Here is a 47558-nt window from a genome sequence, read left to right on the forward strand (position 1 = left end):
TTGGAGCAATGCTTAGTGCCGCAATTGCAGCCAGGAGATGTCATCGTCATTGACAACGCTAGTTTTCATCATCGTCAAGCGATTGAGGAGATCGTCACTCACGCAGGATGTGAGATTTGGTACCTGCCGCCCTATTCTCCAGACTTGAACAAGATTGAGCATTGGTGGTTTGTCCTGAAGAACTGGATGCGACAGCGATGGGATGAGTTTGAAACCTTTGATTGTGTCGACGCTGCTTTCAAAAACTGCCCTAACGTGATTGCGTAGCGCTATAACCGTCGTGCTTTTGGGCAAGCGCAGCACAAATTTGACCCCTTGTTGGCGCAGCCAATCGGCAAGGGCAACGCTGTGAAACTCCCGGTCTCCCAGCACCGTACACTGATAGCTTTTCATTAAGGCAAACACCGGACGCAACACCCGTTGTTGCTCTGAAAGTGAACTTGAACCACAATGGTCAAGGCAATGCTAGAACACAGGAATGGCTCGCTTGTGGTAAACTACGCTGACCATCAGCAGATTATGGTGTTTCCATTGGGTGCGGTCAATCACCAAGTACACGTCTTGCCCTCGATGGAAATGCTGCTTCAGCCAATATGTGAGAATGGGAAACCACAAGGCTTTGAGATTCAACTGCGGCAGTTGTAGAAATCGCTGGAGATTGCGACGGCGACTTTCAAATTGAATGGGTTGGGCAAACAAGGTCGCTAATCGTTCGATACTGACATTGCGTTCCCGCTGTAGGAGGGCAACCAGCATCTTCACGGTGATGAATTGAATTGAACTCAGTTGCGCTTGTAAACAAGCCTGATAAAATGAAGGCAACATTTTTACAATTGAGTGTGATTCGTCGGATTCACCCTATTTTTTCGGCTTTGGGTTGCCTCTGTCTGCCGCCAGGCTTACCTTCTAGCCTCGTTGTCACCCTCTGAGCAATACCAGCGAACATTGAGCAGGATGACCTCAGACAAGAAATGCCGCCACTTAAACAGAGGAGCAGTAGACATTGGAGAGCGAATCGGCAGAGTTGAGCTTGTTTACCTTACCACTGATCAGTTTTTGCGACACGACCCATTCAGGCTCCACGGATAATTAACGTGGACAAGAATACTGCTTACCCGATGGCAATAGACGCGCTCAAAGCGGATGAGACGATCTGCTTCGCAGTTACCGCAAGGGTGCAAGGGCCGACCAAGAGACCGAACTAAGGCAGAGCAAATATTTGAATCATGTGGTTGAGCAAGACCATCGGAACATTAAACGAATTGTGAAACCGATGCTGGGATTCAAGACGTTTAACAGCGCGAGAAGAACGTTGAATTGAATCGAAACAATGAACATGATTCGTAAAGGACAAGTAAAAGGAATAGACCAAGGAGATAGTGTATCTCAAGTCAGATTTATTGAAGCACTCTTTGGAATTACTGCTTAAGGGAATGCAAACGATATAGATTGTTTGTCCTTAAACAGCTTTTGCGACACAACCAGCTAGAGCAGGTAATTCTGGGTCTCGATCGTTAGGTGCCGGGCATCGGGTTTATCCATAGAAAACCTCCTTATCCCTCTCCTTCCGTTCTGACTCCTATTTCACTGCCAAAGTAATAATTCTGAACTAGTTCAAACACGATCGCTCTGATTTATTTTCTACTCTTCTTTGTAGAGTAGGTCACCAAATTTGTTCAACTCCTCTACTTTTCCCCTTTTTGTTCCTATTGTGTGGTCAGCCAGGTTGCTCTCGGCAATTCTTTATAACTAAATGGAGTCTTAGCAATGACGATCGAAGGAACAAGCGGCAATGATATTCTGCGCGGGCTTGATCAAGAACAATACATTTTTGATGGTGATGTCATATCAGGTCATGAGGGCGATGATCAAATCTTCGCTGGCACGGGGTATGACTGGGTTTACGGTGGTGATGGTAATGACGTAATTTTTGGCGAAGCCGCTGACGACCTTCTTTTCGGCGACGTTGTCGGTGCTGGTCGTGGGAGCGGAGGTAATGATCTGATTGATGGTGGCTTGGGTAATGATGAACTTAGTGGTGGTCCCGGCAGAGATATCTTAATTGGCAGCACTGGCGAAGATCGGCTAATTGGTGGATTCGGTAGCGATTTCTTTATCTTCAATAACTTGTTCGCTGATGGCATCGACAAGATTGACGATTTTGAGATTGCGCGAGATTACATTGTCGTTGATATAAATTCGGCTGGTTACAACAACGCCGGGCTCACACCTAACACCAGCATTACGGCTGATCAGTTTCATCAAGGAACAGCGGCGATCGATGCGAACGATCGCTTCATCTACGACAACACCACCGGCAATCTATTCTTTGACCCTGATGGCACAGGTAGTGCTGCCCAAACCCAGATTGCAAACCTGGATTGGAGACCCACGATCAGCCACTATCACATTTATGCCTATCAAGACCGCCTGCCAGCTCGGCAGATACCTGGCAACGTCAATAATCCGGCTCTGCTGCATGGGCAATGGACAATTACAAGCAATGGCACCACTACATACACGTTCAACCCCAATGGTACTTATGAATTTGATGCAACTACCGCCGGTCAGGTTGGAGTTAATTTTAAGGTGACTACCGTTGGTCGATATATCGTTGATATGAACGGAGTGATCACGATGACTCCAGTTCAAGAAACGACAAGGGAGTTCAACGGTGGAGTATATTCCACAAAAGTTAAAACGACGGGACTAACGACAGAGCACAAGCTTTGGGTTCAGGGCGAAGGTGCTCGCGGCAAATACATCTTGCTGGATGATGCAGTTTTGGTCAACGGCACTTATCAGCCCAAAGATCCTGATTCCAAACCGACTACTTATGAGTTGACTGGAGGTCCCAAAAACATCGATCTTCCAGGTTCAGTCACTCCTCCAGTCCCAGTCACTCCTCCAGTCCCAATCACTCCTCCAGATCAAGGGACGGGTGGTGGCAAAGGAACTCCTGGCAGCGACAAGCTCATGGGAACTGCTGCTAAAGATACGCTGCTTGGCTTAGACGGCAACGACAAGCTTACAGGAGCGGGAGATAATGACATCCTCCAAGGCGGGAATGGTAATGATCAGCTATTTGGTGGTGCAGGAAATGACCAGCTTTGGGGCGGGACTAACAATGACGTGCTGAAGGGCGATCGAGGGCGAGATATTTTTGCCTTAGAAAATGGTGTGGGTCGGGATGTAATTAAAGATTTTAGCGATCGCCAGGACAAACTTGGATTGACATCAGGACTGAGCTTCAAAGACCTAAAAATCATTCAACGCGGCGGCAGCATCTTGGTGAGTGCTGGAAATGATCAACTAGCAATTATATCTGGAGTACGTGTCAATCAAATTACGGCTGCTGATTTTAGCCGGATATAAGTACTTTAAGGCTGTAACCCAGCTCGAACTGTGAGTATCAGTGTGCAAATGGATTGAGATCCCAAAGCATCGTAATTTCTACGGAGAGTAATCGAGGAGAACTAGAGGAGAAAAACTAATTTATGCTTGCTCGATTGTTGCGTTCTTGTAAGAATGCTTCAAGACGCAGGATGACCTACCTTACAATCACTTTAGGGTTAGGTAAGCGATAGGTATGCGGGTTTTAGTGGTTGAAGATGATTTGATCGTGACAGATGCGATTACACGATCGCTGAGTGAACATCATTATGCAGTAGACGCAGCAGAGGATGGCGCGATTGGCTGGGAATGCGTTGAGAGCGCGACTTATGACCTGATTTTAATCGATGTAGGATTGCCTAAATTGGATGGGATCACGCTCTGCCAGAGAATTCGCGATCGCGGTTGTGGAACCCCAATCTTATTAATGACCGCCAAGGATGACAGCATCTATCGGATTCGAGGCTTAGATTCAGGAGCAGATGACTATTTAGCAAAGCCGTTCGACTTGGGAGAGCTTCAAGCCCGAGTTAGAGCCTTGTTGAGGCGGGGAACGGTAGCAGCAAGCCCGGTTCTGACGGTTGGCAAATTACAGCTCGATCCACGAGCGTGCCAAGTGACCTATGCTGAGAAACTACTGCCGCTGACACCGAAAGAGTATAGTTTGCTCGAATTGTTTTTGCGCCACCCCAGTCGCGTTTTTAGTTGTGGAGACATCATCGAGCACCTTTGGACGTTTGATGATCCGCCCCAAGAAGAGAGCGTTAAATCCCACATTAAAGGATTGCGGCAGAAGCTAAAAGCAGGAGGTGCAGCTAATTGGATTGAGAACGTGTATGGATTGGGATATCGATTACGCGAAGGAATTGAAGCCAATCCGGAACAATCCACGCAGTCCTATGACAGCCAGCTTGCACAGCTTTGGGAACAGTATCGCGGGTTAATGGAAGAACGATTCGCGGTACTGCATCAAGCAGCTCATACTTCCCCCTTATCGATTGAACTGCGAGAAGCAGCAGAAAACGCGGCTCATAAGTTAGCGGGTGTTTTAGGCATGTTCAATCGCGATGAAGGAACACAGATTGCCCGACAGCTTGAAAAACAGTTTGAAGAACAAGCCAAATTACCAGCGGAAGAAGTGCGATCTGCTGAAGCAGAAATCTCTACGAAATCACTGGTTCGGCGCCTGGGTGATATTCTGAATCTTTCGGGTCCGGTTGAAACCGGGGAAAGCCGTCTAAATTCTCCAGAAATGAGGGATTCTGAATCTAAAGTTCTCCACAATGGGAGATCTAAACAGTCTCTCCGCTCTTGGGCAGTTCTAGCAGTCGATGATGATCCGATCATTCTTGCCACCTTGAAACAACTCCTTGAACCCTGGGGAATGTGCCTTACCGGAATCGATAATCCGCTACAATTTTGGACGGTTTTATCAGCGATCAATCCCGATTTGCTGATTCTGGATGTCGAAATGCCGCAGATGAATGGAGTTGCGCTCTGTCAGGCGATTCGAGCAAATCCAACCTGGCAAAGTTTACCGATCGTCTTTCTTACCGCTCATCAAGATACTGCAACCGTTCAACAAATCTTTGCAGCCGGGGCCGATGACTATGTTGTAAAACCGATTGTGGGGCAAGAATTACTTTCACGGCTTACACAACGGTTAGAGCGATTGCGATTGTTACAAACGTTGAGCACCAAAGATTCGATTACCGGACTTGCAAATCAGTTTTATTCGAGTCAAGCGATCGAAGCTCAATTCCACAATCATCAAACGACTTCCCTTGCAATTCTCTATATTCCAACCCTCAGACAAATCAACATTCAGCAGGGGCACACGGTTGGAAATCAGATTCTCAAACAAACTGGGCAATGTTTGCAATCTAGTTTTTGCAACGGTGAAATTCTTGGCTATTGGAGAAATGGTGAATTCATGATTGCCAGTTCTCACACGACAAAAGCAATGTTTCAGCAGCAATTATCAGAAGTCGTAGCAATGCTGCAACAACAACGGTTTGAAACTCCGAATCTGATTTATCGTTTTGCTGTCGTGGACTATCCAACTGATGGGCTAACGCTACGATCGCTCTATCAAACTGCGAGTCTCTGCTTAGAAGGATCGATTCATGAGTGAAGCACTAACCTCTCAATCTCAACAACTGCAACGAGAAGACTTGATTTCGGTTTTAGAATCCGCTGTGGATTTAATTGGCATTGCCGATGCAACCGGAAAAACCCTCTATGCCAATCAGGCTACACGTCGAACCTTAGGGTTTGGGGACGCCGAAGACTTATTACAAAAACCCATTTCAGAATATCATCCGCCCGAAGCTGCTAAAGCTTTGTTTGAAGAAGCTGTTCCGATCGCGCTTCGAGACGGAATCTGGATTGGAGAAACGGCTGTTGTCACGAGAGATAAACGAGAAATTTCAGCTTCTCAAATCATTGTCGCGCATAAAAACGCAGATGGATCGCTCAAATTCATCTCCACGATTATGCGAGATATCACCGAGCAGAAAGCCATTGAAGAGCAACTTCGTCGCAGTAATGCTCTACTAAAAGCCCAACAAGAAGCGTTGATCGATGGCATCTTAGTGGCAGATGAACATCGCAATATCGTGGATTACAATCAGAAGTTTTGCGACATCTGGCGACTGCCCCAGATTTTGCCAACTCAAAATTCTCGGCAGATTGCCGAGATGGTTGCAGATCAGCTTGAAGACTCAGAAGCCTTTTTAGCAGGCATCGAAGCGCTTTATCAAAACCTAGATGAAGTCTTTCACGATGAGCTTTTGTTAAGAGATGGGCGGACGATCGAACGGCATAGTAAAGCAGTCAAATCTTCTACTGGCGAGTACTATGGGCGCATTACACTCTTTCGAGATATTAGCGATCGTAAGCAAACCGAGGCGGCTTTGCAACGCAGCGAACAGCACTTTCGCAACATTGTAGAAAATGCAAATGATATTTTATTTGTCAATACACCAGAAGGGATTTTTAGCTACGTTTCGCCAAACGTTATTAACGTCATGGGCTACCTGCCCGAAGAAATGATTGGTAAACCATTCCCTCAATTTCTGCATCCTGACGATGCTGAGTCGTGTTTTAAGCTGAACCAACAGATGGTCGAGACCCGTGAACCGGTGGCTGGAACTGAATGTCGATCGCTTTACAAAGACGGCAGCTACCGATGGCAAGTCGTCAACGTTGCGCCTACTCTTGGAGTGGACGGAGAATTACAAATTGTTGGCGTCGCGCGAGACATCCACGATCGTAAATTAACCGAAGAAGCCTTGCGTCTGAGTGAAGCGCGCTATCGGGCTTTCGTGACGGCAACCGCTCAAGCTGTTTGGATGACCAACGCAGTGGGAGAAGTAGTGGAAGATATTCCACTTTGGTGTGCACTAACCGGACGAAGCCAGGCCAGCGCAAATGGTTGGGGATGGCTCGAGAGCATTCACCCAGACGATCGAACTGCAACCGCAGAAGTTTGGCTAGAAGCAGTGAACTCTGGGAAAGTCTACGAAGTAGAGCAACGCATTCAAGTAGCATCTGGCGAGTATCGACTGTTCGCGGTTCGAGGTGTACCGATACTCGATGAGCGAGGCAACATTCAAGAATGGATTGGAACTAAAACCGATATCACTGAGCAAAAACAAGCTGAAGCAATGTTGCTGCATCAAAATGCACTATTGCAAGCTCAACAACAAGCCTTACAGGAGAAAGAAGCACAGTATCGCACTATCTTTGAGGCGATTACTGATGCCTTGTTCATCATGGATCTTGACACAATCACTGTGGTCGAAGTGAACCCTGCTACTTGCCAAATGCATGGGTACTCATACGAGGAGTTTTTGACGTTACATCCATCAGAGTATATTCATCCAGGCAGCATATCGGTATTTCATCGCTTTCTCGAAGCAATGACCTTAAAGCAGCCGTTCTGTGGTGAAGCAGTTGATGTTCGCAAGGATGGCAGCCTGGTTGATGTTGAAGTTAAAGGAACCACCTGTTTTTACAACGGAAAACCGCATGTTTTAGCGATGGTGCGAGATATTAGCGATCGCAAAGCTGCCGAAAAAGCTCTGCAACGTCGAGCCAGGTTAGATCATTTACTTAGCTCTCTTTCTCGGCAATTTATTGACCAGGATGCAGAAACTGCGATTCATAGTGCTTTAGAATCGATCGCCCGTCATATTGGTGCAGAGCGAGGCACAATCTTCGAGTATGACGCTGACCAGACGAGATGCCAATTAGTTTACGAATGGTGTGGGGATGAAATTGCCCCACTGACGTCTGAAGCAAGAGGGGCAAGCATTTTCGAGCATCCCCATTTGCATCAACAGTTTCTCTCAGGACAAGCCCTGCAAACGGTTGATGTTCAGACGATACCAGAAGGACCCGAGCGCCAGCTATTTGTCCGTCAGTCGATTCAATCGGTGCTCGGTGTTCCGGTGATCTATCGAGGTCAGGTGACTGGATTTTTAGCAATAGACACGGTTCATTTTCAGAAGGATTGGAGCCAAGAAGATATTGACTGTCTCAAGCTTGTGAGCGAACTGATTGCGATCGGACGAGCAAGACATAAAGCCGAAACTGATTTACGCATTGCCAAAGAAGCGGCTGAGGCAGCAAATCTAGCCAAGAGTGCATTCTTAGCCAACATGAGCCATGAGTTACGCACACCATTGAATGCAATTTTAGGCTTTTCGCAATTGATAGAACGCGATGCTGCCCTTCCTGATCGCCAACGCGATTCCCTTGCCATTATCAATCGCAGTGGTGAACACTTGCTGAATCTAATCAATGATGTGTTGGAAATGTCAAAGATCGAAGCAGGACGAACAACCTTAAATGTGGTTGCTTTTGATCTGCATCATCTTTTACAGACACTGCAAGAGATGTTTTTGATTCGAGCAAAAGCAAAGAAACTCGCGTTGAATTTTGCGATCGCGCCCAATCTTCCTCAGTACATTCAAACCGATGAGAATAAACTACGCCAGGTCTTGATCAATTTGCTGAGCAATGCAATGAAATTTACAGACAGTGGCAGCATCACGCTAGAAGCAACGGTGCAGTCAGAATTAATGCTGCAATTCAAAGTCCAAGATACGGGACAGGGAATTGCTCCAGAAGAATTTGAGCAGCTATTTCGCCCGTTTATCCAAACCCGTAGCGGTTCTCAGCTGCGAGAAGGCACAGGGCTTGGGTTAACCATTAGTCGTCGATTTGTGCGATTGATGGGTGGAGAAATGCATATTGAATCAGCCGTGGGACAAGGATCAACGTTTTCCTTTGAAATTCAAATCGCGATCGCAAATCCGGCAGAAGTTGCACCCACCTCGACTTCAAAACGAGTGCTGCACTTGACACCGCAGCAACCCCAATATCGAATTTTAGTCGTCGATGATCGGGCTGAGAACCGAGATTTCGTAGAGCAATTGTTAACAATGGTGGGATTTGAAACGCAATCAGCAGTGAATGGAGAAGATGCGATCGCACAATGGCAGCAATGGCAACCGCACCTAATTTTGATGGATATGCGAATGCCGACCCTGAATGGCTATGAGGCAACTCGGCAAATTCGAGCACTTGAATCAGCTCAAACTCGACCTAAGATTTTGGCATTAACTGCCAGTGCCTTTGAAGAACAACGCGCTTCAGTTTTGGCGGCTGGCTGCGATGATTTTTTGGCAAAACCCTTTCGAGAGTCTCACTTATTTGAGAAACTAGCTGAGCATCTTGGAGTGAACTATCTGTACGAAGAAGATAACGAACATCCGATTGAAAATTCATCGCATGAGTTAACGTTAACTCGTTCAATGCTAGCGACAATGCCCCAAGATTGGATTGCAGAACTGCATCAAGCCTCGCTCGCTGTCGATGCTGACCGAATCTTGCAATTGGTTCAACGGACTTCAGACGCTAATCTAGCGACTGCATTAACGGAGTTGGTTTACAAGTTCTGTTTTGACGAAATTGCCGAGCTTTCTCAGGAAGCACAAGAAGGCTGAACTTCTGCTAGATTTTTACTGCCTCAATAATGCTAAGCAACGAAGGGGTCGGAATCACGCGCGTCAGTTCAAACCCATTCGATCGCAACAACGATCGATACTCTTCCTCAGTGCGTTCTCGTCCACCTGCCATCAACAGCATAATCACATCGATGAACTTTGCTGGAGAGGGTTCATTTCCCGGTGGAAGGATGCTTTCGATGAGCAACAGCTTGCCATCATCTGGCATCGCTTGATGGCAATTTTTCAGAATGATCGAAGACTTTTCATCATTCCAATCGTGAATAATCCATCGCATCAGGTAAGCATCGCCGCCCGTCGGCACAGACTCAAAGAAGTTCCCGGCAACAGGTTGAATATTCTGATCGACCTGAACGTTGGCAATGATTTCAGGTAAGTCAAACAAAATGCCGTTGAGATGGGGATTTGCTCGCACAATCGTAGAAATTAAGCTCCCTTGCGCTCCGCCCACATCCACAATCGTATTAAATCGAGAGAAGTCATAGCTTGCGACAACTGCTTGCGCGATCGCAGTTCCCATGCTGGTCATCGAATCTGAGAAAACTTTGCCATCTTCAGGATGTTGAGCATAATGCTCCCAGATGGGCATTCCTGCTGCGGCATCAAACGCAATTTCACCTGTCTTTAGGCTATGTAGTCCATTGCTCCAGCCCAGAGAATGGTCATAGCCCATTTGTGCCATTGCTGCACATCGCATCGAGCCAGGACGATTGCTCTTGAGCGTTTCCCCTAATGGAGTGAGCGCAAAATGCTGATCGGACACTTCTGTAAAGATGCCAACACTTGCTAAAGCGCGTAAGAGGCGATAGAGCGATTGCGGATCAGTCTGGGTTCCTGCTGCAAGTTGAGCGATCGTTTGCGGTTGATCATCAAACAAATCTGCAACGCCTAATTTAGCAGCAAGATAAATCGATCGAGCAATCCAAAAGCCACCGATCAAACTCAGCATCGTCTCTTGCGGAGCAACTTCTACTTTTTCCATTGTTATCATGATTCTTTTCGCTCCAGTTAATTTCTAAGCTTCAACAAGCTGGGGCGCAGCCTGATTCAAAAATGCTTCATAGTTGGCAACGAATTGTAGATAGTCCTTCGCCATTTCGGGGGTAAGCAATTCGAGCATAAATTTGTTTTCTACCCAAAATTCGAGCACTTTAAAGGGACCGCGATCGCACAATCGCACCAACCATCCTTCGCGATCGGCGATTTGTGCAATTTGTTCTTGCGAAACCGAAATCGAAAGCGCGGCATGAACAGACGTAAAGTTTTGAGAATTTCCTGAAGAAAAGCCAACTTGTTCTGGCTCTGGAATTAACTGAGTATCAGCCGGATAAAGCTCAATTCCGGTTCCAAAGCTGTCATCGACGATGACCATATAGCTTCCTTCATGGGGAGGAAAGGGAAAACAACGACCCTGCAACACTTCCGCCAGAACATTAGCAACGTGCAACGGATGATCCACGGCGATTGAAATGTGATGAAACATAGTAACCTCTAATTCCTGGTTTGCTGATGTCCCTTACTGTAGGCAACGATCGAGGAGAAGCCGGGGAGTTCTCAATCCGTTTCGCTCATGAATTGGGGAAATCCGTTTTTTTGCTGAGGTTACTTTAGATCCTAGTGATCTGATCTTAAGATCGGGTGGGAGTTCCAATGAAATGCTTCAATGCCTGAGCCTACACCCAAAGCCGACATTCTGGTCATTGACGATACGCCGGAAAATCTCAATCTGTTATCGACCCTGCTGATTGAACACGGCTACAAGGTTCGTAGCGTTACGAAGGGTTCGACGGGCATCCGAGGCGCACAAGTGATGCCGCCGGATTTAATCCTGCTCGATGTGAATATGCCGCAGATGAGCGGCTACGAAGTTTGTCAACATCTGAAAGCCGACGATCGCACCCGTGATATTCCCATCATTTTTATCAGTGCTTTAGAAGCCGTGAGCGACAAAGTAAAGGCATTTCAAGCAGGTGGTGTAGATTACATTACAAAACCCTTTCAGATCGAAGAAGTCCTTGCTCGAATTGAAACCCACCTAACCTTGAGACGCCTTCAGAATCAACTGCAATTTCAGAATGAACAACTTCAGCAAGAAATTCGCGAACGCAAACACGCAGAGGAAAAATTTGCCACCATTTTTCAACAAAGCCCCAACCCGATTGCGATCGTGACCGTTCCTGAAGGGCAATTAATCGAAGTGAACCCTAGTTTTCTCAGCATTAGCGGTTACACACGGGAGCAAGTCATCGGCAATTCGATTACGCAGCTCCATTTAGGGCACGATTCAGCGAATTTTCTGCGTCGTCTTCAAACAACCGAAACCTTTCACAACTTAGAATTTGAACTGCTCACCCACTCCGGCAGTGTCAAAAGTATTTTGCTATCCCTTGATCGCATTGAACTGAACGGAACAACTTACGCTTTACTGATTGCGAACGACATCACTGAACGTAAACGTCTGGAGAACGAATTCATTTCCTTAGTCAGCCATGAGCTACGCACTCCTTTAACCTCAATGATGGGGTCGCTTGATTTACTCAGTAGTGGGCAGTTAGGCAGCTTGACTGAGCAAGGGCAGCACGTTCTCAGTATCGGCGTAAAAAATGCAGAACGCTTGATTCGTTTAATCAATGACATTCTCGACCTCGAACGGATTCGCTCGGGCAAAATCACGATGAATTGGCGATCGTGCGATCTTGCTGACTTAATGACTCAGGCAACTGAAGAAATGCAAGCAATGGCTGATCGCTCCGAAATTCAATTGATTACAGAACCGATGTCAATTTTGCTTAATGCTGATCCCGATCGCATTGTGCAAACCTTGACCAATCTTCTGAGTAATGCAATTAAGTTCTCACCCGCTCAAACAACCGTTCAAATGCAGGCTTACAGTTCAGCTGACACTTCAAGTGTCTGTATTCGTGTTTGTGACCAAGGGCGAGGTATTCCCTTCCATCAGATCCAGACTATCTTTGAGCGATTTCAACAGGTAGATGCATCCGATGCCCGCCAAAAAGGCGGAACCGGGCTTGGACTTTCCATTTGCCGTAACATTATCGAGCAGCACGGTGGCAGGATTTGGGTAGAAAGCACCGTCAACCAAGGCAGCACATTCTATATTGAATTGCCGCTTAACGCTTAATTCAATCGTGTTTCCCCGACTTCTCCCCGATTCAGCGATACCTTATAAGCATTAGGTTGCTAGAGGATTGCGATGAATAAGCAAATTTTGATTGTGGATGACGAAGAAGATGTAAGAGCAATCGCAACACTCGGTCTACAAATGGGAGCGGGCTGGGAAGTTCTCACTGCTAGCTCTGGGGCTGAAGGAATTGCGATCGCAGCTCAACATCACCCCGATGCGATTCTGCTCGATCTGATGATGCCGAACATGGACGGTCGTGCCACTTTACAACACCTCAAGCAACAACCTGAAACTCAATCCATTCCCGTAATCCTGATGACTGCTAAAGTGCAAGCCTCAGAGCAGCACAATCTTCACGATTTAGACGTTGCAGCCATTTTTACCAAACCCTTCCGTCCGCTTACTCTTGCTCAGCAGATTATTGATGTGCTGACTTGGCATTAAGTTGTTAGAGCCAGCCCTTTCAAGGTGCTTCTTTAGCTTTTTTAGATTTCGGCTCACTCAGCAGTCGAGCGGTGGGGGTTATTGCTCAGGGGGTAACAAACGAGGCTAGAATGCAAGGCTGGTGGTAGACAGGGACAACCCAAAGCCCAAAAAATAGGGTGAATCCGAAAAATCACCCCTAATTCAAAAATGTTGCCTTCTATCAAGCTTGTCTACAAGCGCAACTGAGTTCAATCCAATTGCTGGCTTTGAAGATGCTGGTCGCCCTGTTACAGCGAGAACGTCGTGTCAGTATCGAGCGCTTGGCAACCTTGTTTGCTCAACCCATTCAATTTGAAAGTGTTCGTCGAAATATCCAAAGGTTCCTACAACTTCCGCAACTCAATCTCAAAGCACTATGGTTTCCCATTGTCAAATATTGGCTCAAGCAACATTAGCATCAGGGGCACCAGTTGTATCTGGTTATCGACCGGACGCAGTGGAAGCACCATAACTTGCTGATGATAAGTATTGTTTATCAGAAGCGAGCCGTCCCGGTGTTTTGGCATTGTCTTGACCATCCAGGGGCAAGTTCACTTTTGGAGCAGCAAACCGTTCTACGCCCGGCGTTAGCTCTGATGAACCGCTATCGGTGTATTGTGTGCTGGGAGACCGGGAGTTTCACAGCGTTGCGCTTGCCCATTGGCTGCGCTAACAACGGGTCGGATTCGTGCTCCGCTTGCCCAAAAGCACCACGGTCAAGTCCCACTCAGACGCTAAATTTGAGCGACTCGATGAGTTACTCCAATTTCCAGGCATTGCCTGCTTTGAAGTACAGGTGCAGGTGACCCAACAGCAAGGGTTTGGTCGCTTCAATCTCGTCACCTGCTGGAAGCGAGTGTATCGCCAATCGAAAGCCAATCAGGTTTGGTATCTGTTGACCAATCTCACTGACATCGAAACTGCCTTTAATAGTTACGCTAAAAGGTTTTCGATTGAACCGATGTTTCGAGACTTCAAAACCGGGGGCTACAACCTCGAACACTGTCGCGCCACTGGACAACGCTTCCACGCTTTAGCTCTGTTGGTAGCGATTGCCTACACGATCGCAACCGAGCAGAGCAACCGCATTCGTCGCAAGTAAAATCCAGCACCATGTGGGACGAGTGGCAGAATCGACTCGACCCCAAAAACGGCATAGTGATTTTTGGATTGGATTGTACGGGCAGGTATGGATTCACTCGATGGATTTGTGGTCGAATTGGGCAGAGCAACTCATGTACCTCAAGCCGCAAAAACGTCGTTTTTTTCTGCAAGGGCTACGGGCGATGCGCTTGATTCAGTCTGCCTTCTAGCTTCTCTGTCACCCCATAAGTCTTGCGACACAACCGATAACCCTGCCGAAGTGCTAAGAATGTGAATCTGATCAGATGCACGATCAGTGATAGGGCTGTATATCAATCGTTATGGATTTGGTCTCTAACTCTAATTAGCAAGCATCAAAAAACGTAAAAACACTATCAGGAATGGATGCATTATTTTTATTCAAAATTTCGTAGTAACCCGCTCACTAAATCAATTCTAGTTATTCTATTAAGTGTTGAAACACACTGGTTTATGCCGCAAAAACTTCAGCAGTAAGAGTGATTAAAGCAATCACCGACCCATAAAGCCAAAATAGGGAAGCAGAAAGCTCAAAAAACAGGGCTGAATCGTTCTCTGCTGGATGTCGGGATTGGGATTCTGAAAGATGCAATCAAGTACAAGTTGCTGGAAGGAAATGGATTCTTGATCCATGCTCCTACACGCGAATTGAAATCGACACAACGCTGTGCAAAATGTTGGCAACTTACGCCTAAAATATTGTCTGACCGATTGCACGTTTGCTCTAATCCTGATTGTGGTCATGTCGAGGATCGGGATGTCAACTCCGCGCAGGTGTGCGAGATATAGTATGGGAGGCGGGAACCGTCTTCCTCAGTCGCAGAGTCGCCTAGCTCTACTTCTGCGGAAGCATGAAGCAACTGGGGAGGAAGAAGCGACAGAAACCCCCGCTTCAAGCGAAGCTAAGCGGGACATAGTTCATCCCCTGTGACGATTGGAGGCAGATACAGACATGGCAACTCAGCTTCAGGTAGGATTAGTGGGCTACGGTGTTGCGGGGCGAGTGTTTCATGCACCCGTGATCAATGCTGTTCCCGAACTGAAGCTAACGAAAATTGTGGAACGTCACGGTGAAGCTTCCCGCCAGCGTTATCCGTGGGTCGAAGTCGTTCAGGATATCGATGCCCTATTAAGCGATGCTGCGATCGATTTGGTGGTGATTGCCACGCCTAATTCATCCCACTTTGAGCTGGTAAAACAGGCACTGTTAGCAGAAAAGCATGTCGTCGTCGATAAACCCTTCACGCTCACTTCAGCTCAAGCACAGCAGCTGATCCAGCTTGCTCAACAAACTCGCAAGATCTTGAGCGTGCATCACAATCGCCGCTGGGACGGAGATTTTCAAACGGTTCAACAGATCGTCAGGCAGGGATATTTAGGGCAACTGGTGGAATATGAAGCGCACTACGATCGCTTTAGAAACACCCTAAAACCCGGAGCATGGCGGGAAGCGTCAGAACCAGGCAGCGGCATTCTCTTTGATCTGGGGTCGCATTTAATCGATCAGGCGCAGGTTTTGTTTGGTCTGCCCCAGGCAATTACGGCAGACGTTCGAGCGCAAAGAGCAGGAGCAAACGTCAATGATTATTTTGAGGTTGGGTTGGACTACGGAAGTGTGAAAGTGACCTTGAAAGCCGGAATGCTGGTGAGAGAACTGGGACCGCATTTCATTTTGCATGGCTCCAAGGGATCGTTTGTGAAATACGGCATGGACCCGCAAGAAGGGGCACTGCGGCGTGGACTCACTCCCACTGAATTGGATTGGGGACAGGAGCCACAAGCGCAGTGGGGGACGTTAAATACTGAGATTCATGGGTTACACTTCTACGGACAAATCGAGACAGTGCCGGGATGCTATCAGGCATTCTATGAAAATATTTATCAGGCAATCGTGCAAGGGGCAGAACTTGCTGTGAAGCCCGAAGAAGCGAGAAATACGATTCGCATGATTGAATTAGCCCTTGCAAGCAGCCGGGAGAAATGTACAAAAGTCTACAAAGACCTGGATGAAAGATAGTAGTGAAGCAGCCTATAGCATCGGTAATAGCACTCATTTCAGACGCTCATTTTTTATGCCTTTACTTCTGGCACGTTGGTGTTGATGCTAGAAAAGGTGTCTATCAAGTTTTATCTATGAGTTTCACGACTGAGATAGAAAAGTTGCCTGCTACTGCTGCATTTACTGCGATCGACGCTGACGCGACTGAGACTGCTTCTAGTATTGAGCCGTTCAGCTATGGACTGTGCTGTGTCGCGCAAGGGGCTGTCGGCGTGCTCGGCTTTGCTTGTTTAACGCTGATCCCGATCGCCCTTCATCATAGATTATTCCCTCTCTAACTGAAATAGTAGAAGTCAGAATGCTCTTGAGTTTCAGGTTTGCTCTGGGTTTCTTGTAGCTTGTAGAGGTTAAAGAACAATCCAGAGCAAAGGAGCGACGAAGATCAAGCGACAAATCCTCTACTTCTTTGCTAGCCAAAATTGGATGCAGTTCATTCGTAGACTTGGGAAATCAAATCTCGCCGTTGGTCAAGTCTCCTTCAGCTTGAACCTGAACGAGCTTAATGTGCTTATAGCCCAGCTTAATCTCAAACTCGTCTCCTGGCTTTAGACCCATCATCTCGGTGTAGGCTTTCCCAATCACAATCTGTCCATTAGCGTGAACAGTGACACGATAAGTGGGCGTTCTACCCCTTCCAGCGACCTGCTCTGGCTCTACCGCCAAGCCCTGAGCCTCCAGGATGGCTTCGATAAACTCTGATAGGTTCGCCCTTTCCTTATCTTTTGTCCTTGTGACATAGCCACAGGCTTTTGCCTTCTCCGACTTGGAAAGGGTTGGAATTTCCTTTAATTTGCTCAAAAGAGCTTTGCCTCTCAAAGGTTCTATCGCAACTGCCATTCTTAACTGGGTTTTGAATAAACTACGGTTTCTACTTTCTCAACTTAACCATATTCTCATGCCAGTTCCGGGTAGAGATCTGCGCTTAGAGCAACAACATTCCCAGAAGCGATCGAGGGTGTGGCTGGGGTTGCAGCAAGCTCCAAGCACAAGCTGCGCTCGTGAAATAGAACAGAGCACAGATGGGCACATTGGTATAGAACGCAACCCTTGCTTATGCAAGCTTGCTCTTGCACGACAATGCACTACAATATACTACAAACATATTTACTGGAAAGGCAGCATGATGCAAAAGGGAACTCCTGCCTACAATCTGATCTTGCCTGTGGGTACGCAGGTCGTCGCCCGTGTGGAGGTTAAAACCTCGACCGGAAAACTCGTCTGCCTGCGGGGAGCAGTAGGCGCGATCGTCAAATCCCCCACTGATAACTCCCACGCCTATCAAATTCAACTGCCCGATGGGTCTACTGTCAATTTGCGGCGGCATGAGTTCAGCATCCGCAAGCACTACCAGAATGAGGGATTACAGACTTCTGAGGCAGTGCTGAACGACTATAACCTGTACGATGCTGTAATCTATCGCTGTATCGTCGGTTCCAGGGCGTATGGGCTAGATAACGAAGTCTCGGACATCGATCGTCGGGGAATTTATTTACCCCCTGCCACCTTGCATTGGTCACTTTATGGCATTCCAGAGCAGCTAGAAAATGCTGCCACCCAGGAATGCTACTGGGAACTCCAAAAGTTTTTGATCCTGGCACTGAAGGCAAATCCAAATGTGCTGGAATGCCTCTACACGCCCCTGGTTGAAACAACAACCTCGATCGCAACGGAACTATTGCAGATCCGGGCAATTTTCCTGTCGCAGTTGGTCTATCAGACCTATAACAGCTATGTGCTGTCGCAGTTCAAGAAAATGGAGCAAGATCTCCGCACCAAAGGCGAGATTCGCTTGAAGCACGCGATGCACCTAATTCGTTTGCTGCTGTCGGGAATTACCGTGCTAAAGGAGGGTTTTGTGCCCGTACAAGTTGAGGACTATCGATCGCAGCTTTTAGCCATCCGGCATCAGGAGATGTCGTGGGATGCGGTCAACGAATGGCGGCTTCAGCTGCATCAAACGTTCGATCGCGCCTTCACCAACACGAAACTTCCTGAACGTCCAAACTACGAGAAGGCAAATGCCTTTTTGATTGAAGCACGTCGCAGCATGGCTGCCGCTGAACCATGAACTCACTCCCAGCCCAACTGCTTACTACCGCGACACAACAACCCTATCCGCTTCTATTTGCCACAATTAGCGGCGCACACCTTTATGGCTTTCCCTCGCCCGACTCTGACTATGATCTGCGAGGCGTTCATATTCTGCCGCTCAAGCAGGTGATTGGACTGGATATGGGACAGGAAACGATCGAGGTTTCGCAGCTTCAAGACGGCTTACAGTTGGATTTAGTCACCCATGACCTCAAGAAGTTTTGTGGGTTGCTATTGAAGCGAAACGGCTATGCCCTGGAGCAGCTTTACTCACCGCACGTTGTCTACGCTATCGCAGAACATGAGGAACTGAAGGCAATCGCCCAAGGCTGCATCACGCGCTATCATAGCCATCACTACCTGGGGTTTGCTCAAACGCAGTGGCGGTTATTTGAGAAGGAAACACCCCACCGTGTCAAACCGTTGCTTTATCTCTATCGTGTTCTGCTGACAGGCATTCACCTAATGCAGACAGGCGAGATTGAGGCAAATTTGGTGAGGCTGAATGAGAAGTTTCAACTTCCTTACCTCGCCGATCTGATTGCCCGAAAGTTGAGCGGCAGCGAAAAAGCACTTCTGAGTCAAACCGATCTGGCGTTCCATCAGCAGGAGTATCAGCGGTTGGTAGAAACTTTGAAAGCAGAGAGCGATTACAGCCATTTGCCGGAAGCTCCCTCTACAAAAACAGCGCTGAATAATTTATTAGTGCGTGTACGGCTGGCATTTGGATAGTTGTAATGTAGGGACAGAAACTGAAAGACATCATTTCGCTTTTTCCAGTCGCTCTACAAATTTCCGACGTTCCGGCGATCGCAATCCCACTTGTAGCACCTCCAGCACCTGTGCCATTTGATTACTCAGTAGTGCTGGCACGGCTAACCACAATCCTGGAAAGGTTTGACTACGGATAATCCCCGCTGAATCTGAAGGGAGCCGTTGATACTCTCCCTCTATGAGAACAAACCATTCAAGTTGGTTCTCGTAGGACTGCCAAACGATATACTCCAGCACCCCATTGCGCCGATACACCTGCTTTTTGATGCCCGTATCGATAGCAGCACTGCTCGCTGCAATCTCGACAATCAGTTCGGGCGATCCCTCAATATAGCCGTCACTGCTAATTCGAGTTTGCCTTCCTGCCGCCGATTCTATAAACAGCACTGCATCAGGCTGCGGTTCATTATCAAGATCGAGCCTCACAGTTGGCGCATCGCTCAGGTCAACGCCAGGAGTCATTGCTTGGTAGACACCGAGCCAGGTGATGATTCGACTGTGAGGTTTGCCATGCTGCTCGTGCCTTAAAGGAGATGCCACGTAAACAATGCCTTCGATCAGTTCTGCTTTTCGGACGTGAGGGGCTGCGGCATAACGCCGCTCAAATTCTGGGCGCGTTAAATGATCACCGCTTTGCAAAGGTGGGCAATCCGGCACTGGAGTCGATTGCGCTTGAGGAAATTGTTCACGCACCATCTGCCGAGCCTCGAAATCGTGATACAGGGTTTACTCTAGCAAATTCCAGATCGAGCAATATACTGTCTAGCGATCGCCTGCACCTGACTGACGCTCGTTGATCGCTGAAATCGACAATGCTCCAGTGCCTGTTAGTTGGGGCAGGCGAGTACCACTCCGTTGTAGGCTTCCCAGTCCTGAGCAATCTCAAGCAAAAAGTTATCTTAGAGTTGTCGGAGTCAAAATAGCTGCAAATACGAAGTGGATAGTATGCCTTGTAGAGATACTTTCACCACCCGCCTCAATTCTTAACACATAGCCTAAGACTAACTCTTGAACTTTCATTAGTCTTAGACTAACATGCTGTTCCAGGAGGAGCAGCGATGAAATCAAGGCAAGGGACTGAGTTAGGGCGATCGATCAAGCCCATATTTATCAAGTTTGCTAAGCAGGATATTGGGCAAGGACGATACAGATCATCAAAAATAGCTATCCTCTTAATCTACCGGAAACTCATTCAAGCAGATCTAGATAAAGGCGATGTCCGAGAAAAAAGCTGGACGTAAACCTTCAATTGGACGTGGAGATAGCCGCTGGATACCTGCATCGCTTCTGCCTCTTGTTGACTTCCTGATTGCCGTAGAAGGGGTCCTTAACCCTTATCCCACCGCCCGATCGAAGAAGCGCAAAGATTACTCGGTTGAGGAACTAGAGGATTTGCTGAACTGGGTATCTGCCTTTTGGCTCTATGAATCAGAAACAATTGACCGACTGCTGCATTGGAAGTCACTTAAGGTTGAAGGAGAGGCAAAAGACTACTCGCTTTCAAGAATAACCCCACCCATTATCAACAATGACAATAACCCCACTATGAGCAAAATCATTACTGTCTTTAACCAGTCTGGTGGCGTCGGAAAAAGCACTTTAACAATGAACTTGGGTTATCATCTCGCACAACATGAGCACCGGGTTCTGCTGATCGACATGGACCCTCAAGCCAGCCTAACCGCTTTCATGGGTTTAGAACCGTTTGAGCTAAAAAAAACGATATATGAATCGGTAATGGCTTCTGAGCCACTTCCCATTCACACAAACATCTATGGTGTAGATCTTGCGCCTGCAAACATCAACCTGAGCGGTGCAGAGTTGGAACTGGTCGTAGCAGACATGCGGGACTACCGGCTTAAGGAAGCTCTGAGTGAAGCAGTCAATCAATATGACTATATTCTGATTGACTGTCCTCCTAGTCTTGGCATCTTGAGCTACATTAGCCTTGTTGCAGCAACTCACGTTCTCATTCCAATTCAAACTCACTACAAATCCCTGAAAGGCACTGAACTTTTACTTCGCACGATCGCTCGTGTCAAAGCTCGCCCCAATAAAAACCTAAAAATTGCTGGCGTTATTCCTACTATGCACGAAGCCAGAACAGTGCAGGGAGGCATGGCATTACAGTCCATTCAAGCATCCAGAATTGGAACGATTTTTCCGGCTGTTCCGCGCTCAGTGAGTTTTGCTGATGCCTCCCAGGAACATTTACCGCTGGCACTCCATAATCCTAAGCATCCGGCAGTTGCCTTATTTAATGAAATTGCTGACAGCCTGGAGGCGCTTGTATGAAAAGACGTGCTAGCCAGCCTTACCAAATTAAAGGCGTCGATGCGCTGTTTGGTGAACCTGATCAACCTTCAATAGAAGACCGCTGCCTACCGATCGCTGAAATCACCCTGTTCAAACAACAGCCGCGCCGATACTTCGATCCCGAAAAACTTGACCAGCTTGTTGAATCTGTCAAACAGCACGGCATTCTAGAACCAATCCTGGTACGTCCTAAACAGGATGGCGGATATATTTTGGTTGCAGGAGAGCGTCGTTATAAAGCTGCAACCCTTGCTGGACTTACTGAAGTTCCTGTCGTCATCCGGAATTTTAGCGATGATGAAGCCTTTCAGGTCGCTCTGGTTGAAAATCTCCAGCGGGAAGACCTCAACCCAATAGAAGAAACTGAAGGCATCTTAGAGCTAATCGCGATTCGACTTAAAAAGGGAACAGATTATGTAGTTGGACTGCTGAATCAAGCAGCACACCCAGATCGCAATCCCGATTCTGTGGATAACGTTATCCACAGCGAGGAATGGCAGACCCTTCAGAAGGTATTTGATACCGTTGGACGCTTTACACCTGAAAGCTTTCGCACAAATCGCCTTCCCTTACTAAGTTTGCCAACTGACGTTCTAACTGCCATTCGAGAAGGAAAGATTGCTTATACAAAAGCCAGAGCGATCGCACGGATTAAAGAAGAAGATCAACGTAGGAGACTGTTAGACTCTGCGATTAAGAAAGATTTGTCTTTGACCCAAATCAAGGAACAAATAGCAGCAATTTCTGAAACTAGGAGACAGCAAGCTGAAGAGGCTACCCCCAACCTGAAGACTCGTTTTGAAACAGTATATCAACAAGCTAGGAAATCGAAGGTTTGGAATAATCCTGGCAAGCAAAAAAAATTGGAGACAGTTTTGAAAACTTTAGAGGAATTGATACATGAAGAAGCCAGTAAGCATTAATGTCGCTCCAGATTTTGTGGATAACGTTATCCACAAGCCGGAATAGCAGCTTCCGCAAAAGATATTTGATATCGTATCAATCGTCTCCCCCCCCTGAACGCAGAATACAAGTGGCAGCTTGAAGACAAAACGATTATCGCAATGGAAAAGCCTCTCACCCCCAATGCCCAGTCATCGCTTGAGCTGCTTCAAGGTGTCGTCGAACGAATCACTTATTATTTAACAGATATATTTAACAGAGCCAGGTTACACCGTAGCGCGACTCAAAGCGCCTCGCATGAGTAAGCGAGTTACGATGGGTGGCAGTTTCGCTAACCTTCAGGCAGGGCAGACCCTACAAATGCAGGGCGCTTGGCGAGAGCATCCCAAGTATGGTCCACAATTCCAGGCTTTCTACCTCAATTTGAACTGGTATAACACACGGTAGAACGCCTTGCTCTCCCTGGCCATCGCATTGATGCGAGCGATATTCTTGCCCTCGCCATCGACATAGCAATCGATGGGAAACTGGTCATGCAAGGCGGAACGGGCAACTTTCAGGGATAATTCCTCTGCTATGCCCCGCCATTTTTCTACACGAAACGGGCCTAGCCAACCGAGTTAAGCACCTGCTGAGCCAGGCCATCCCCATTAATATGCCGCGTGTAGAGCGTTGGATTGATCGCTTCATTGTCAGTACCGGGCTCCAGTTATCCCTGCTGCAGCAGCAAGCAGTTGTCATGGCAGCCTCACATCGGGTGCTCATCCTTTCAGGAGGTCCAAGCACGGGCAAACCCCTTATCTGTAAGACGATCGTTGCGCTCCGGAAAGCAATGGGCAAGACCATTACGCTCGCCTCTCCCATCAGCCGAGCTGCGTAGTGCCTGAGTGAAATAGCTGGGCAGGAAGCTAAAACACTGCATCGCTTGCTGGAGATCGCTCCTAAAACAATGAAATTTAAGCGAGATCAAGACAACCCGATTCCCAACTGAAGCGATCGTGGTAGATGAGGCTTTGAGAATAGATTTATTCTTAGCCAATTTGCTGTTTAAGGCAGTTGCACCCGATGCTCATCTCTTGATTGTGGGCGATACGGATCATTTACGGAGCGTCGGTCTCCGTGCAGGCTAAATGATTTGACTGCTTCTGGGCTCATGCCCATTGTCCGACTCACTCAGGTTTTTCGACAGACACAGCAGCATGCGATCGTCATCAACGCTCACCAGATTAATCAAGGAGGACTGCCGCAGCTAAAACGGGTATGCAACAAGCCAAAATCCGACTGTCTCTGGTTGATTGCTGAAAACCCAGAGTATAGCGTGGCTGGAACTCGAGATATTGTGACTCATTTTATCCAACAGCTAGGATTCGAGCCGACACGAGATGTCCAGGTGCTTTGCCTTATGAGGCAGAGAGAAATGGGCACCTGCAACCTGAATCAGGTGTTACAACAGCTTATCAATCCAGCCCATCCCAGCAAAGCAGAACTGGTGCGCGGTGCATCACGCTCAGAGTAGGCGATCGCATCTTGCAATTGAAGAACGACCACAACCACGAAGTGTTCAACAGTGACTTAAGCATTATCAGCGCGATCGACACTGAGGAACAGGAATTATTAGTGCGATTTGGGGAACGGGATATGACCTATAAGTACGCCAACTTGGATGAAATAACCAGAGAAATTGGGGGAGCTATGTTTTTCCTATCAGATGCTAGATTTGCTCTTGCCATCAACTTCCCTTTCACTTACACTACGAATTACACTAACAATTGAATCTTACCTAAAACCCTTAGCCGTGCCGAGATCGCTGAATCTGAAGTGCTTAGAATGCAGTCGCCTAACTATTGAGCAGGCGATCGAACAGCATGGAGAGAGTGGGGATGGATGCTGGAATCCTGATGTTTGCCATCGGAGACGATCGCATTATCGAAATCGTCCAGATGTAAACGCGAAGCGACGGGGACAGAGAGCCGCTGAACAACAACTGAAGCAGCTCACGCAACTAGCGCAACTGGCTACAACTGATCAAGTGGATATCGTCCCAAAAACGCCGCCAGTGGCACTACTCTACCTGTATCGGGAGGATCGACCTAATGCTCACCTCCATGCGATCGCGATTAGCGTTTGGCAGGGCGATCAGAAGTTAGCAAGCATTCTCCCTAAGCACTGCATGGGCATGGCAAATCGTTATGTCAGGCAGTACCTCTTGGAAGTATTGGCAACGCTGGAAGAGAAGTACGGCATCCGAGAATTTGAACCCGAAATTTTAATGCACCCCAGAGAGTGCCCAATCGATCCTTGTCCATTGCGAGGGCTGTAGCAATGCCGCCAGAGGAGAGTCAGGAGAAGCCATTAATAGATACACTGTCTTTCCTGGTAGCGGCAGCAAAGGCTGATGCTGAAAGCGTGGAATTTCGGGAAATCTGGCAGGCGATCGATCAATTGCAGCAGGAAGAAATAAACTGGCAGCAGCTTCACCTGCTGGGGGATGTAATTTTTCAGCTTGCCGAACGCTATGAGAATTATGCCAACCTGCTGCTGATCGATTGGGAAGAACGGCATGATCCTCTGGGTCCACCCATGCAGGAAGACCTACTCAATGGGTTGGTACAACGCACAATGTACCTTGACATCTCTGGTCTAACGAAGAAACCAACCCGGCGATCGAAGGGGAAGAAGCAGTCAGAGCCGGAAGACAATCCTTCGATCGCCCAGCCTGTTGAGAAAGAAAAGGTGCTGGCATTTGTCCAAGCACAGGAGGAATCGATTCAAACGAAAGCACAAGCATTGGCGGTGGCACACGATGAGAATGTGTTGGAATGGATTCGCTTAATCGAGAGCTGGATGCAGAGACACGTGCAGAAACAGGAGGGCATCGCGTTTTTAGAAATTCTTAGAGGTACTGGTCTACCAGTTGTTAAAGCATGGTTAGCACTATTGCTAGGGGAATTTGAGCTGTGCCAGCAGGGGAGTTTTTATAACGGTGCGTCTATCACCGTTCGCCTCGCCAAAGAAAAAATCTTATGAATGGACAAAATCCAAAAAATTAGCTCCTTCAACTGCTTTTATACCGATGCGTATTAGCGTGCTTTTACCTACCCCGTTATCGCCCAAGATGCCGAAAATTTCGCCCTGGTAAATTTGGAAGGTCATGAGATCATTAACAGATTGAGATTGCGCTGGATAAACTTTAACCAGATTTTGCATGTCGTAAATCAGCATGAGCAGACCGCGACTGAACGAAATTTGCAAACGCTAAAGAAAGTCTATTGGCTCCATTCGTCCCAAGTTGCCTTTGCCACCCTTGCAATGACTCCCTCACGGATCGTACCGCTTGCTCTAGAATCTGAAACAAAGACAGCGATCGCCAAATGTCGCCCATTTGGAAGCGTCACAATTCCCACATCATTGGTTGCAGCCGTCACTCCATCGACAGTTGCTGAAGTTCCTGTTTTGTGCGCTACAACGGTTCCCTCAGGCAACAGACCCTTAATCCGGTTTGGGCCTGTCGAGGTCTCCGTCATCCATTGTCGCAGTGAAGCTTGACTAGAATCTGAAAGCCCTCGCCCTTCATAGAAAGCACGTAATAAGTTAACGGCTGCATCTGGCGTTGCAGAGTTACGATACTGCAATGTGGTATCTTGCCCGAACTGAATCTCATTCTCTGTGTTCGCTACAACAATATCATTTACGCCAAGGCTGCTTAAATACTCCATGACACGCTGTGGCCCACCAACGAGTCGTAATAGCGCATCACAAGCCGTACTATCACTTTCAGAAACCATATACTGCAACAATTGGGATAAAAGGAATTCCCTTCCTTGTGAATTCTCCTCCAGAATCCGACTCTCTTGAACGACATCGCTTACTTCAATCCGGATCTTCTGGTCTAGTTTCAGGTTTTCTTGATCGACTTGAGCTAGAACCGCCATTGCAATCGGAAACTTGTAAACGCTCTGCATCGGAAATTGCTGATCACCATTGAAAGTGACTGATTCCCCAGTTTCTAGTACTGTGGCTGTAACTCCAACTCGTCCTTGAGCAACCTGAGAGATTTGTTCAATGCGATCGCGTAATTCATTGTTGCGATCGATGTTAGATGTTGTGATTTCGATTGGCGTACTAGTTTGACTATTTGAATCTGCTTTCCCGTTATAGGAATTAACACTTGTACAACTGACAGTGAGTAAAACAGTCAGACCAAACAAGAAAAATGAGCGAAGCGAGGCTTTTTTCATCCCTTGAATCATAAACTTCAATCTGGGGCGATGAGCCGTTAGAACTACACTCACTAGTTCTGAAATTTCGGAAAAAGTTCTTCTAATTTTCTGGCTGTCAACTAACTTCACATGCATTAAATATCTCTATCTAAAAGCAGATGCCTGTGCATATTGAGTCAGAATGTGCTCGAAGAGTTTATGGCTTGCCAATTGCTCAATGCGTTGATTGGAATGACTGCAAGCTGTAGTAGAGACACGCTGCACTACCAGCGATGTAAACCATCCAGGTTCCAAAAAAGCCAATCGCTCTTTTCGGTGAGGGCCCGTAGGTTTCAAGCACTCCCCACGCATGGAAAATGCGCGACACAATCAATGTTGCCCCCAGTAACCAGAGCAAGGCAGTAGACGCTTGCATGAACTCTAAGGCAATCAGAAATAACAAACCAAGCGGTACATATTCGATGAAATTTCCGTGCGCCCGAATCGTTCGTTGCAATACGCCATTATCGGATTCCTTGGTTGCAATGGTTTGTTGTGTCAGCTTCTCGATCAAGGCTGCCCAGGCATTGGGTTGTTTCAGGTAATCGGGTTGTGAGGCAATGTCTCCAGTGGTTGCCCCATGCCAAACACGAGTTCGGATGCGTTCCATTACAACTTGGTAGGACAGCCCTAAAGCCAGTAATCCATGGCAGCCAATAAAGAAAGTTGAGATCGGAATTAAAACAGACATCGAATTACAACAATCATCGAATTACAACAATCATCACAATGCTGAAATGAGCTTACTGACTTTGAGCGATCACTGTCTTTTAGATTCTTGCGGAGGTGATCGGATGACGAGATGATGGAATGAAATTTCCTTCCCCTGCCGATGAGCCTACTGCAAGAGTTTCTGTTTGACCCGACCGATCGTAAGATCCCTCTGGATCAACCTCCGTTGGAGAACCTGCCGCAATGGGGGCACTGGATCGAAACCCCAGAGTACATGGTGGCGATTGTTCCACCCGGTCATCTGGAGGTGAATTTGTGCTCTCCCCTCAATCTTGTAGCCACCAGTTTTGGGTTGACTCAGGGTGTTGCGGCTTTCGATAGCGCTCGCCTCAAACCTTACAAGGCAACACCGGGAGGGTTTGACATTGTGCCTCAGGGCAGTACCTATCGTTCGGTGGAAGATGCGTCTTGCTTCGTGGTGTTTGGCTATTCCCAGGCGTTTCTATCCCATAGTGTGGCAGAGGGAGAAACTGTGGAGTTACTGCCAGGACAAATTTTCAAAACTCATTGGGGACTGAGTGCAGCGATCGCCATCCAGGAGTTTTTTGACAATGGGCAGCTGGGTGGTGCGTTCTACCTGGAATCCGTTGTGACAGCAGTCCTCGGACAAATTATCTATCAGCGATCGACCCTTTCTCAACGCTTCAAACGTCCACCAGAATTCCTGGAACCCCAGTTGTTAAAGAATGTCCTGGACTACATTCGAGCGAACGTTTCACAGTCGTTAAATTTGAGCGATATTGCAACCATAATTGGATTGAGTCCCTATCACTTTGCCAGAGCCTTTAAAGCCACAACCGGAATCCCTCCTTATCAGTACGTGCTGCAATGCCGGGTGGAATTGGCTCAACAACTTTTGCAGGATAAGAGGCAATCGCTGGCTGAAGTCGCCATAGAAGCTGGATTTGGCAACCAGAGTCACATGACGACCGTGTTTCGGCGTGTATTGCAGACGACACCCAAGCAGTACCGTGAGGAGAAAGGCTTGCCAGGAAATTGTATTTCGATAGGATAAGGGCAGTAACGTTTTCTGAAGTGGTGGCAGATGACGGAGCAACCTTCCCTTTTCCTCAAGAAGGAGTGGCAGGATATTACGGTTGAGTATGGTCTGCTCGAAAGTGTAGGCGACTTTGAGTTTGCCATGCCTAAACACGCGATTAGTGTGGCATTTATCCCGCACGATCGCGTTACCTGGTCAGTCGATGGCAAAAAACAAACCACTCCCCTGCCTGCGGGAAGTGCATTTCTGTATGGCGATCGCGAGTTTGTCTGGCATCACCGGGAGAAGGCAAGTGAGTATGTCACCCTTTACCTTGATCCAGATTATTTGAAACAGACGGCGGTAGAAAATGAATTGTTCGCAGAAACGCAATTGAGCCATCGAGTGATTTTTCCTGATCCCACCATTACTCAAGTTGCTCACTGGTTCAAGGGTGAACTGCTGAATGAAGAATTGGGCGGAAACCTTTTTGCTCAATCGCTGAAAAATTTGCTGACGGTTCATCTGTTACGGAACTATTGTGAATCCGGAATGCTACAGAAGAAGCTTGTTGTTCCGGGTCGTGCGCTTGATGCCGTAAAGCTAAAGCAAATTCAAGATTACATTGAGGAGCATTTGGAAGAAGACATTGCGATCGAAGATATGGCAGCTTTAGTGCCGATGAGCCAGTTTCATTTTGCCCGTGCCTTCAAAGCTGCAACAGGGGAAACTCCACACAAGTATTTAATTCAACGCCGCATGGAACGTGCCAAAGTTCTATTGACGGTGACTCAGCTAGCGATCGCAGAAGTTGCCTATCGAGTAGGGTTTTCCAACCAAAGCCACTTTACCACTCATTTCCGCAAAGCAACCGGGGTGACACCAAAAGATTATCGCTTGCAGTGCAGTTAGTTAGGGACGATTGCCGGATTCCCAAGTCCAGGTCATTTTCATTCGGTTTACTCGCCAGCCTTGAGGAGTTCGGATTAAGCCATGTTCGTAAACGCCACCCAATGTCCAAGTTCCTTTTGTGGTATCTAAATAAACATGGTGGGCTTGAAAGTTGGAAAGACAGGTTGCGGTATTTCCTGTGCTTATGACAACATGACTTCCAATCAAATGCTGCGTGACTTTGAAAGTTTGTGAGAAGAAAGTCTCCCAGCCCTTGACTAAATCCTCTGCAGTGACGGTTGACGGTTCTCCACCCGTTAGAGAGGTGTAATCGGTTTCAACCCGATCGCTAAATGCATCTCGGCAGGCTTCCCAGTTTCGGAGATCAGCCATGATGGCAATTTGATTGACGGCATTGGTGATGGCATCTCGATCAGTAGTTGAGGTCATCGTTCGATCATTTGAAGGTTGAGCCGTTGCAACTTTATTAGAGAGAAGTGTGGAGGCAATTACACTACTTCCAATCAGCAACCATTGGCGGCGTTTGTTCTTGAGCATGGCTTTTTTCTTTAAATGAACGAGAGTTGACGTGGTACAAATTTTCACAATCACTTTACTGGGCTAAGCGATCGGGCAACGGCTTGAGGGAATAGACCCTCCAGAAGAAAGCATCTGCCTGGTGCTGATCGGTTAAGAAATTTTGTGCCTCAACAATTTTGCCATTCTCAATTTTGAACATGAGCGTGAATAGCTGATCGACTTGAGTACCACCATCTTCAACATTGCTCCATCCTCGGTGGATGTCTACAACATAATTCCCTTGTGCTTGGAAAAAGATGGGATCAGCTTTGAAATTGCCCTTTGCAAGTTGGGTAAAAAATGCAATCACTTCATCTGCACCATGCTTCTCGCCTGCTAAAGGATGATGACCAGGAATACGCCAGGTAATATTGGGAGCGAAGAAGGTTTTAAGGGCTTTCAGATCGCTTTCTGCATAGGCAGCATAGTAATCCTGAATCAGTTGAACATTAGCTTGTTCCTGGCTGGTAGGTATGTTGTTGGCGATCGCAGGTTGTTCTGATTTCCAATTCATCATGAAGGCGATCGTTAATACAAAAGCAAAGAGCGCAATCAAATATTTTTTCATGGGAGTTCAGTGAGTTTTAGTTGGAGGTTGTATAGCCACCATCAATAGCGATGTTCTGTCCGGTGATAAATCCAGCCGCATCAGAGCAGAGCCAAACAACCGTTTCCGCAATATCCTGGGGTTGTCCAACGCGCTGCATCGGAATACCCGCTGCCACCTGTTCCAGCATTCCGGCAGGCGCGTTCGCCCATAGCTCCGTTTCAACTGCACCCGGACTGACCGCATTAATCCGAATTCCCTCTGCCGCATATTCGGCCGCCGCCGCACGGGTTAATGCTGCTGCTCCTCCCTTCGCTGCTCCATAAGCGCTATAGTTGGGAACACCCAGGATTGCCCCTTGAGATGCGATATTCACGATCGCCCCTTTACCAGACTTCAGCATCGCAGGAATTTGATATTTCAAGCAGAGCCACACGGATTTGAGATTGACTGTAATTTCCTGTTCCCACTCGTCTTCGGTCAAATCGATCAATCGAATCCCTTTACCGGAACCTGCATTATTGAAGGCAGCATCAAGACGACCATATTTTTCTAAAGTGCGATCGACTAGAGCTTGTACCTCTTTTGCTTGAGTGACATCCGTTTGTACAAAGATTGCCTCTCCGCCAGCTTCCACAATTTGTTTGACGGTTGCTTCTCCTTCATTGACTCGTCGTGCCGCAATCACCACTTTTGCGCCTTCTCTGGCGAAGGCAATGGCAGTTGCTCGACCAATTCCTGAACTTCCGCCCGTCACAATGACCACTTTCCCATCCATGCGTCCACTCATTTTGTTTGCTCCAAATAATGTGTAATGACTGTTGAATATTTCAAACTGACTAATGCTGTACTGATGTGAGATGGGGCAATGTTGCCTGGAAATGACTTACTAATGCATCGACAGCGGTTGCAACTTGAGGATCGCGATCGTAGAAATCAAGATGTTGTCCTTCCGTCCAAACTAACTGCTTTTCGCCACTCAACGAAGCATAGAATTCGCGGGTATTGTCCGGCAGAGCAGAACCATCGCTGTGAACCATCAGCGTTGGAGTTGTAATTTGGGGCGCGATCGCCATTGCATCAAATCCCTGCCATTCGTGCCAGGACATCACCGCAAAAAGATTTGTCCACTCTGGAATCACACCCCGATCCGTACTGGCGTAATAGCTAACATCGCCAAACATGGCTGCACTGCGATCGCCTTGAGAATAAGCCGGAACATAAGCCACCTTGCCCGTGCGGTCGTATTGTTCACGGGCAGCCCGCCCGATTTCCATCCGATGCTGCACCGTTTCTTCCCCAAATAATGTGTTGAGCGAATCCATGTCATGCAACCATGCGGCAACGGTTGCAAAGGATTTGAAGCTTGAATCTTCTGCAACGGCTTGTGCCATGTAGCCTGCGCTGGCACAGACACCCAACCCACCAATGCGATCGCCATCAATCACAGGTAAGGTTTGCAAGAACGCAACTGCATTCTTGATATCTTGAACTTTAGCCGCAGGTGATTCGTATTGGCGAGGAGTACCACCGCTCTCACCCCAGTAGCGAAAATCAAACGTGAAAGTCGCAAATCCGTGATCGGCGAGCCGTTGAGCATACACCGCAGGCATTTGTTCTTTTACCGTCGTCCAGGCACCTGTCACAACAATCACGGGAAGTTTGTCTCCAGACTGGTAGGAAGCTGGCAGGTACAAGTTACCCACCATCCGTTCGCCCTCGCTTTGAAAGATAACCCGATTGAGGCCGGGTTGGAAGGATGCAGGCAGTTCAGCCATCATTTGTGTAGACTCGCGTGCAAGGAAATCAAAATTGACTGTCTCTGACAGAGCGACAGGGAGAGAAGTGAAGGAAACGATCGCGATTGTGCCAGTTGAAATCAGGGATTGGATAACGTTCATAGTTCCTTTCTCGATTTGAGTTGGGTTTCAATAACTCAAGATTAGAAAAAGGCCTCTTAAACTTGAAGCCCGATTCTTGCGCTGTTTTATCAATATTTTGCGGTTACACTGCTGATGCATGCCCGATCTTATTTGAAGTTAAAGCATGTTGCCCTGAAATAAACCTGCTGCCGAATTACTTGGGTTCCCAGTAGTTTTCTGTAGGGTTATCGTCATACTGCTCCATTGCTGTCTTGACCTCTGGAATATGACGATATGCCCACTCCCCCAAGATCGCCAATGGTTCTACCAGCGATTCTCCTAATGGAGTCAATGAGTAATCGACCCGCGGCGGAACGGTGGGATAAATTTCTCGCTCGATCAATCCACATCGCTCCAGGTTCCGCAAATTTTGAATCAGCATCTTGGGAGATACGCCAACAATCTGCTGCTTGAGTTCGCTATATCGCTTTTTTTCCTGCGTCAGGGCGTACACAATCAACACTGTCCACTTATTAGCAATGTGTTCGAGCATTTGATGCCCTGCACAATTGGTGTCGAACAGGTTCATGTTAGCGATGCGATCGAGCGCAGGCTGCGGCAAGTAATTCAATTGGATAGCGTCAGAATTCGGGTTGATCACCATGTTTACCAAAAAGTAACTAATGCACTTTGCCGTTAATCCTTTCGGGCAGCAATGTCTCAATGGTACTCATGGAATATGAGTTCTGAGGTCAATTGCAATGCAAGCCCAAATCATTACCCAGTTTGGTAGCCCCACTGTTTTTGAAACAACCGATGTCCCAACTCCTCAAGTCCTACCCCATCATGTGTTGATTCGGGTCATGGCAACCAGCGTGAATCCAGTAGACTACAAAATTCGTCAGGGTGCAGTTCCAGACATTGCCCCCGATTTTCCTGCTGTATTGCATGGAGATGTTGCCGGAGTGGTGGAAACAATCGGTGAGGGAGTCACCACCTTTAAACCCGGAGATGAAGTGTATGCCTGTGCAGGCGGCGTGAAAGGGTTGGGGGGTGCATTGGCGGAGTATATGCTGGCAGATGTAGATCAAGTGGCTCACAAGCCCAAGTCGCTCACGATGGCAGAAGCTGCCGCTCTACCCCTCGTTTCAATCACTGCCTGGGAAGGGCTAATCGATCGCGCCAAAGTTCAACCTGGACAACAGGTTCTGGTTTATGGAGCAACAGGCGGTGTAGGGCATATTGGGGTACAACTGGCGAAGTCAGCAGGAGCGACAGTTTATGCCCTGGTATCGAGTGAAGAGAAAGGAGCGATCGCCCGTAAACTAGGAGCTGATTTCACCATCAACTACCATCAGCAGCCTGTTGAAGAGTTTGTGGCAGAACACACCAATGAGCAAGGATTTGATGTGGTGTTCGACACAGTAGGAAATGACAATTTGCAAAACGCATTCAAAGCTGCAAAGCTGAATGGAACAGTGGTGTCAATTGTTTCTCTGTCTCAGCAAGACTTAACCCTGCTACATGCAAAAGGACTGACGCTGCATCTGGTTTATATGCTGATTCCACTGTTGCGTAATGTGGGGCGATCGCGGCATAGAGAGATTCTGACCCAACTGGCTCAGTTAGTCGATGCCGGACAGGTACAACCGCTACTCGATGGTCAGGTGTTCAAGTTTTCTGAAGTAGCAACGGCACACCAACGGGCTGAGTCGGGGCAGGCGATCGGGAAAGTGGTGTTACAACGAGAGTAATGGGTGTTTAGGATAATGCTCGTAAAGCGTGGATATGTTGATGCACAAGATATCGTTGTTGCTCTGCTGAAAACTGCTCAGGGCTGATCACAACTCCAGCGATGAATATGATCCGCAAAGGACAAGTGAATGGTATTGACAAAGGGGATATTGCATCTCAGGCCAGATTTATCGAAGCACTCTTGGGCGTAACTGCTTAAGACGATGACCTTAATAGGTATCGTTTGTCTTTAAAAAGTTTTTGCGATACAACCCAAAAAACAAAATCTGGTTGTGGACTGCCGTTGACCACTGTAGAAAAGGGATTCTAGGTTGGGTGTTGGGCGACCCTAGTGCTGAAACATTCCGCCCGTTCTGGACGATCGTGGTGAGCTGGCCGTGCTCCTTCTATGTCACTGCTAGTTGGTCTGTTTATCCAGGATTTATTCCAGAGGGCGACCAGATGGCGAGCAAGACCTACATAACCCAAGTTAAAGGAGAAAATACACGCTTACGACACTATCTTGCTCGGTTACATCGCAAGACATTGTGCTATTCCAAATCCGTGGAGATGCTGCAGCACTCGATTCGGTTGTTACTGCACTACCTCCAATTTGGTGATGTACCTATCCCTCAGCGAATCATATTCCTATTCAGCAACGCCAGATTTTCTTGTGCATTAGGATAACGGGCAAAGCACTTTTCCTTAGGGGACAGCTGCACTATGCTGCTTCATCAATTGTTGTACTGCTTTTAGCAAATCCTGATGGACTGTAGTTGAATTTGCCATAATCAATCCTGGACGCTGGTAGTTGCAGCAGGTATGGAGCGGTGGCAGCGCAGTTCCCTCCAGCGTTGTGACTATTCCTCCCGCTTCTTGCACCAAAAATGCGAGTGCCGCACCGTCAATCCAGTTTCCGGCACGGGTGATTGCCCCTGAAAGTTCACCCGTCAGCAGTCCGTTGATCAAGGGAATTTGCGCGTCCTTGGAGTAATCCTGTGTTACGTCGATCGCCCTATAGCCTTCTAAATGGGGAGCAATTGCACCCATCGCAATGCCAAAAAAGACTGCTCGATCTGCGTCTCCAAGCATCAGGCGATCGCAGTTGTCGAGGTCTGTCTCTAAGTTTCCTTTCCAGCAGCCTTTCCCTCGCAGTGCATAGTGGTAAATGTTTTGTGCCGGAGTCACAGCGATAACCGCTTCGTATTCGTCCGCATTCAGAATGCTCAGAATAATTTGATAGTTTTGGTGTCCATCTAGATAAAAGCGCGTACCGTCAATTGGGTCAAGCGTCACCAGGTAATCCCCCATTTCACCTAGATCGATCGCCCGAAAATAGCGGGTGTTATAAGACCGCTCGTGCTCCTCACCGTAAAAGCGAATATTAGGAAATGTGCTTAGGATTGCGACTTCGATCAACGTTTGAATGGATAAATCTGCGTCACTTAGGGCAGCAGCCAGGAAGTTGTCACTGTCCTTTTCAGGATGCGCCACAATTTGTGACTGAATCTGACGGGCGTAAGCAGCCGCAACGCGCAAATGGGGCAGGAGCGTGGCAAGAATTGATCGCGGGGCGAGGGTAGGCAGCATGAGGGTTGAAAGGCTTTCAATAAGGAGGGAGCTTCAAGCACTATTTCGACTTTCGCTTTGAATGGGGCGGCGTGCGGTGTTCGCCAAAGTATTTTTCACTGCGGTAGCGCAACCACACTCGCAACTCCTGCGGGATCTTGTCCTTTTGCTCTTTTGTCAGCGTGTTGTATAGAGCCAAGGCCCGTTCTCGCTCTCCGCGACAGGCATGATTGTTATGGGCATCCCAATAACAACGGGCAACGCGAATGCGCCGACACACTTCCTTGATCAGCGCCTCTCCTTGAAGTGGCTGTTCCTGCTTTGCCATACTATGGTCCAAAACGTCCTTCAATCGATCCTAGCTCACTCGGTTACAGGGCAACTTCAACGGTCATTCCGGCTCTCCGTAGCCGTTCTGCTAGGACATCCCCTAACCCTGTTGCGGGTGTGAGAATCCCACCTCGGCTCTTACCGTCCGGTAGCTCATCGGTTTGCACTGCCAAGCTCAAAGCAGACTCACAGACGAACTTGACTGTAGCACGATTGCCCGGATCACCCTGGTCCCGAATCAGTCCGCGTACCTTGCGCCCCTCTTTAGCAGTGCCAATCAGCTCACAGGAGAACCAGCCTTCGTTCATCGTTTGCTCTGAAGGTCCGCTGCCCGGCTGCGGCAGGATGGGCTGTACCAGTGACCTAGCTTGCGGCTGTTGCAGAATGCCTGTCAGGAGGGCAAGTCCCGCTGTTGCGCCGGTTGCCTTCAGCCATGCCAAAGGTTCCTCAAACTTGAGATATTCCTGATAGGTAAAATCAGCTCCGTAGGGTTGCTGCCACCCGGAATACAGGGCACTACTGCGGCGCACAATGCGAGTATTGACCGGAGCCATGAAGAAGGGAGCGACCCAGGTGTTGAGGTCGGGATCAAATGCAGGAATCCGTGGGTCACGATTGCGCTGCGCAGCACTTCCCCCTTGGGGGAAACCGATCTGAGCTTGCGAAGGGGGAGGGCTTGGGTCCAGCAAGAAGGGGTTGTTCATCTGGGTAGTTCCGTGGGAGTCATAAAGGTTGAAGGCAGATGCCAGCGTCCCTCCATTAAAGCCGCCCACTGCCTGAAAATAGGCGTTCACCTGCTGAACGGACATCCCCAACTGCTGCATGGACCGAACAACCAGATAAGTTCCCAGGTCAGACGGAACAGAATCAAAGCCACAGCAGGGAATAATGCGCGTTCCATCAGCGGCAGCTTGAGCATGATAGCGATCGATCAAGCGTCTGACCCAGGGCGTTTCTCCTGTAATATCGACATAATGAGTTTTGAAGCGAACACAGGCATCCACGAGGGTATTGCCATAAAGGGCAAAGGGTCCGGCAGTGGTCAGTAACACTCGCGTCTGGGCAACAATTGCATCGATCGCCTGCTGATCCTGGCTATCAGCAACCAACACATCCACAGCTATCCCCGCTTCCTCCCGAACCGCTTCTAGTTTTAGGCGGTTGCGTCCGGCAATTGCCCAGCGAACCTGTTGCGGGTCAACACAGCGAGCAAAGTACTGCACCGTTTGTTTACCAACAAAACCACTGGCACCGTAGAGGACAATATCGTAGAGACGATCAGGCATGGCATTCACGTTCCTGATTACAGGACTACATTGGCAACTGTAGCTGAGTTGCCTGGCTTTCTTCGACCTGAGGTAGAAATTGAGGTTTCAGGTGGCGGAAGGTCAGGTTATAGCGGGGGGTGGAGCAGGGAATTGCTTGATGGAGCAGTTTAGTGTTAATTCGAATCACTAATCCATCAGTGAGATGGTGCTGTAGCTCGCCCTGCTCGTAATCGCGCTCAAAATACAGCGCTTCGCCCAGATTGATCATGACCGCTATCCCTTCAAAGTGTCCGTGGTCGCGATGCCAGTGAATGGTTGTGTCGCCGCCGCAGACCAGTAGACTGTGCCAGCCTGGCAGCAATCGCTCTCCCAGCGACCGAATGCGCTCTCCAGGGTCATCCGTCCGCAGCAATCTGGCACGTCCTTTGGCAATCGATTGCAAGTTTGAGGCAACGCCAAAGCATTTGACCGATCGGTTGGGAGCGTAGCGGCTCTGAATGGCAGTTGGCGACAGGGAAAGCGATTGCACCCACTCCCAGAGTTCGACTAGGTTTTCTCCGCTCATCCGTCCAATGATTTCCATCCTGCCGAACCTTCCCAGCCATCATTCTGTCTTCCAGGATAGAGGACTCTGAGGTCACGCAGTGTAGTACGCCAATCACGAGCGGCCGACTAAATTCGCCTATGATGAGTCTCTAGAATACCTGTCTCATTAGGCGATCACAATTCACATGGCAACTTATCTCATTACAGGTGCAAGTCGAGGTATCGGCTACGAATACTGCCGTCAACTACAAGCACGGGGAGAAGCAGTAATTGCAGTGTGTCGTACTGCCTCTCAGGAATTGCAGCAGCTTGGGGTACAGGTTGAGGATGGCATTGATATTACCTCCAATGATTCGATCACAAATTTACGAAATCGTCTGGGAGATACTGCGATCGATGTCTTAGTCAACAATGCAGGCATTCTCAAGCGGGTAACGCTGGAAGATTTAGACTTTGACAGCATTCGTGAACAGTTTGAGGTGAATGCTCTGGGTGCGCTACGGGTCACTCACACCTTGCTGCCCAACCTCAGAACAGGCTCCAAGATCGTGTTGATGACGAGCCGGATGGGGTCGATTGGCGACAATACCTCTGGCAGTGCTTACGGCTACCGGATGTCAAAAGTGGCACTGTCGATGGCGGGGAAGTCGTTAGCGCACGATCTGAAGCCCCGAGGAATTACTGTCGCGATTCTGCATCCGGGCTTGGTGCAAACGCGCATGACGAACTTTACGAAAGGTGGCATCACCCCAGAGGAATCGGTGCAAGGGTTACTGGCTCGCATCGATGAGTTGACCTTGGAGAATACAGGCACGTTCTGGCACGCCAACGGAGCAGTGTTGCCCTGGTAATTATGGAGCAGAACTGTACTAGACTCATCAGTAGGCCTGAAAGACAGGCACGATCGGGTTGAGATTGAGCTTGAGATTGAGCGACTCAAACCGCCTGAAACCTATCGCACCAAACCCAAATTGCGGCTCAAATGATTCGAGAGCTATAGGCGATGGAATTTCAATTTGAACTGGTGTTGGGCAATAGTGACTCCTCTTTTTTTCTACATAGAGTGACTGAAGAGTGACTAACAAGGCTTCCAGAACCAGGACTTACACCGGGTAGACAAAGCCGAGCAATGCTTCAGCGCACTTGCGACACTGCCTTTTCGAAGCGCAAAAAGGCAATCGGCTCGGAGACTCAACTTTTGCCGGATGCTAGTCCTTGCATTGTGCGAGACCGTTAAGTAACGTCCACGATAGCCTCCTTCGCCTCACGATAAAGGTCAGCATCTATGTTGAATCAATCGTCTTCTGCCAATTTTACTCAGTCCTCGTTCTTCGCCTCGTCCGCTCCATCGCTATCAAAACCTCTACGCGATAGCAACAATTCATTCAATACTGCTAAGTTTTTGGGCAGGATCAAAGCTAATGCCTCTTCAGCCAGAGTTCGCTTTAGCGGCATACTCGATCGCAGCGATCAAGTGGATTTTTTTAGAGTCGATGTTGCGCCAGGTGCCTCATTCTCGACTGCAACTACCAGTGGTAGGGTCGAAGGGGGCAGGATCAGAATTAATTCCTACTATTCCCTGCCTGGACAGTCTCCTGTCAAATATTTATCAGTCGTCTTTCGCCCTGACTCCTACTCCCAGGAAGCAAGCGTTCCTTTGTTTAATAACTTTGACTCCACGGTTCAGGTTTATGCCGAGGTTCAAAGTTTGAGCAGGAATAGAACTATCAGGTATAGTGCTCGATCTCTATTTAGATAAGTACTGATTAGATAAGTACTGAAATCTGCTGCCAGAAGGTGGCGATGCTCCTGCTAGTGCGGTTGGTGCAGGTTGGAAAACAAGTGAGCTGCGTCGCACAAGTGTGCGGATTGTCCAAACAACAGGCATTTCAGGCAGTCGATCGTACCTTTGACCGTTACAATCTGGCAACTGAAGTTAAGCAGTGCTATCCATTTCAAATTTCAGGTGGCATGGCACGGCGCGTACTCGTATCTACCGCTGTTGTCAGCCAGGCTGATTTGTTGATTGCCGATGAACCCACTTCTAGACTACATCCTGATGTTGTTAAGGAAACCCTGAACCACCTGCGAGAACTGGCAGATGAAGGCAAGGGAGTTATCCTGATTACCCACGATATTGAAGCAGCATTGCAAGTGGCGGATCAGGTTGCCGTTTTCTATGCTGGGACAACCGTTGAAATTACCGCAGCAACCGACTTTTCCAATGGCACTATTCGCCATCCCTATACCCAGGCTTTGTGGCGATCGCTCCCTCAAAATGAGTTCATTCCTGTCCCTGGTTGCCAACCGAGTCCCGATGCATTACCCAACGGGTGTTTATTTAGCGATCGCTGTCCTTGGGTGACAGAGGTGTGTCAGGTTGAGCGTCCTTCATTTCGGCAGGTGCACGGTGCGCCAGTCAGATGTATTCATGCGGAGGAACACCATGTTAGTCGGTAAGCAGCTTAGGTTTCGCTATAGTCCCAGACATCCCTAGATTCCGCGCGATTTTAGTTTGGTGATTGCGCCCGGTGAAAGGGTTGGGCTGATGGGTCCCTCTGGCTTTGGCAAAACAACACTGGGAAAACTGTTGGCAGGCTATCTCACACCCACCGCTGGAACCGTAACAGTGAACAGTCAACTATTACCTCTACGGGGCTACTCCCCAGTACAGCTAATCTTTCAAAACCCAGAATTAGCAGTCAATCCACGCTGGCGTGTTCGTCAGATTCTCCAGGAAGGACACCTGCCGGCACCTGAGTTATTGGATAGATTAGGAATCCATAAAAACTGGCTCGATCGCTATCCTCATGAGTTGAGTGGGGGTGAGCTTCAACGCATTGCCGTTGCCCGAGTTCTCAACCCAGCCACTCATTACTTAATTGCCGATGAAATGACTGCCATGCTGGATGCCAATACCCAGGCACTCATCTGGCAAGCTGTTCTCTCCTATACGCGCACTCACGAGATTGGATTATTGGTGATCAGCCATGAATTCGCCTTGCTGAAACGATTGTGTGATCGCATCATTGATGTGGCTGACTATCACACAGATCAATCCAGTGAGATATCAACCCTGGCACGTTACTAAACAAGTGCTCAAGAGCTATGAACGATCGCCAACTGGGTCAGCAACGTACGTGAAATCGGGTTCAGAGTTCCAAGGACCGCGATCATCCTGATCATTCTGTCCATTGGTTGACAGGTTGTAGTAAAGAGCCACAGTTTCATCGGGCTGAACATTGCCAAACATCGGATCAGTCAATTTGCCCAAAGAATCCAACGCCTTCATGAACATTTGAGTGTGAGAGATTTCACGGGTTAGTAGGTGAACCAGTGTCTTTTCAGTGTCTTTATCGGGTGCAAGCTTGATCAAGGATTCGTAAGTTTGGCGTGCTCCTGCTTCAGCGGCAATATTAGCTCGTAAATCACGCACGACATCGCCGCCTTCATTCAAATAGTTCGCTGTCCAGGCATTGCCCTGGCTATCTAGAAAGTGGGGACCCATACCCCGTACTGCGAACAATGAACTCTTGTAAGCATCCGTTTGGTCAACGTTTTTGGTATGCGCTTCGATCAGCTTGCCAACCATCTCTAAATGTCCGAACTCCTCCAACGCAATGTCTTGCAACATATCCCGGATGCCAGCATCTTCCACATGAAACGACTGCACCCAATACTGCAATGCGGCAGACAGCTCACCCGTTGCACCACCAAACTGCTCTAACAAAAGTTGAGCAAACCGAGGATTTGCCTCACCAATTTTTACAGCATGAATTGGCTCTTTTTTATGAAAAAACATAGATAAATCCCTTGTAATTGAGTAATGGTCTTAAACGCTTTGTACCATGCCCTTCTATCTGCGCTATCTTTTAGCTTTTATCCCTCATCCTTTAGAGCGAAGTTTTTTCAGGCGATCGCTAAGCGGACTGAGTGAGGCAAGCAATCACTTGAATCAATCTCTCTGGTTCGATTGGTTTCGAGACATGCTGTTGAAATCCAGCTTGCAGGGCTTGTTGCTGGTTGAAGTCGCCTGTGTAGGCAGTGACTGCAATCGCCCGAACTTGTCCGCCTTGCTCTGATGGCAGTGCTCTCACCTGTTGCAACAGCATATAGCCATCCCTATCTGGCATCCCAATGTCACTCAGCAGCACTATTGGCTTAGCTTGAATGAGCATAGTTAGTGCTTCATTAGCGGTCGTTGTGGTAAGTACAGTTGCATCCGCTTGCTACAACACAAACGCCACAAACTCTCGTGAATCTGCTTCATCATCGACGACCCAGACTTGAATCCCATTCAAGTCATAAGATGGCTCTGACGATCGACTATTGTGATCGGCGATCGCCTGAATAGGTATGAGTGGCAGCCTGACGGTAAAAGTTGTGCCCCTTCCGATTCCCAGGACTTTCGACTGCGACCGTTCCTCCATGCAATTCGACCAGTTGACGCACGATCGCCAGTCCTAATCCCAGTCCACCAATCTGCATCTTTAAGAGAGTGCTGTCTAGATTGCACTTTTACAGGAGGGTGAGTTGTTCCGCTTGAGACTTGGAAGGGGATTTTCGTGCACCTGATGGTTTAGAAGGACGAGCGGCTCCAACAAACCAAGTTCGCAACATTTGCGCTTGGCTCTCGTCCAGTTCAGCTAAATTAAGCGCCGTTGGAAACAAGGCTCGATCGGCTAATCCTGCCCAACTCACGTCACACTGAACCCGATCGCTGCCAAACGGAAGGAAGCTTTCTGGCAAAGGCGCAAGGTAAGGCACAAGGTTACCCTGTTGAATTAACTCCTGCCGTTGCCGATCGAGTTGCTGTACTCGTTTTGCTCTGGCTTGCCTATAGTCGAGAATCGGTGCAGGATACCCCTTTGTTGACGGTGGAGTTCCAAGCTGTTGCGGCGAGAGATGCCGCAGTTCGGGTACCCAGCGTTTAATAAACTGTCCTTGGGGGTCAAATCGATCGACTGCGGCTTGCCCTGGGTTGTAGATGCGCGTCCAGGACTGGTCAATTGCGGCTGTAATCCCCGCTTGCATGGCCCACTGATAATGGTCGATCGGGCAATCCCCATCAATGAGATGCCGCATGAAGTGCAGCGCCCCATAGCGCCAGTCCATCCCCAACAGGTTACTCAAGAAGCTGGCATAACAGGCACGGGTGCGAAAGTTAAAGGCTTGCCAACCTCCAGTTGCAATTAAACAACGAGCAGCTGCATCAATAATCGGAAATCCGGTCTGTCCCTGTTGCCAGGCTTGGTACAGGTCTTCATCGAACTCAAAGCCTTGTTCATCAAAGTGACGATAGAGCGATCGCACTTCAAGTTGCGGCAGGTAGCGAAAGCGTTGGGCAAAACCACTGTTCCATCTCAGGCGAGCAATAAACTGCTTACGGCTGCGCTGCACTCGCTCATCGAGCACGGTCTTGAGGGTTTGTGCGGCGTGATAGCACTGTCGCAATGAGATGACACCGAATTTGATGTGAGGACTCAATCCACTCGTCGCAGCAGCACTGGGATAGGACAACTGCCAATAGTAGCGCTGCGTTTTCTCCTCCAGGAAGCGATCGAGCAGTTGGTAAGCAGCCTGGGTTCCAGCCGGAGGCAGGGGCTTGCCATCATCATGGAGCTTGAGGTCAGCCAGCGTGGGTAACGATGTACTCAACACCTCTGACGGGACTTCGATTCGTTGGGGAGTTGGGACGATCGCCTCACGCATCTGGTCGTACCACAACTGACGATACTGCCTCGTTGTCATGAGGTCAGGAGTTGTACCGGATGGCTCAAACCAGCGAATCTTAAGATCTTGCTCTGTGAGAATGCGATTGAGTCGAGCATCCCGGACCCGACCATACAATCGCTCGAAGTCAAGATGAGCATAGATGCCATCAGCTTTCGTCTCCCGAATCAGTTGCGGCAAGACGGTGAGCGGATCACCCAAGCGGAGGATCAGGCGTCCCCCGCGCTCCTGCAAGTCAGCATCCAGCGATTGCAGTGACTTCAACAGAAAGGCAACGCGAGCAGGGGCGGTTTCAGGATGGTGCAATAGGGCAGGATCAAAGACAAAGACGGGAACAACCGCTCCTCGACGTGCCGCTCGATCGAGGGGAGCATGGTCAGAGATGCGGAGGTCACGGCGGAACCAGACGATCGTGCAGTTGCTCACAACCCTTCCTTGAAGTACGCTTGCTCTAGCCTAGCAAAGAAACTTTGAGCGCTGGGCAGTGGCAGTTCAATCCACCAATGCAGAGCAGTCTGTTAATCAAAGCCTTCAAGAATTTGTGCACAGCTAAGCAAGCTTTTCTGGATACGCATCGAGTGGGGGAAGAGGGCGATCGGATGCTGCAGCAAAGATTGTTGTTTCTAGGGCGGCGCGGCTCTAAAGCAGAACACCTGACACGATCGCGGGCGGATGAGATTTTAGGGGAAGCTTGCGATCGAGTGAGGCTAGAGGGAGTTTCGACGCACTCGTTTCGGCGTACCTAGGTTACAAAGCTGCGCGATAAGGGGTATTCGCCTGCTCAAATTCAGAAGCGGACGGGGCATCGACGGCAGGAGACTTTGATGCACTATTTCGATCGGGTTTAATTGCTGCTTGAATGACCTAAATCGTCATATCCTTGCAATTGCGATCGGTACATTTGCAGTTGTCTACAGCTAGGCGTGGTTCTTGGATTTATTCCAGAGTCCCAGCAACTGAATGTAACTAATCAAGCAATCCTTGCTTTTTCGTTCATCAGTGCAGAGGCGAAGGATGGCGTTGAAATGCAAGACAGCGAATAGGGAACGTAACCCTACAACAAAAACCTCAGTGCCGAACTGAGGCTTATCGATAGGGAAAATCCAAACGAGATGAAACTTTAATTAGCTCACTGCAAAGGCAGTCAAGAGGGTGAGAGTCACGACGAGAACCGCAATCGCCCCTTGCAGCGCATATTGACGAGCCTGCTCTGGAGAGGGGAAGTGTGCATAGTAGAGGGTGGGTTCAACGGCGTAGTTGTTAGCTAAACCTTCTCGATCGATCGTTGCCCCATTCAATGCCGGACGACGGAGGAAATTACGTCCTTCGCGGCGCATCCGGGAACGAACTTCAGTGGGGGTCAATTCAGTCCCATTGCTGACCCCTGCTTTGAGGGACAGCCCTTGGGTTGTTCCTAATTCACGAGCGATGGAGACGAAATCAAGGGCGGAGTCAGCAGTGTAAGTCATGGCGCTCTTTTCTGTAAACTTGTGTAACAAAAATATAACACTTTGTTAAAAATATTTGCAAATACATTTTGCTTATGGTAATTATTCTGCCTCTATAGGAGGAACTGTCCGATCGTACTATCACCAGGGGGAGAGGGGCGATCAGAGTCCGTTGACATAGAAGCTGCCAATTCGTCCCTCCCCCACCGCCGTCCCGCTTCCACCTAGCTCTGGCACACCTCAGAAAGAGGGATTCGATCGAGTTCCTGTTCTATTTCAAAAGGAAGGTTTTCTCGTGGATTTAGAGGCGCTAGACTGCCTTGATTAGGGTGAATGAAATGATCAAGTAGTTCAGGAGCATTGTCATGGGTCTCAAACATTTGCCCTGGCTAGGTGGATTTTTGTTGCTTTTAACCGGCTGCGCGATCGCTTCCGCCACTGAATCGCTATCCTTCAGCTCTTCGGAAACAACATTCCCCTCCCAAACAGTTGCACAGTCAACCCCTTCAGCAGATACAACTTCTAGCAGCGCTCATCTTTTATTGGGTAACCCGAGTGATGCAAAGGCTGATGTTGCCAGCCCTGAAAATTACCTCATGATTAAGCCTGAATATGCCTTATCCTACAGTCGTAGCAAAGGCATTCCCAATTGGGTGAGTTGGCAACTGAGTCAGGCGTGGCAAGGCGATGCTCCACGGCAAAACAATTTTCGCTCAGATACAACTCTTCCAACGGGTTGGTATCGAGTGACAACGACAAACTATACCTACAGCGGGTTCGATCGTGGACATATGACGGCGTCAGAAGATCGAACTGCGATCATTGAGGTAAACTCTGCGACTTTTTTGATGACCAACATCCTGCCCCAATCCCCAGACAATAATCGTGGTCCCTGGGCAGTCTTGGAAGAGCATTGCCGAACCTTAGTTAAGCAGGGTAATGATCTCTACATCATTGCCGGAGGAAGTGGCATCGGGGGTACCGGGGAGAACGGTACCATGTCGACCTTGGCATCTGGCAGGATTACTGTCCCTGCTAACACTTGGAAAGTCGTAGTTGTTCTTCCAGCAGGGGGCGGGATTGGGGGAATCAACAGCAATACGCGAGTGATTGCTGTCAACATGCCGAACAGCCAGGGAATCAGAACGACAGATTGGCGCAGCTTTAGAACGTCGGTTGACCAGATTGAAGCCACAACTGGCTACAACTTCTTGAGCAATGTATCGGAAGCTTTGCAAGAGACGATTGAATCCAAAGTCGATACGCAATAGCTCTAAGTCTCAATGACCTTGGTGGATATGCCTACTAGGTCGTTGGCGTGCTGACCCACAATATAAACATCAATCTCAATGTGACCAACTCGATACACCTTTATGTTGGTCAGGTTACTGGCGAGCGTATTCTCCAGAGTTTTGAAGCGATCTGCAATCTCTTGTTCTTCCGAGCCAAACCATCCCGAGGTCGGTCTAAAGAATTCAGACAACTCCATCACTTGAACTGAGGCATCTGCCGGATGTCCTGTTTGCTGAGCGACCTGTTCGGGAGTAAGACCGTCACTGGCTTGTCCTTCCCAGATAAACACCTCAAATGATGACTCTGACTCGCTTAAATACACCAAGCCTTGAGAAGCTTCTTTTAATTGAATCAAGAGGTTTGTACTGGTCTCAGTGTCGCTCATACTTCACCCTAACGCTTTGAAATCGACTATAGAATCCGTTTGAGATCTATGCACTTGCTAACCGCTTGAGCATTAATCGGATAAAACATAGGTTAAGCTTTGCTCTGGCATGGTCAAGCGTTCGCTCAAAATTCTTAACCAAACTCTTGCACCGCTCCATCCAGGCATTCGACCGCTCCACGATCCACCGAGTTGCTACAGGGACAAAGCCCGTTTTCCCTTGTGCTGCCTTCTCCGCTTTCGTCGGCTTTGGGGCGAGTTCAAAGCGAATCTTGGTCATAATCTGGGGGTAGAGTTGCTGCAGGGCAGCGATAAGCTTGTCCGGGTGATATCCGTGGTCTAGCAGAATTGTAATCTTGGGGATATTAACTGGCTTGGTGCGAAAGTAATCTAAGTTGCAACTGAGCAGTTCAATCAACCCTTGATCATCTGAAACATTTGCCCTAGTGCAATGGGTGAAGAAGGGAAACCCCAATGTATCAATGGCTAGATGGCGTTTGATGCCGTTAGTGCATTTGTAGTGACAAAAGCCTTTGGATGCCATACTCGCGTTGCAAGTGTTTTTGACCGCTTGTGAGTCAATGATGAGCAGACGGGTCCATTTCGGTTTTTTTTACGTTGGCTCGAACTTGTTGATGTAACGTTGCCAAGATGCAGTCAAGGACACCTTCAGAGCGCCATTGAATGCAAGTGCCAGAAGACCGTGGAATAAGGCGGCAGGTCTTTGGGCAAGTCACACCAATTGCAGCCGTTTTTGAGTTGATAGAAGATACCGTCTAAAATTTGTCGTTTTGTCCACTTGGGCGGTCGAGTTTGCTTCTTTTGGGGCAGCAACGGTTCAATGAGTTCCCATTCTTTGTCGGTTAAGCTGCTGGAGTATGGTATTTATGTTTGAGGTTAACCCATCTCAAAAGGATCCCAAATAGGTTCTATAGGCTGTAGCGATCGCTATTAAGGCTTCACACCGAGTCATCAAGCCACCCGCAACTAGTAGTTCACCAAATAAACTTTGCCTAGTTAGCATGCTTTAATTTAGGATAGAGATGCCCTAACCGAATGCGCGCACCTGCACTGGAAAATCTCCAATTGACCCTGGCTTT

The 47558-nt window shown here is 48.3% G+C and carries 52 protein-coding genes and 4 pseudogenes; 30 read left to right on the forward strand and 26 right to left on the reverse strand.

Annotated features, from left to right (window positions below):
* On the forward strand, positions 1-267 hold a 267-nt coding region (locus NDI45_RS23990), incomplete at its 5' end, for a transposase (protein WP_348247740.1).
* Positions 268-315: 48 nt separating this feature from the next.
* Here the strand turns inward: NDI45_RS23990 and NDI45_RS23995 are convergent.
* Together NDI45_RS23995 and NDI45_RS24000 are read right to left on the reverse strand one after the other, a co-directional pair.
* Positions 316-393, reverse strand: a pseudogene (locus NDI45_RS23995) (hypothetical protein); the annotation flags it as partial.
* Between the two features lie 72 nt (positions 394-465).
* Complete coding sequence (locus tag NDI45_RS24000) at positions 466-825, reverse strand: hypothetical protein (protein ID WP_348249163.1); 360 nt, start codon at positions 823-825, stop codon at positions 466-468.
* 373 nt (positions 826-1198) lie between these two features.
* Here NDI45_RS24000 and NDI45_RS24005 point away from each other — a divergent pair.
* From NDI45_RS24005 to NDI45_RS24020, 4 genes and pseudogenes are all read left to right on the forward strand, one after another.
* Positions 1199-1318: pseudogene (locus tag NDI45_RS24005) on the forward strand (DDE-type integrase/transposase/recombinase); the annotation flags it as partial.
* A 449-nt stretch (positions 1319-1767) separates the two neighbouring features.
* On the forward strand, positions 1768-3375 hold the full coding sequence (locus tag NDI45_RS24010) for a calcium-binding protein (protein ID WP_348249164.1): 1608 nt from the start codon (positions 1768-1770) through the stop codon (positions 3373-3375).
* A 214-nt stretch (positions 3376-3589) separates the two neighbouring features.
* Positions 3590-5527: a response regulator gene (locus NDI45_RS24015; RefSeq protein WP_348249165.1), complete on the forward strand. Its 1938-nt coding sequence runs from the start codon at positions 3590-3592 to the stop codon at positions 5525-5527.
* Entirely contained in the window at positions 5520-9407 is a 3888-nt protein-coding gene (locus tag NDI45_RS24020; protein ID WP_348249166.1) for a PAS domain S-box protein, read from the forward strand. The genes NDI45_RS24015 and NDI45_RS24020 overlap by 8 nt, the downstream gene beginning before the upstream one ends.
* Positions 9408-9414: 7 nt before the next feature.
* Here the strand turns inward: NDI45_RS24020 and NDI45_RS24025 are convergent, their stop codons facing one another.
* Positions 9415-10419: a methyltransferase gene (locus NDI45_RS24025; protein WP_348249167.1), complete on the reverse strand. Its 1005-nt coding sequence runs from the start codon at positions 10417-10419 to the stop codon at positions 9415-9417.
* Positions 10420-10443: 24 nt separating this feature from the next.
* Complete coding sequence (locus NDI45_RS24030; RefSeq protein WP_190789684.1) at positions 10444-10911, reverse strand: hypothetical protein; 468 nt, start codon at positions 10909-10911, stop codon at positions 10444-10446.
* 180 nt (positions 10912-11091) lie between these two features.
* On the opposite strand from NDI45_RS24030, the gene NDI45_RS24035 reads away from it, so the two are divergent.
* The 7 genes from NDI45_RS24035 (at position 11092) to NDI45_RS24065 (ending at position 16497) form a co-directional block, all read left to right on the forward strand.
* Complete coding sequence (locus tag NDI45_RS24035; RefSeq protein ID WP_190789685.1) at positions 11092-12570, forward strand: ATP-binding protein; 1479 nt, start codon at positions 11092-11094, stop codon at positions 12568-12570.
* 72 nt (positions 12571-12642) lie between these two features.
* Entirely contained in the window at positions 12643-13017 is a 375-nt protein-coding gene (locus NDI45_RS24040) for a response regulator (protein WP_190789686.1), read from the forward strand.
* A gap of 709 nt (positions 13018-13726) precedes the next feature.
* The gene (locus tag NDI45_RS24045; protein WP_348249168.1) at positions 13727-14140 is read left to right on the forward strand and encodes a transposase; all 414 of its coding nucleotides are present in this window, start codon (positions 13727-13729) and stop codon (positions 14138-14140) included.
* A gap of 22 nt (positions 14141-14162) precedes the next feature.
* Positions 14163-14351: a hypothetical protein gene (locus NDI45_RS24050; RefSeq protein ID WP_190791186.1), complete on the forward strand. Its 189-nt coding sequence runs from the start codon at positions 14163-14165 to the stop codon at positions 14349-14351.
* Positions 14352-14784: 433 nt separating this feature from the next.
* Positions 14785-14949 (forward strand): zinc ribbon domain-containing protein, encoded by a 165-nt coding sequence (locus tag NDI45_RS24055; RefSeq protein ID WP_348249169.1) that lies wholly within the window; start codon positions 14785-14787, stop codon positions 14947-14949.
* A gap of 163 nt (positions 14950-15112) precedes the next feature.
* Entirely contained in the window at positions 15113-16177 is a 1065-nt protein-coding gene (locus NDI45_RS24060) for an oxidoreductase (RefSeq protein ID WP_348249170.1), read from the forward strand.
* 116 nt (positions 16178-16293) lie between these two features.
* On the forward strand, positions 16294-16497 hold the full coding sequence (locus NDI45_RS24065) for a hypothetical protein (RefSeq protein WP_348249171.1): 204 nt from the start codon (positions 16294-16296) through the stop codon (positions 16495-16497).
* 172 nt (positions 16498-16669) lie between these two features.
* On the opposite strand, the gene NDI45_RS24070 is transcribed toward NDI45_RS24065, so the two are convergent.
* Positions 16670-17056, reverse strand: coding sequence for an AbrB family transcriptional regulator (locus NDI45_RS24070; protein WP_348249172.1), 387 nt, complete (start codon positions 17054-17056; stop codon positions 16670-16672).
* A 283-nt stretch (positions 17057-17339) separates the two neighbouring features.
* Here NDI45_RS24070 and NDI45_RS24075 point away from each other — a divergent pair, with 283 nt between their 5' ends.
* Both NDI45_RS24075 and NDI45_RS24080 read left to right on the forward strand, forming a co-directional pair.
* Positions 17340-18287, forward strand: a complete 948-nt coding sequence (locus NDI45_RS24075) for a nucleotidyltransferase domain-containing protein (protein WP_348249173.1) — start codon at positions 17340-17342, stop codon at positions 18285-18287.
* Positions 18284-19042 carry a nucleotidyltransferase domain-containing protein gene (locus NDI45_RS24080; RefSeq protein ID WP_348249174.1) on the forward strand — a complete coding sequence of 253 codons (759 nt, stop codon included), beginning with the start codon at positions 18284-18286 and terminating at the stop codon, positions 19040-19042. Before NDI45_RS24075 ends, NDI45_RS24080 begins: the two co-directional genes overlap by 4 nt.
* A gap of 30 nt (positions 19043-19072) precedes the next feature.
* On the opposite strand, the gene NDI45_RS24085 is transcribed toward NDI45_RS24080, so the two are convergent.
* Complete coding sequence (locus NDI45_RS24085) at positions 19073-19780, reverse strand: Uma2 family endonuclease (RefSeq protein WP_348249175.1); 708 nt, start codon at positions 19778-19780, stop codon at positions 19073-19075.
* 849 nt (positions 19781-20629) lie between these two features.
* On the opposite strand from NDI45_RS24085, the gene NDI45_RS24090 reads away from it, so the two are divergent.
* From NDI45_RS24090 to NDI45_RS24120, 7 genes are all read left to right on the forward strand, one after another.
* Positions 20630-21379, forward strand: a complete 750-nt coding sequence (locus NDI45_RS24090) for a ParA family protein (protein ID WP_348249201.1) — start codon at positions 20630-20632, stop codon at positions 21377-21379.
* Positions 21376-22323, forward strand: a complete 948-nt coding sequence (locus tag NDI45_RS24095) for a ParB/RepB/Spo0J family partition protein (protein WP_348249176.1) — start codon at positions 21376-21378, stop codon at positions 22321-22323. The genes NDI45_RS24090 and NDI45_RS24095 overlap by 4 nt, the downstream gene beginning before the upstream one ends.
* Positions 22324-22600: 277 nt before the next feature.
* Positions 22601-22750, forward strand: coding sequence for a hypothetical protein (locus NDI45_RS24100; RefSeq protein WP_348249177.1), 150 nt, complete (start codon positions 22601-22603; stop codon positions 22748-22750).
* A 208-nt stretch (positions 22751-22958) separates the two neighbouring features.
* Complete coding sequence (locus NDI45_RS24105; protein ID WP_348249178.1) at positions 22959-23183, forward strand: AAA family ATPase; 225 nt, start codon at positions 22959-22961, stop codon at positions 23181-23183.
* A 273-nt stretch (positions 23184-23456) separates the two neighbouring features.
* The gene (locus NDI45_RS24110; protein WP_348249179.1) at positions 23457-23819 is read left to right on the forward strand and encodes a hypothetical protein; all 363 of its coding nucleotides are present in this window, start codon (positions 23457-23459) and stop codon (positions 23817-23819) included.
* A 279-nt stretch (positions 23820-24098) separates the two neighbouring features.
* Positions 24099-24623 (forward strand): hypothetical protein, encoded by a 525-nt coding sequence (locus NDI45_RS24115; protein WP_348249180.1) that lies wholly within the window; start codon positions 24099-24101, stop codon positions 24621-24623.
* 2 nt (positions 24624-24625) lie between these two features.
* Positions 24626-25330 carry a hypothetical protein gene (locus NDI45_RS24120; RefSeq protein ID WP_348249181.1) on the forward strand — a complete coding sequence of 235 codons (705 nt, stop codon included), beginning with the start codon at positions 24626-24628 and terminating at the stop codon, positions 25328-25330.
* Here NDI45_RS24120 and NDI45_RS24125 read toward each other — a convergent pair.
* From NDI45_RS24125 to NDI45_RS24135, 3 genes are all read right to left on the reverse strand, one after another.
* Positions 25325-25525 carry an ATP-binding cassette domain-containing protein gene (locus NDI45_RS24125; protein WP_190792291.1) on the reverse strand — a complete coding sequence of 67 codons (201 nt, stop codon included), beginning with the start codon at positions 25523-25525 and terminating at the stop codon, positions 25325-25327. The genes NDI45_RS24120 and NDI45_RS24125 overlap by 6 nt on opposite strands.
* Positions 25526-25569: 44 nt before the next feature.
* The gene (bla, locus tag NDI45_RS24130) at positions 25570-26541 is read right to left on the reverse strand and encodes a class A beta-lactamase (RefSeq protein WP_348249182.1); all 972 of its coding nucleotides are present in this window, start codon (positions 26539-26541) and stop codon (positions 25570-25572) included.
* A gap of 196 nt (positions 26542-26737) precedes the next feature.
* On the reverse strand, positions 26738-27253 hold the full coding sequence (locus NDI45_RS24135; protein WP_190792289.1) for an MAPEG family protein: 516 nt from the start codon (positions 27251-27253) through the stop codon (positions 26738-26740).
* Positions 27254-27394: 141 nt separating this feature from the next.
* On the opposite strand from NDI45_RS24135, the gene NDI45_RS24140 reads away from it, so the two are divergent.
* Entirely contained in the window at positions 27395-28309 is a 915-nt protein-coding gene (locus NDI45_RS24140) for an AraC family transcriptional regulator (protein WP_348249183.1), read from the forward strand.
* Between the two features lie 30 nt (positions 28310-28339).
* The gene (locus tag NDI45_RS24145; protein WP_348249184.1) at positions 28340-29185 is read left to right on the forward strand and encodes an AraC family transcriptional regulator; all 846 of its coding nucleotides are present in this window, start codon (positions 28340-28342) and stop codon (positions 29183-29185) included.
* On the opposite strand, the gene NDI45_RS24150 is transcribed toward NDI45_RS24145, so the two are convergent.
* From NDI45_RS24150 to NDI45_RS24170, 5 genes are all read right to left on the reverse strand, one after another.
* Complete coding sequence (locus tag NDI45_RS24150; protein ID WP_348249185.1) at positions 29186-29614, reverse strand: nuclear transport factor 2 family protein; 429 nt, start codon at positions 29612-29614, stop codon at positions 29186-29188.
* A gap of 163 nt (positions 29615-29777) precedes the next feature.
* A complete protein-coding gene (locus NDI45_RS24155; protein ID WP_348249186.1) occupies positions 29778-30311 on the reverse strand; it encodes a nuclear transport factor 2 family protein in 534 nt (177 codons plus the stop codon).
* 16 nt (positions 30312-30327) lie between these two features.
* Complete coding sequence (locus tag NDI45_RS24160; protein WP_190792285.1) at positions 30328-31080, reverse strand: glucose 1-dehydrogenase; 753 nt, start codon at positions 31078-31080, stop codon at positions 30328-30330.
* Between the two features lie 49 nt (positions 31081-31129).
* A complete protein-coding gene (locus NDI45_RS24165) occupies positions 31130-32191 on the reverse strand; it encodes an alpha/beta hydrolase (protein ID WP_348249187.1) in 1062 nt (353 codons plus the stop codon).
* 175 nt (positions 32192-32366) lie between these two features.
* Positions 32367-32816, reverse strand: coding sequence for a helix-turn-helix domain-containing protein (locus NDI45_RS24170; RefSeq protein ID WP_348249188.1), 450 nt, complete (start codon positions 32814-32816; stop codon positions 32367-32369).
* A 97-nt stretch (positions 32817-32913) separates the two neighbouring features.
* Here NDI45_RS24170 and NDI45_RS24175 point away from each other — a divergent pair, with 97 nt between their 5' ends.
* Together NDI45_RS24175 and NDI45_RS24180 are read left to right on the forward strand one after the other, a co-directional pair.
* Complete coding sequence (locus NDI45_RS24175) at positions 32914-33906, forward strand: zinc-dependent alcohol dehydrogenase family protein (protein ID WP_348249189.1); 993 nt, start codon at positions 32914-32916, stop codon at positions 33904-33906.
* A gap of 256 nt (positions 33907-34162) precedes the next feature.
* Positions 34163-34573 (forward strand): annotated as a pseudogene (locus tag NDI45_RS24180) (IS1 family transposase); the annotation flags it as partial.
* Between the two features lie 18 nt (positions 34574-34591).
* Here the strand turns inward: NDI45_RS24180 and NDI45_RS24185 are convergent.
* The 4 genes from NDI45_RS24185 to NDI45_RS24200 are packed head-to-tail and all read right to left on the reverse strand — an operon-like array spanning position 34592 to position 37636.
* Positions 34592-35476 (reverse strand): inositol monophosphatase family protein, encoded by an 885-nt coding sequence (locus NDI45_RS24185; RefSeq protein ID WP_348249190.1) that lies wholly within the window; start codon positions 35474-35476, stop codon positions 34592-34594.
* Positions 35477-35516: 40 nt separating this feature from the next.
* A complete protein-coding gene (locus NDI45_RS24190; RefSeq protein ID WP_190789627.1) occupies positions 35517-35783 on the reverse strand; it encodes a Precorrin-3B methylase in 267 nt (88 codons plus the stop codon).
* 43 nt (positions 35784-35826) lie between these two features.
* Positions 35827-37071 (reverse strand): saccharopine dehydrogenase NADP-binding domain-containing protein, encoded by a 1245-nt coding sequence (locus tag NDI45_RS24195; protein ID WP_348249191.1) that lies wholly within the window; start codon positions 37069-37071, stop codon positions 35827-35829.
* Between the two features lie 25 nt (positions 37072-37096).
* On the reverse strand, positions 37097-37636 hold the full coding sequence (locus NDI45_RS24200) for a hypothetical protein (protein WP_348249192.1): 540 nt from the start codon (positions 37634-37636) through the stop codon (positions 37097-37099).
* A gap of 148 nt (positions 37637-37784) precedes the next feature.
* On the opposite strand from NDI45_RS24200, the gene NDI45_RS24205 reads away from it, so the two are divergent.
* From NDI45_RS24205 to NDI45_RS24215, 3 genes and pseudogenes are all read left to right on the forward strand, one after another.
* Entirely contained in the window at positions 37785-38450 is a 666-nt protein-coding gene (locus NDI45_RS24205; RefSeq protein ID WP_348249193.1) for an SDR family oxidoreductase, read from the forward strand.
* Between the two features lie 970 nt (positions 38451-39420).
* Positions 39421-40059 (forward strand): annotated as a pseudogene (locus tag NDI45_RS24210) (oligopeptide/dipeptide ABC transporter ATP-binding protein); the annotation flags it as partial.
* A 37-nt stretch (positions 40060-40096) separates the two neighbouring features.
* Entirely contained in the window at positions 40097-40690 is a 594-nt protein-coding gene (locus NDI45_RS24215) for an ATP-binding cassette domain-containing protein (RefSeq protein WP_348249202.1), read from the forward strand.
* A 15-nt stretch (positions 40691-40705) separates the two neighbouring features.
* Here NDI45_RS24215 and NDI45_RS24220 read toward each other — a convergent pair whose 3' ends face one another.
* The 4 genes from NDI45_RS24220 to NDI45_RS24235 all read right to left on the reverse strand — a co-directional run bounded on the left by NDI45_RS24220 (position 40706) and on the right by NDI45_RS24235 (position 43758).
* Entirely contained in the window at positions 40706-41401 is a 696-nt protein-coding gene (locus tag NDI45_RS24220; protein WP_348249194.1) for a manganese catalase family protein, read from the reverse strand.
* 118 nt (positions 41402-41519) lie between these two features.
* On the reverse strand, positions 41520-41777 hold the full coding sequence (locus tag NDI45_RS24225) for a response regulator (RefSeq protein WP_348249195.1): 258 nt from the start codon (positions 41775-41777) through the stop codon (positions 41520-41522).
* A 148-nt stretch (positions 41778-41925) separates the two neighbouring features.
* Positions 41926-42087 (reverse strand): ATP-binding protein, encoded by a 162-nt coding sequence (locus NDI45_RS24230; protein WP_348249196.1) that lies wholly within the window; start codon positions 42085-42087, stop codon positions 41926-41928.
* 30 nt (positions 42088-42117) lie between these two features.
* Positions 42118-43758 (reverse strand): deoxyribodipyrimidine photo-lyase, encoded by a 1641-nt coding sequence (locus tag NDI45_RS24235; RefSeq protein WP_348249197.1) that lies wholly within the window; start codon positions 43756-43758, stop codon positions 42118-42120.
* Positions 43759-43931: 173 nt separating this feature from the next.
* On the opposite strand from NDI45_RS24235, the gene NDI45_RS24240 reads away from it, so the two are divergent.
* Entirely contained in the window at positions 43932-44078 is a 147-nt protein-coding gene (locus NDI45_RS24240; RefSeq protein ID WP_348249198.1) for a hypothetical protein, read from the forward strand.
* 378 nt (positions 44079-44456) lie between these two features.
* Here NDI45_RS24240 and NDI45_RS24245 read toward each other — a convergent pair whose 3' ends face one another.
* Positions 44457-44801, reverse strand: coding sequence for a ssl1498 family light-harvesting-like protein (locus NDI45_RS24245; protein WP_348249199.1), 345 nt, complete (start codon positions 44799-44801; stop codon positions 44457-44459).
* Positions 44802-45145: 344 nt separating this feature from the next.
* Here NDI45_RS24245 and NDI45_RS24250 point away from each other — a divergent pair, with 344 nt between their 5' ends.
* Complete coding sequence (locus tag NDI45_RS24250; protein ID WP_348249200.1) at positions 45146-46051, forward strand: DNA/RNA non-specific endonuclease; 906 nt, start codon at positions 45146-45148, stop codon at positions 46049-46051.
* Between the two features lie 2 nt (positions 46052-46053).
* On the opposite strand, the gene NDI45_RS24255 is transcribed toward NDI45_RS24250, so the two are convergent.
* From NDI45_RS24255 to NDI45_RS24265, 3 genes are all read right to left on the reverse strand, one after another.
* A complete protein-coding gene (locus tag NDI45_RS24255; RefSeq protein ID WP_190790760.1) occupies positions 46054-46458 on the reverse strand; it encodes a nuclease A inhibitor family protein in 405 nt (134 codons plus the stop codon).
* A gap of 46 nt (positions 46459-46504) precedes the next feature.
* Positions 46505-47002 carry a transposase gene (locus tag NDI45_RS24260; protein WP_242067196.1) on the reverse strand — a complete coding sequence of 166 codons (498 nt, stop codon included), beginning with the start codon at positions 47000-47002 and terminating at the stop codon, positions 46505-46507.
* A gap of 125 nt (positions 47003-47127) precedes the next feature.
* Positions 47128-47292: a transposase gene (locus NDI45_RS24265; protein WP_199296415.1), complete on the reverse strand. Its 165-nt coding sequence runs from the start codon at positions 47290-47292 to the stop codon at positions 47128-47130.
* Positions 47293-47558: the final 266 nt, after the last annotated feature.

This window comes from Leptolyngbya sp. GB1-A1 (genome assembly GCF_039962475.1).
Lineage (GTDB): Bacteria > Cyanobacteriota > Cyanobacteriia > Elainellales > Elainellaceae > Leptolyngbya_A.

What these genes read in the sequence shown, in the direction of transcription:
- NDI45_RS24000 (WP_348249163.1), bottom strand. Translation starts at nt 825, where the DNA reads ATGTTGCCTTCATTTTATCAGGCTTGTTTACAAGCGCAACTGAGTTCA.
- NDI45_RS24010 (WP_348249164.1), top strand. Translation starts at nt 1,768, where the DNA reads ATGACGATCGAAGGAACAAGCGGCAATGATATTCTGCGCGGGCTTGAT.
- NDI45_RS24015 (WP_348249165.1), top strand. Translation starts at nt 3,590, where the DNA reads ATGCGGGTTTTAGTGGTTGAAGATGATTTGATCGTGACAGATGCGATT.
- NDI45_RS24020 (WP_348249166.1), top strand. Translation starts at nt 5,520, where the DNA reads ATGAGTGAAGCACTAACCTCTCAATCTCAACAACTGCAACGAGAAGAC.
- NDI45_RS24025 (WP_348249167.1), bottom strand. Translation starts at nt 10,419, where the DNA reads ATGATAACAATGGAAAAAGTAGAAGTTGCTCCGCAAGAGACGATGCTG.
- NDI45_RS24030 (WP_190789684.1), bottom strand. Translation starts at nt 10,911, where the DNA reads ATGTTTCATCACATTTCAATCGCCGTGGATCATCCGTTGCACGTTGCT.
- NDI45_RS24035 (WP_190789685.1), top strand. Translation starts at nt 11,092, where the DNA reads ATGCCTGAGCCTACACCCAAAGCCGACATTCTGGTCATTGACGATACG.
- NDI45_RS24040 (WP_190789686.1), top strand. Translation starts at nt 12,643, where the DNA reads ATGAATAAGCAAATTTTGATTGTGGATGACGAAGAAGATGTAAGAGCA.
- NDI45_RS24060 (WP_348249170.1), top strand. Translation starts at nt 15,113, where the DNA reads ATGGCAACTCAGCTTCAGGTAGGATTAGTGGGCTACGGTGTTGCGGGG.
- NDI45_RS24065 (WP_348249171.1), top strand. Translation starts at nt 16,294, where the DNA reads ATGAGTTTCACGACTGAGATAGAAAAGTTGCCTGCTACTGCTGCATTT.
- NDI45_RS24070 (WP_348249172.1), bottom strand. Translation starts at nt 17,056, where the DNA reads ATGGCAGTTGCGATAGAACCTTTGAGAGGCAAAGCTCTTTTGAGCAAA.
- NDI45_RS24075 (WP_348249173.1), top strand. Translation starts at nt 17,340, where the DNA reads ATGATGCAAAAGGGAACTCCTGCCTACAATCTGATCTTGCCTGTGGGT.
- NDI45_RS24080 (WP_348249174.1), top strand. Translation starts at nt 18,284, where the DNA reads ATGAACTCACTCCCAGCCCAACTGCTTACTACCGCGACACAACAACCC.
- NDI45_RS24085 (WP_348249175.1), bottom strand. Translation starts at nt 19,780, where the DNA reads ATGGTGCGTGAACAATTTCCTCAAGCGCAATCGACTCCAGTGCCGGAT.
- NDI45_RS24090 (WP_348249201.1), top strand. Translation starts at nt 20,630, where the DNA reads ATGAGCAAAATCATTACTGTCTTTAACCAGTCTGGTGGCGTCGGAAAA.
- NDI45_RS24095 (WP_348249176.1), top strand. Translation starts at nt 21,376, where the DNA reads ATGAAAAGACGTGCTAGCCAGCCTTACCAAATTAAAGGCGTCGATGCG.
- NDI45_RS24100 (WP_348249177.1), top strand. Translation starts at nt 22,601, where the DNA reads ATGAGTAAGCGAGTTACGATGGGTGGCAGTTTCGCTAACCTTCAGGCA.
- NDI45_RS24105 (WP_348249178.1), top strand. Translation starts at nt 22,959, where the DNA reads ATGCCGCGTGTAGAGCGTTGGATTGATCGCTTCATTGTCAGTACCGGG.
- NDI45_RS24110 (WP_348249179.1), top strand. Translation starts at nt 23,457, where the DNA reads ATGCCCATTGTCCGACTCACTCAGGTTTTTCGACAGACACAGCAGCAT.
- NDI45_RS24120 (WP_348249181.1), top strand. Translation starts at nt 24,626, where the DNA reads ATGCCGCCAGAGGAGAGTCAGGAGAAGCCATTAATAGATACACTGTCT.
- NDI45_RS24125 (WP_190792291.1), bottom strand. Translation starts at nt 25,525, where the DNA reads ATGCTGATTTACGACATGCAAAATCTGGTTAAAGTTTATCCAGCGCAA.
- bla (WP_348249182.1), bottom strand. Translation starts at nt 26,541, where the DNA reads ATGAAAAAAGCCTCGCTTCGCTCATTTTTCTTGTTTGGTCTGACTGTT.
- NDI45_RS24135 (WP_190792289.1), bottom strand. Translation starts at nt 27,253, where the DNA reads ATGTCTGTTTTAATTCCGATCTCAACTTTCTTTATTGGCTGCCATGGA.
- NDI45_RS24140 (WP_348249183.1), top strand. Translation starts at nt 27,395, where the DNA reads ATGAGCCTACTGCAAGAGTTTCTGTTTGACCCGACCGATCGTAAGATC.
- NDI45_RS24145 (WP_348249184.1), top strand. Translation starts at nt 28,340, where the DNA reads ATGACGGAGCAACCTTCCCTTTTCCTCAAGAAGGAGTGGCAGGATATT.
- NDI45_RS24150 (WP_348249185.1), bottom strand. Translation starts at nt 29,614, where the DNA reads ATGACCTCAACTACTGATCGAGATGCCATCACCAATGCCGTCAATCAA.
- NDI45_RS24155 (WP_348249186.1), bottom strand. Translation starts at nt 30,311, where the DNA reads ATGAAAAAATATTTGATTGCGCTCTTTGCTTTTGTATTAACGATCGCC.
- NDI45_RS24160 (WP_190792285.1), bottom strand. Translation starts at nt 31,080, where the DNA reads ATGAGTGGACGCATGGATGGGAAAGTGGTCATTGTGACGGGCGGAAGT.
- NDI45_RS24165 (WP_348249187.1), bottom strand. Translation starts at nt 32,191, where the DNA reads ATGAACGTTATCCAATCCCTGATTTCAACTGGCACAATCGCGATCGTT.
- NDI45_RS24170 (WP_348249188.1), bottom strand. Translation starts at nt 32,816, where the DNA reads ATGGTGATCAACCCGAATTCTGACGCTATCCAATTGAATTACTTGCCG.
- NDI45_RS24175 (WP_348249189.1), top strand. Translation starts at nt 32,914, where the DNA reads ATGCAAGCCCAAATCATTACCCAGTTTGGTAGCCCCACTGTTTTTGAA.
- NDI45_RS24185 (WP_348249190.1), bottom strand. Translation starts at nt 35,476, where the DNA reads ATGCTGCCTACCCTCGCCCCGCGATCAATTCTTGCCACGCTCCTGCCC.
- NDI45_RS24190 (WP_190789627.1), bottom strand. Translation starts at nt 35,783, where the DNA reads ATGGCAAAGCAGGAACAGCCACTTCAAGGAGAGGCGCTGATCAAGGAA.
- NDI45_RS24195 (WP_348249191.1), bottom strand. Translation starts at nt 37,071, where the DNA reads ATGCCTGATCGTCTCTACGATATTGTCCTCTACGGTGCCAGTGGTTTT.
- NDI45_RS24200 (WP_348249192.1), bottom strand. Translation starts at nt 37,636, where the DNA reads ATGGAAATCATTGGACGGATGAGCGGAGAAAACCTAGTCGAACTCTGG.
- NDI45_RS24205 (WP_348249193.1), top strand. Translation starts at nt 37,785, where the DNA reads ATGGCAACTTATCTCATTACAGGTGCAAGTCGAGGTATCGGCTACGAA.
- NDI45_RS24220 (WP_348249194.1), bottom strand. Translation starts at nt 41,401, where the DNA reads ATGTTTTTTCATAAAAAAGAGCCAATTCATGCTGTAAAAATTGGTGAG.
- NDI45_RS24225 (WP_348249195.1), bottom strand. Translation starts at nt 41,777, where the DNA reads ATGCTCATTCAAGCTAAGCCAATAGTGCTGCTGAGTGACATTGGGATG.
- NDI45_RS24230 (WP_348249196.1), bottom strand. Translation starts at nt 42,087, where the DNA reads ATGCAGATTGGTGGACTGGGATTAGGACTGGCGATCGTGCGTCAACTG.
- NDI45_RS24240 (WP_348249198.1), top strand. Translation starts at nt 43,932, where the DNA reads ATGCTGCAGCAAAGATTGTTGTTTCTAGGGCGGCGCGGCTCTAAAGCA.
- NDI45_RS24245 (WP_348249199.1), bottom strand. Translation starts at nt 44,801, where the DNA reads ATGACTTACACTGCTGACTCCGCCCTTGATTTCGTCTCCATCGCTCGT.
- NDI45_RS24250 (WP_348249200.1), top strand. Translation starts at nt 45,146, where the DNA reads ATGGGTCTCAAACATTTGCCCTGGCTAGGTGGATTTTTGTTGCTTTTA.
- NDI45_RS24255 (WP_190790760.1), bottom strand. Translation starts at nt 46,458, where the DNA reads ATGAGCGACACTGAGACCAGTACAAACCTCTTGATTCAATTAAAAGAA.
- NDI45_RS24260 (WP_242067196.1), bottom strand. Translation starts at nt 47,002, where the DNA reads ATGGCATCCAAAGGCTTTTGTCACTACAAATGCACTAACGGCATCAAA.